This is a genomic window from Streptomyces sp. NPDC058086 (genome assembly GCF_042885015.1).
In the GTDB taxonomy this organism is placed as follows: Bacteria; Actinomycetota; Actinomycetes; order Streptomycetales; family Streptomycetaceae; genus Streptomyces.
In genome coordinates, this window is sequence record NZ_JBHVST010000097.1 from 1 (window position 1) to 41,732 (window position 41,732).

Annotated in this window: 42 protein-coding genes and 5 pseudogenes; 27 read left to right on the top strand and 20 right to left on the bottom strand. The window is 69.7% G+C overall.

Features of this window, described 5'->3' with window-relative positions; genetic code table 11:
* Positions 1 to 129: 129 nt before the first annotated feature.
* Both ACFVWD_RS44915 and ACFVWD_RS44920 read right to left on the bottom strand, forming a co-directional pair.
* Positions 130 to 627 (bottom strand): HPP family protein, encoded by a 498-nt coding sequence (locus tag ACFVWD_RS44915; RefSeq protein WP_389603914.1) that lies wholly within the window; start codon positions 625 to 627, stop codon positions 130 to 132.
* Between the two features lie 16 nt (positions 628 to 643).
* Positions 644 to 931: an SHOCT domain-containing protein gene (locus tag ACFVWD_RS44920; RefSeq protein ID WP_389603969.1), complete on the bottom strand. Its 288-nt coding sequence runs from the start codon at positions 929 to 931 to the stop codon at positions 644 to 646.
* 339 nt (positions 932 to 1,270) lie between these two features.
* On the opposite strand from ACFVWD_RS44920, the pseudogene ACFVWD_RS44925 reads away from it, so the two are divergent.
* Positions 1,271 to 1,485, top strand: a pseudogene (locus ACFVWD_RS44925) (acetate--CoA ligase family protein); the annotation flags it as partial.
* A 637-nt stretch (positions 1,486 to 2,122) separates the two neighbouring features.
* Here ACFVWD_RS44925 and ACFVWD_RS44930 read toward each other — a convergent pair.
* The gene (locus tag ACFVWD_RS44930; RefSeq protein WP_389603916.1) at positions 2,123 to 2,305 is read right to left on the bottom strand and encodes a hypothetical protein; all 183 of its coding nucleotides are present in this window, start codon (positions 2,303 to 2,305) and stop codon (positions 2,123 to 2,125) included.
* Between the two features lie 400 nt (positions 2,306 to 2,705).
* Between ACFVWD_RS44930 and ACFVWD_RS44935 the strand changes: the two genes are divergently transcribed.
* Together ACFVWD_RS44935 and ACFVWD_RS44940 are read left to right on the top strand one after the other, a co-directional pair.
* Positions 2,706 to 3,164 (top strand): Crp/Fnr family transcriptional regulator, encoded by a 459-nt coding sequence (locus ACFVWD_RS44935; RefSeq protein ID WP_054232075.1) that lies wholly within the window; start codon positions 2,706 to 2,708, stop codon positions 3,162 to 3,164.
* A 26-nt stretch (positions 3,165 to 3,190) separates the two neighbouring features.
* Positions 3,191 to 3,841, top strand: coding sequence for a CBS domain-containing protein (locus ACFVWD_RS44940; protein WP_389603918.1), 651 nt, complete (start codon positions 3,191 to 3,193; stop codon positions 3,839 to 3,841).
* A 93-nt stretch (positions 3,842 to 3,934) separates the two neighbouring features.
* Here ACFVWD_RS44940 and ACFVWD_RS44945 read toward each other — a convergent pair whose 3' ends face one another.
* From ACFVWD_RS44945 to ACFVWD_RS44955, 3 genes and pseudogenes are all read right to left on the bottom strand, one after another.
* The gene (locus ACFVWD_RS44945) at positions 3,935 to 4,537 is read right to left on the bottom strand and encodes a hypothetical protein (protein WP_389603920.1); all 603 of its coding nucleotides are present in this window, start codon (positions 4,535 to 4,537) and stop codon (positions 3,935 to 3,937) included.
* A 36-nt stretch (positions 4,538 to 4,573) separates the two neighbouring features.
* Entirely contained in the window at positions 4,574 to 5,278 is a 705-nt protein-coding gene (locus tag ACFVWD_RS44950) for a CBS domain-containing protein (protein WP_389603922.1), read from the bottom strand.
* 182 nt (positions 5,279 to 5,460) lie between these two features.
* Positions 5,461 to 6,018: pseudogene (locus tag ACFVWD_RS44955) on the bottom strand (sensor histidine kinase); the annotation flags it as partial.
* Between the two features lie 146 nt (positions 6,019 to 6,164).
* On the opposite strand from ACFVWD_RS44955, the pseudogene ACFVWD_RS44960 reads away from it, so the two are divergent.
* Positions 6,165 to 6,239: pseudogene (locus tag ACFVWD_RS44960) on the top strand (hypothetical protein); the annotation flags it as partial.
* A 74-nt stretch (positions 6,240 to 6,313) separates the two neighbouring features.
* Positions 6,314 to 6,493: pseudogene (locus tag ACFVWD_RS44965) on the top strand (transposase); the annotation flags it as partial.
* A 98-nt stretch (positions 6,494 to 6,591) separates the two neighbouring features.
* Here the strand turns inward: ACFVWD_RS44965 and ACFVWD_RS44970 are convergent.
* Together ACFVWD_RS44970 and ACFVWD_RS44975 are read right to left on the bottom strand one after the other, a co-directional pair.
* Complete coding sequence (locus ACFVWD_RS44970) at positions 6,592 to 6,972, bottom strand: hypothetical protein (RefSeq protein WP_389603924.1); 381 nt, start codon at positions 6,970 to 6,972, stop codon at positions 6,592 to 6,594.
* A gap of 405 nt (positions 6,973 to 7,377) precedes the next feature.
* Positions 7,378 to 8,334 (bottom strand): pyridoxamine 5'-phosphate oxidase family protein, encoded by a 957-nt coding sequence (locus ACFVWD_RS44975; protein WP_389603926.1) that lies wholly within the window; start codon positions 8,332 to 8,334, stop codon positions 7,378 to 7,380.
* A gap of 528 nt (positions 8,335 to 8,862) precedes the next feature.
* Here ACFVWD_RS44975 and ACFVWD_RS44980 point away from each other — a divergent pair.
* Positions 8,863 to 9,027: a hypothetical protein gene (locus tag ACFVWD_RS44980; RefSeq protein ID WP_389603975.1), complete on the top strand. Its 165-nt coding sequence runs from the start codon at positions 8,863 to 8,865 to the stop codon at positions 9,025 to 9,027.
* A 159-nt stretch (positions 9,028 to 9,186) separates the two neighbouring features.
* Here ACFVWD_RS44980 and ACFVWD_RS44985 read toward each other — a convergent pair whose 3' ends face one another.
* Positions 9,187 to 9,480: a dsRBD fold-containing protein gene (locus ACFVWD_RS44985; protein ID WP_388559912.1), complete on the bottom strand. Its 294-nt coding sequence runs from the start codon at positions 9,478 to 9,480 to the stop codon at positions 9,187 to 9,189.
* A 71-nt stretch (positions 9,481 to 9,551) separates the two neighbouring features.
* Positions 9,552 to 9,992, bottom strand: a pseudogene (locus tag ACFVWD_RS44990) (nicotinate phosphoribosyltransferase); the annotation flags it as partial.
* 383 nt (positions 9,993 to 10,375) lie between these two features.
* On the opposite strand from ACFVWD_RS44990, the gene ACFVWD_RS44995 reads away from it, so the two are divergent.
* Together ACFVWD_RS44995 and ACFVWD_RS45000 are read left to right on the top strand one after the other, a co-directional pair.
* Entirely contained in the window at positions 10,376 to 11,251 is an 876-nt protein-coding gene (locus ACFVWD_RS44995) for a universal stress protein (protein ID WP_382189627.1), read from the top strand.
* The gene (locus ACFVWD_RS45000; protein ID WP_389603928.1) at positions 11,244 to 12,749 is read left to right on the top strand and encodes an AAA family ATPase; all 1,506 of its coding nucleotides are present in this window, start codon (positions 11,244 to 11,246) and stop codon (positions 12,747 to 12,749) included. Before ACFVWD_RS44995 ends, ACFVWD_RS45000 begins: the two co-directional genes overlap by 8 nt.
* A 126-nt stretch (positions 12,750 to 12,875) precedes the next feature.
* Here ACFVWD_RS45000 and ACFVWD_RS45005 read toward each other — a convergent pair whose 3' ends face one another.
* Positions 12,876 to 13,460 carry a hypothetical protein gene (locus tag ACFVWD_RS45005; RefSeq protein WP_389603929.1) on the bottom strand — a complete coding sequence of 195 codons (585 nt, stop codon included), beginning with the start codon at positions 13,458 to 13,460 and terminating at the stop codon, positions 12,876 to 12,878.
* Positions 13,461 to 13,769: 309 nt separating this feature from the next.
* Here ACFVWD_RS45005 and ACFVWD_RS45010 point away from each other — a divergent pair, with 309 nt between their 5' ends.
* From ACFVWD_RS45010 to pflA, 9 genes are all read left to right on the top strand, one after another.
* Positions 13,770 to 14,840: a zinc-dependent alcohol dehydrogenase family protein gene (locus ACFVWD_RS45010; protein ID WP_389603931.1), complete on the top strand. Its 1,071-nt coding sequence runs from the start codon at positions 13,770 to 13,772 to the stop codon at positions 14,838 to 14,840.
* A gap of 53 nt (positions 14,841 to 14,893) precedes the next feature.
* On the top strand, positions 14,894 to 15,580 hold the full coding sequence (locus ACFVWD_RS45015; protein ID WP_389603932.1) for a helix-turn-helix domain-containing protein: 687 nt from the start codon (positions 14,894 to 14,896) through the stop codon (positions 15,578 to 15,580).
* Positions 15,581 to 15,761: 181 nt separating this feature from the next.
* The gene (locus ACFVWD_RS45020; RefSeq protein WP_389603934.1) at positions 15,762 to 16,202 is read left to right on the top strand and encodes a pyridoxamine 5'-phosphate oxidase family protein; all 441 of its coding nucleotides are present in this window, start codon (positions 15,762 to 15,764) and stop codon (positions 16,200 to 16,202) included.
* Positions 16,203 to 16,487: 285 nt separating this feature from the next.
* Entirely contained in the window at positions 16,488 to 17,897 is a 1,410-nt protein-coding gene (locus ACFVWD_RS45025) for an APC family permease (RefSeq protein WP_389603971.1), read from the top strand.
* Between the two features lie 51 nt (positions 17,898 to 17,948).
* Positions 17,949 to 19,163: an arginine deiminase gene (locus tag ACFVWD_RS45030; RefSeq protein WP_389603936.1), complete on the top strand. Its 1,215-nt coding sequence runs from the start codon at positions 17,949 to 17,951 to the stop codon at positions 19,161 to 19,163.
* Positions 19,164 to 19,244: 81 nt separating this feature from the next.
* Positions 19,245 to 20,246, top strand: coding sequence for an ornithine carbamoyltransferase (gene argF / locus ACFVWD_RS45035; protein ID WP_389603938.1), 1,002 nt, complete (start codon positions 19,245 to 19,247; stop codon positions 20,244 to 20,246).
* 3 nt (positions 20,247 to 20,249) lie between these two features.
* Positions 20,250 to 21,173 carry a carbamate kinase gene (locus ACFVWD_RS45040; protein WP_389603940.1) on the top strand — a complete coding sequence of 308 codons (924 nt, stop codon included), beginning with the start codon at positions 20,250 to 20,252 and terminating at the stop codon, positions 21,171 to 21,173.
* 145 nt (positions 21,174 to 21,318) lie between these two features.
* Positions 21,319 to 23,616, top strand: coding sequence for a formate C-acetyltransferase (gene pflB / locus ACFVWD_RS45045; RefSeq protein ID WP_389603942.1), 2,298 nt, complete (start codon positions 21,319 to 21,321; stop codon positions 23,614 to 23,616).
* Positions 23,617 to 23,621: 5 nt separating this feature from the next.
* Complete coding sequence (gene pflA, locus ACFVWD_RS45050; protein ID WP_389603944.1) at positions 23,622 to 24,350, top strand: pyruvate formate-lyase-activating protein; 729 nt, start codon at positions 23,622 to 23,624, stop codon at positions 24,348 to 24,350.
* Positions 24,351 to 24,412: 62 nt separating this feature from the next.
* Here the strand turns inward: pflA and ACFVWD_RS45055 are convergent, their stop codons facing one another.
* The gene (locus tag ACFVWD_RS45055; protein ID WP_389603973.1) at positions 24,413 to 25,033 is read right to left on the bottom strand and encodes a DinB family protein; all 621 of its coding nucleotides are present in this window, start codon (positions 25,031 to 25,033) and stop codon (positions 24,413 to 24,415) included.
* Positions 25,034 to 25,241: 208 nt separating this feature from the next.
* Between ACFVWD_RS45055 and ACFVWD_RS45060 the strand changes: the two genes are divergently transcribed.
* Together ACFVWD_RS45060 and ACFVWD_RS45065 are read left to right on the top strand one after the other, a co-directional pair.
* Positions 25,242 to 25,793: a cysteine hydrolase family protein gene (locus ACFVWD_RS45060; protein WP_389603946.1), complete on the top strand. Its 552-nt coding sequence runs from the start codon at positions 25,242 to 25,244 to the stop codon at positions 25,791 to 25,793.
* Positions 25,790 to 26,716, top strand: coding sequence for a GlxA family transcriptional regulator (locus ACFVWD_RS45065; RefSeq protein WP_389603948.1), 927 nt, complete (start codon positions 25,790 to 25,792; stop codon positions 26,714 to 26,716). Before ACFVWD_RS45060 ends, ACFVWD_RS45065 begins: the two co-directional genes overlap by 4 nt.
* Positions 26,717 to 26,747: 31 nt before the next feature.
* Here ACFVWD_RS45065 and ACFVWD_RS45070 read toward each other — a convergent pair whose 3' ends face one another.
* The 3 genes from ACFVWD_RS45070 to ACFVWD_RS45080 all read right to left on the bottom strand — a co-directional run bounded on the left by ACFVWD_RS45070 (position 26,748) and on the right by ACFVWD_RS45080 (position 28,311).
* The gene (locus ACFVWD_RS45070) at positions 26,748 to 27,287 is read right to left on the bottom strand and encodes a hypothetical protein (protein WP_389603950.1); all 540 of its coding nucleotides are present in this window, start codon (positions 27,285 to 27,287) and stop codon (positions 26,748 to 26,750) included.
* Complete coding sequence (locus ACFVWD_RS45075) at positions 27,284 to 27,577, bottom strand: Ada metal-binding domain-containing protein (protein WP_389603951.1); 294 nt, start codon at positions 27,575 to 27,577, stop codon at positions 27,284 to 27,286. The genes ACFVWD_RS45070 and ACFVWD_RS45075 overlap by 4 nt, the downstream gene beginning before the upstream one ends.
* A gap of 92 nt (positions 27,578 to 27,669) precedes the next feature.
* A complete protein-coding gene (locus ACFVWD_RS45080; protein WP_389603953.1) occupies positions 27,670 to 28,311 on the bottom strand; it encodes a TetR family transcriptional regulator in 642 nt (213 codons plus the stop codon).
* Between the two features lie 144 nt (positions 28,312 to 28,455).
* Here ACFVWD_RS45080 and ACFVWD_RS45085 point away from each other — a divergent pair, with 144 nt between their 5' ends.
* Positions 28,456 to 29,295, top strand: coding sequence for an oxidoreductase (locus ACFVWD_RS45085; RefSeq protein ID WP_389603954.1), 840 nt, complete (start codon positions 28,456 to 28,458; stop codon positions 29,293 to 29,295).
* Positions 29,296 to 29,348: 53 nt separating this feature from the next.
* Here the strand turns inward: ACFVWD_RS45085 and ACFVWD_RS45090 are convergent, their stop codons facing one another.
* Positions 29,349 to 29,969, bottom strand: a complete 621-nt coding sequence (locus tag ACFVWD_RS45090; protein WP_384924041.1) for a helix-turn-helix domain-containing protein — start codon at positions 29,967 to 29,969, stop codon at positions 29,349 to 29,351.
* Positions 29,970 to 30,066: 97 nt separating this feature from the next.
* Here ACFVWD_RS45090 and ACFVWD_RS45095 point away from each other — a divergent pair, with 97 nt between their 5' ends.
* From ACFVWD_RS45095 to ACFVWD_RS45115, 5 genes are all read left to right on the top strand, one after another.
* Complete coding sequence (locus tag ACFVWD_RS45095; RefSeq protein WP_389603956.1) at positions 30,067 to 31,503, top strand: MFS transporter; 1,437 nt, start codon at positions 30,067 to 30,069, stop codon at positions 31,501 to 31,503.
* A 574-nt stretch (positions 31,504 to 32,077) separates the two neighbouring features.
* Complete coding sequence (locus tag ACFVWD_RS45100; protein WP_030872951.1) at positions 32,078 to 32,281, top strand: cold-shock protein; 204 nt, start codon at positions 32,078 to 32,080, stop codon at positions 32,279 to 32,281.
* 384 nt (positions 32,282 to 32,665) lie between these two features.
* On the top strand, positions 32,666 to 34,189 hold the full coding sequence (locus ACFVWD_RS45105; RefSeq protein ID WP_389603957.1) for a DEAD/DEAH box helicase: 1,524 nt from the start codon (positions 32,666 to 32,668) through the stop codon (positions 34,187 to 34,189).
* Positions 34,190 to 34,235: 46 nt separating this feature from the next.
* A complete protein-coding gene (locus tag ACFVWD_RS45110; RefSeq protein ID WP_389603959.1) occupies positions 34,236 to 34,556 on the top strand; it encodes a hypothetical protein in 321 nt (106 codons plus the stop codon).
* Between the two features lie 66 nt (positions 34,557 to 34,622).
* The gene (locus tag ACFVWD_RS45115; RefSeq protein ID WP_389603961.1) at positions 34,623 to 34,952 is read left to right on the top strand and encodes an SCO5918 family protein; all 330 of its coding nucleotides are present in this window, start codon (positions 34,623 to 34,625) and stop codon (positions 34,950 to 34,952) included.
* 125 nt (positions 34,953 to 35,077) lie between these two features.
* Here ACFVWD_RS45115 and ACFVWD_RS45120 read toward each other — a convergent pair whose 3' ends face one another.
* Positions 35,078 to 35,452, bottom strand: coding sequence for a hypothetical protein (locus ACFVWD_RS45120; RefSeq protein ID WP_168499649.1), 375 nt, complete (start codon positions 35,450 to 35,452; stop codon positions 35,078 to 35,080).
* Between the two features lie 542 nt (positions 35,453 to 35,994).
* Here ACFVWD_RS45120 and ACFVWD_RS45125 point away from each other — a divergent pair.
* Positions 35,995 to 36,339, top strand: coding sequence for a MerR family transcriptional regulator (locus tag ACFVWD_RS45125; protein WP_054235794.1), 345 nt, complete (start codon positions 35,995 to 35,997; stop codon positions 36,337 to 36,339).
* A gap of 172 nt (positions 36,340 to 36,511) precedes the next feature.
* Here ACFVWD_RS45125 and ACFVWD_RS45130 read toward each other — a convergent pair whose 3' ends face one another.
* A complete protein-coding gene (locus tag ACFVWD_RS45130; RefSeq protein WP_389603962.1) occupies positions 36,512 to 38,320 on the bottom strand; it encodes an FAD-dependent oxidoreductase in 1,809 nt (602 codons plus the stop codon).
* A 128-nt stretch (positions 38,321 to 38,448) separates the two neighbouring features.
* On the opposite strand from ACFVWD_RS45130, the gene ACFVWD_RS45135 reads away from it, so the two are divergent.
* The gene (locus ACFVWD_RS45135; protein WP_389603964.1) at positions 38,449 to 38,952 is read left to right on the top strand and encodes a MarR family winged helix-turn-helix transcriptional regulator; all 504 of its coding nucleotides are present in this window, start codon (positions 38,449 to 38,451) and stop codon (positions 38,950 to 38,952) included.
* Positions 38,953 to 39,060: 108 nt separating this feature from the next.
* Here ACFVWD_RS45135 and ACFVWD_RS45140 read toward each other — a convergent pair whose 3' ends face one another.
* Together ACFVWD_RS45140 and ACFVWD_RS45145 are read right to left on the bottom strand one after the other, a co-directional pair.
* Positions 39,061 to 40,533, bottom strand: coding sequence for a glycoside hydrolase family 64 protein (locus tag ACFVWD_RS45140; RefSeq protein ID WP_389603966.1), 1,473 nt, complete (start codon positions 40,531 to 40,533; stop codon positions 39,061 to 39,063).
* 72 nt (positions 40,534 to 40,605) lie between these two features.
* Positions 40,606 to 41,732 (bottom strand): carbohydrate-binding protein (locus tag ACFVWD_RS45145; protein WP_389603967.1); only part of this gene is annotated, 1,127 nt, incomplete at its 5' end.

The following is a 41,732-nucleotide window of genomic DNA, read 5'->3' on the forward strand; positions in this document are numbered from 1 at the left end:
TCGATCAGCGAACAGACCGATCATGGCAGCCCGGCACACTCATCATCACCGGTTTACGGATTTCCCAACGGAGTCGTGAACACCCGGGGTTCCGCACTAGATCATGCTGAATGGAATCGGCGAGCACCTTCAAGGAATGGGAATACCGTGTTCCCGCTCCCTTCGACGAGGTGGCAGCCCGGGCAGCGTAGCCCGTGCGTGCGGTGCCTCCTGCGCTGGCCCAGTGTGCTCGTGCAGACCAGCAGCGGCGGCCACGTAGTCCTGCGCCGTGAGCAGGCCGGTCAGTCGACCGTGCGGGTCGGTGACCGGCAGCGCGTCCATGTCTTCCTCCGTCATCACGGCTGCAGCGCGGAGCGTCGACGTCTCCGGATGGACCGTGACCGTGCGGCGCCCGTGCACGAGGTCGCGCACCGTCCGGCAGGACAACGTCACCGCGGGGTCCGCGCAGGCGACGGCGAGCTCGGCGCGGTCCAGCACACCGGCGCAGCAGCCGTCCTGGCGAACCACCGGCAGATGACGCTGCCCGGACCGCTCTACTACCTCCCAGGCCATCAGCGGCGTCTCGTCCTCGCTGATTGAGTACGGCGCCTCGTTCATCAGGGCACCCACAGACAGCCTCTCGTCCACGACTGCCTCCTTCCGGTCAGCGTTGGCTGGGCCGGGGCCCGCATCCAGTGGTTTCCCGCAGGACGGTCAGACGGCGGTGGTATTCGTCCTCGTCGATCTCTCCCCGGGCGAAGCGTTCTGCCAGGAACTGCTCGGGGGACGGCCCAGGCGGCCGGGCATCGGAACGGTCACTACTCCCTCCCGGCCTCGCCAGGGCGCGGTACAGGAGGACGCCGAAGGTGATAATCAGGGCCCAGAAGAGGATCGTGCCGACGGACATGGCGAACCAGCCCCATCCGCCGACATCGTGGTCGTACCAGAACATCACGGTGACTCATCTCCCTCCAGGACACCGAGAGCCAGGGGCCGGTGCCTGCAACTTTCGAAGTGTCCGGTTCTCACGCTCGCCCGGACCGTGCAGCACGTCATGAGCCGGTGAGGCCAATGCAAGGGGCCGATGGGCCCTCATCGCCGAGAGGGGGATGAACAGGATCTGCTGCCCTGGGAGCACGTGAGCCGCAAGTGGCAGCTCGGCCGGGCGGGCAAGGGTGCTCGTTACCGAGGACGATCACGGAGTCCTTCGCGTGGGGCTGGGACAGGCGGGATATGACGAGCCGGGCGTCGAGCCGGGCCCGGGCGGCCCGCCCGGCCCCTCGCTCGCACCGCACACCGTCCTCCGCCTGCACTTCACACAGGAGGAGAGCTACTTCTCGCTGGCCGAGTGCACCGACTGTCGCGGATGGCCTCGGACCTGCCTCAGCTGACCGATGCCGACCTCAACCCAGTGCTCGCCGGGCCGCACGGGGTCACGACGCTCGACGCCCGCGTCCGGCTCGCCCGCGCCACGCCCACGACCCGTATCTGCGCCGGCTGCGCTGACCCGGTCCCCACAGTTCGAAGGAGACCGGCCGTGCAACCCACGAAGGTCGGCGCCGTCATGCCCGACGATGTCGTCGCAGCCCAGTACGGCACGCCGTTCGAGGACGTCGTACGCCTCCTGCGCGAGCACCACATCAGCGGGAGCCGGTCGTCTCATGGTGTAGGCATCGGGCTTGGCGAGCCCGTACCACAGCAGGCCCTGAAGATACGGATACCGCGTCACTCGCAAGCCAGGAGGCGACGATCATGGACAGGCGCCCCCGCACTCCTCGCGGGCCCGGTCCTCAGGACCTGCGGACGCCGTCGGGGCGGCCTCTGCCCGCTGAGGGTTCCGCGTATGGTCACTCTCGACCAAGAACTCGCTGCCCGTGACCGTGCCGACACCGCCGAGGAACCTGAGCAGCGCGGGCCGGGACCCGCCGAGTGGCTGTGCTGCGGAGCGGGGAATCGCCGTGGTCGTGGTGTCGACTCCTTGTGTGTGCAGCAGGATTGGGGCCGAACGGCACTGTTGCACCGGCGGTAGAACGTGATGTGCTGGTGGTGGCGGGAAGGACCCGTTGGAGACGCGGAGAAGCGGCCCGCAGCCGCGCACCGCGCAATCCGGATCCGCGAGAAGCGGATGGCCCTTCCCGTCTCGTCATGCCGTGGCCGCGTCGGTCGCTCCGCGTGCCGCGGCGACCCGGTGCCGGACGATCCCGTCCTCGCGCCGTGTGACGAGGACATCCCCCGCGGCGGCGACAGACGGCGACAGCCCTGGTCCGGGTAAGGTGCCGGCGACCTCGACGGCGTAACGCTCCGAGCCGGTTGGCGGGCGTCCCATTCCAGACGGTGGATGCGGCCGGGGTGACTCGGGTGGGGCACCGCCTCCAGAACCACCGTCGGCTCGGTGCGGTTCCAGGATCAGCCGCCCGGATCGCGATCGCACTCCGCAAGGACGGTGCGGGGTGGGAAAGGCCTCTTCAGCGCCCGCCCGCGCAGGCAGGAGAGTGGCGGGAAAGTACCGCCCGTCCGACACTTGCATCGTGCTGGAACGGGTCGCCGACCGCGATGCTCGTGGAGACGCTCATGGTGACTTCCCTCCAGGCGGGTGCCTCCAGCGTGTGGGGCGGCGATGCCGGCTCGCAGGGGCCGAAGGGCCCTGATCGGATCCGAGCGGCCTGTGGTGGCGGGGCCTGTCCGCGTTCACGCTGGAAGCAGAGACCATGAAGGGAACCGGTGTGATGACTTCCGCCACCACCATGACCACGGCCTTGCGTACCGAGCACCGCGACCGCCTGATGCGCCTTGCCCGCGAGGTCTCCTTCGATGCGGGCAGTCGCCTGTTCGAGGAGGGTCGGCGCGCCGATCGCTTCTGGATCGTGCGGACCGGCACCGTCGCCCTCGACCTGTACGTGCCCGGCCGCCGTCCCGCTGTCATCGAGTCGCTCGGTCACGGCGAACTGGTCGGCTGGTCCTGGCATTTCCCGCCATACCTCTGGCAGTTGGGCGCCGAGGCAATGAGCCCGGTGCGGGCCTGGGAGTTCGACGCCGAGGCGGTCCGCGCGATGTGCGCCGAGGACGCCGAGTTCGGCCGGGCGATCGCGGTCTGGGTCGGCCGTGTGGTCGCCCAGCGGCTGCACGCCTCCCGGGTTCGGTTGCTCGACCTCTACGCCCCCTACGGCAGCCGTGGCCTGACGTGACCGCCCGGCCTCAGAAGGAGGACAGCATGGACAGCAGCCCGCACCGGGTGAGTGACGTGATGACACGTGCCGTCGTGGCGGTGGGCCGCAAGGCTCCGTTCAAGGACGTCGTCGAGCGCATGGAGCAGTGGCAGGTCAGCGCCCTTCCCGTGCTGGAGGGCGACGGCCGGGTGATCGGAGTGGTTTCCGAGGCCGACCTGCTGCCCAAGGAGGAGTTCCGGGACAGCGACCCGGACCGGTTCACCCAGCTGCAACGGCTGTCCGACCTGGCCAAGGCCGGGGCGGTGAGCGCGGATGAGCTGATGAGCACCCCGGCCGTCACCGTCCACGCCGACGCCACGCTCGCCGAGGCCGCACGCATCATGGCCATGCGACATGTGAAACGTCTGCCCGTCGTGAACGCCGAGGGCGTTCTGGAAGGCGTCGTCAGTCGCGGCGACCTGCTCAAGGTGTTTCTGCGCCCGGACAACCATCTCGCCGACGAGATCCGGCGCGACATCGTGGACGTCCTCTTCCCCGCCCCGGTCGAGCCCGTGCACATCATGGTCACCGAAGGCGTCGCGACCCTGACCGGACGAGTTACGGACGCCGCCCGCATTCCGCTTGCCGTCCGTCTCGTGCGGGGCGTCGAGGGAGTGGTGGGCGTGGACTGCCGGCTCACTGCCGCCGACGGGTAGCACCCTCGCGACGAGAACAGCTGCCCTGGCAATCGAGTGCCCTGGCAATCGAGGTTGTTGGCGGCCGGCCTGTTGTGCGTACGGGCTCGGCGTTCAGCCTTTGCCCCCGCTCAGGTTCCCCCACCGAGGTCCGACCTGCTTCCATTCCTGATCCCATGCGGCCATGCGCCGCCGGACGAGCCGGCTGCGAACCACCCATCCAGCGGTCCAGACCGCGGCGCCCGCCGAGGGTGCCATGAGGGCTCCGGTCAGGGCCGCCTGCAGGGTGGCCGCCGCACCCGTGACGGGTGCGGACACCACGCGACCCGTATGGTCCGTCCATACCGTGATCCGAGTGCCGGCCGGAGCACCGGGGAGCGCCTTCGCCCGGTCGGTGTGCACGGCTCCGTCCGCTGTCGTCCAGCGCACGACCGCCCATACCCGGCCGTCGTCGTATCCGCTCCCGCCGAGCGCCGTCCTCGCCGCGTCGTCGGTGAGGACGGCGGACACGGCGTGGACCTGAGCCTGCCGCGCGGCGAACGCCGAGTCCGTCGCCTGGGCCGCGGCCGCGCCCGCCAGGGTCCCGCCGGAAAGGGCACAGATCCAGGTGGCGAGAACGATCCACGCTTCGACGACATCGCTGTGCCGTCGGAGCGGGTTGCGCCGCCAGCGCCACAGCCGTACGGGTTTCACCGTCATGGGAGGTGTCTGCGTCATGGTCGCCGCCTCCTCTCGGCCGGACGCCGGACGCCGTCAGGTCGAGGCCGACGTCCGGCGCGTGTCCGGCAGGTCAGGGTCGAGGTCCGGATGGCGCGCCGGACCGGTCAGCGCGCACTGCACGTCCACCACGCCCTCCACGGCCCGCATCAGCAGGGCGGCGAGCGGGACGAGCGCGGTGTCGTGCACCAGGCCCGAGAGCGTCACGACACCGTCGCGCACCTCGACCCGGAGCGCTTCGGCGTGCGTACCGAAGAGCGGTTCGACGACCTCGCGCCGGACCTCCTCGGCGATGTCCTCGTCATCCCGCAGGAACACCTTCAGCAGGTCGGAGCGGCTGACGATCCCCTTGAGTGCGCCATCGTGCCCGACGACCGGCAGCCGCTTGACCCTGTGGCGTGCCATGACGCGCGCGGCGCGGGCGAGGGTGGCATCGGGTGTCACGGTGACGGCCGGGGCGGTCATCAGCTCGCCGGCTGTCACCGCGCCAGCCTTGTACAAGTCGGCGGGGTGCTGTAGCTGGCCATACCGGTCGAGATCGCTTTGCCGGTACTCCTCCTTGGGCAGCATGTCGGCCTCGGAGACGACACCGACGACGCGTCCGGCGTCATCCAGCACGGGAAGGGCACTGACCCGCCACTCCCGTATGGTCTTCACGATGTCCTTGAAGGTCGCTCCCGTGCGCAGGGCAACGACCCGGCGGGTCATCACGTCGCCCACCATAGTCGTAGCGCCGTCCATGGCGTCCTCCCTTGGTTTCGGATGCCGTCCTACGACACCTTCAGCCTGAAGCAAGGGACACGTTCACGGCATGGGCCGAGTGGCCCGTCTTCCCGGTCCCCGTCACGGGACCGACCGGGGTTGCGGCGCGGTCGGTGACGCTGTCGTGCGAGGGGTGTACGCGCAGTTCCGGAAGGCAATTCCTACTCGACGGGCAGCGGAACCCACCAGGCCAGCAGCGTGCCGCCCCTGTCGGGGCTGCTCACCTCGAACCGGCCACCCAGCTGCTCCGCTCGCTCGGCCATGTTGCGCAGTCCACTGCGGCGTCCGCCGGGCGTGATTCCCACACCGTCGTCCGAGACTGTCAAAGACGCCTCGTGGCCGTCAGTCGTCAGGACCACTTGGGCCCGGCCGGCGTGGGCGTGCCGTGCGATGTTGGTGAGGGCCTCGGAGAGTACGGCCATCACGTGGTCGGCGATCTCACGTGGCACATCGGTGTCGACGAGGCCTTCCATGCGCACGCTGGGAGTGAAACCCAGTATCGGGCTCGCCTCGCCCACCGCGCGGACGACGCGGGCCCGCAGCCCGCTGTGGGCCGTGCCCTCACGCGCCCGCAAGCCGAAGATCGTCGATCTGATGATCTTGATTGTCTCGTCCAGGTCGTCGACGGCTCGCAGCACCCGTCCGGCCGCCTCGGGGTGCTCGATGAATCGGCCCGCGCTCTGCAGCGTCATCCCGATACCGGTTGCGAACAATCGCTGGGTGACTCCTCCCCGTCCTGCTTCCGTTCTAGGGGTCGTTGCAACACCCCAGCTCAAGGGGTGCGTTGACGTTCGAGATCCGGAAGGATCGGAAGCCACAGGGACGCCGGATCCTGGTGCGTGAGTGGGAGGAATACTTCCGACTCATGGACCAGGGGGTGAGTAGTGGGGAAGCATGCCGGATTGTCGGCATCGACCGGCGGACCGGTATGAGGTGGCGTAACGGCTGGCGGCCGTCGGGCCGGCACAAGGGAAGCCCGCCCGTGACGCGTCCGGGGACGCCTGAGGGCCCACACTCGTCAACAGCCTCAAAGGGGTCAGCTCCCGTTACCTGCGCGCGGAGTACACCGGCCGGATCAACCGGATCGGGACAGGCTCGGTGTTCTGGTCCCCGTCCTACTTCGCGGGGTCCTGCGGCGGCGCACCGCTGAGCATCGTCAAGGACTATATCGACAACCAGACGCGGCCAGCCTGACCGTCACCCCGGAGACGCAGTGATCTCCGGCGCTTCGCGCCTCCGGGCCGAGGATCGCATTCCCGCCCGGCCTGAAGGCCGGGATTCCCTGCGAAGATTCAGAGGATGGCCTGCCCGGCACGCAGCCAGTCCTCCGGGCGGTCGCGAGAGGTGCTGAGGAGGGCGAGTTGGGGGGAGCGTTCGAATGCGGTCGCGGTGCGGCCCGCCACTGACCTGGCGCCCGCGAAATCGCGCACCGGAGCCTTGCCGCCGCGCTTGCGCGGCCCGAAGGCGTACTCCGGGACCCCGTCAGCGGCCGACATCACCGATGGGGTGCCCATACGGGTCCAGGTGGCCAGGTCCTCGTCGCTGCCGCGATCGGTCCGATTGCGTGCCTCGGCCTCCTCGACGAGTTCCAGCACCTCCTCCAGATGCCGTGCGGTGGCGAAGGACAGTGACGCCCCCTCCAGATGGGCGGCGTCGCTGAGTGCCGTCCGCACGGCCTCGGGTATCTCCGTCTCCTCGAACGGGAACGACTGCTGTGCCGCTGGTGGATCGCCGGATACAGCGCGGCGAGGTCGCTCTCGCCGCTTCCGAACCCGGTCAGTTGTACGGTCGCGAGCAGGGCGGGGTCGGCGAGGCCGGGCAGCAGCCGGGTCGCCGGGTACCAGCCCCCGTCCGTGGGCAACCGAGACCCGCAGGTTGAGCAGCGCGGCGCCGCAGCCGAGGTGGAGGGCGCGGGTGTCCGGGTCGGTGTGGGGCATGGCTCGGGCGAGATCGGCGCGCACATGGGACGTGCGGCTGCCCTGGAAGTAGCTGAATCGCCACGGCTGTGCGTTGTGCATCGACGGCGCGGCCGTGGCGTCGCGGGGCGAAACGCCCGCAGGCAGAAGCGCAAAGCGCAGTCAGTGTCCGCTCCGGTCGGACGGACTGATGCGACGCCCCGTGAGCTGTGTGGGCCTGATCGACACCCACAGCTCGCGTTCGCCCCCCGCCCATGGCTTGCTGTGGGCGTGATCGGCCAGCCGTCGCACCGCCTCGGGCTCGGTGACCGCCCGGGCGGGACCGACGGCCAGCACACTCCAGCCCTGGCTCATGGCCTCGTCCACATGGTCGACCTCGAAGGCGACGTCCGTTCCCACGGCTGCCGCCGGGGCCGAGTTCGGCGCGGTCCGGAAGACGATCGCGTCGTCGACGACCTCGTAGTTCACCGGAACGACCGCCGGGCCGCCGGGGGTCGACACCGCGACACGCCCCAGGCCGTGTGTCGAGAGCCGGGCGCGACACTCGTCCGGGCTGAGGTCCCGCAGCTGGGGATCGAGGAGTGCCTGGCCCCGGCCGGGCGGGAGATCGATTCCGCTCCCGCGCAGCGCCGCGACGGACGTGCCCAGCGCAGCGGCCAGCCTGATGAGACTCGCCAGGCTCGGGTCGGCAGACCGCTCTTCGAGGTAGGCCAGGTACTGCGGCGCCATTTTGGCGCGCCGGGCTGTCTCCGCCCGGGTCAGTCCCTGTCGCCGACGTTCGGCGGCCACGCGGTGGCCGATGTCGCCGGCGTGGGACGCCCCTTCCGGCGGTGGCGTGTCGAACCCGGCACCCGTCCGCTGACGTGCCTCGTCCGAGCTCGGCCGGGAACCCACGTCAGGGGAAACCGGGTCAGGGCTCCCCCCTGTCCCGTGTTCGAGGTGACGGATGCGCGCGTCGGGCCCGGGGAACACGAGCGTCACCTCGTCCGTGTCCGACCAGTGCACGTCGTAGGGAGGGGTTCCGTCCTCGTGATGGAGCCCCACGATTTCGCCGTCGCGCCTGGTGGCGCCGTTGGCCGGGCTTTCGACAACGAGTTGATCGCCGACGTGAGCTCGCATGGTCGCCGCCCCTTCCTCAGAATGGTGCTGTACCCAACGTGCCACGCGCACATCTTCGCCGCATGGCCCGGACAGCCCGACCAGGGGTGCCGAACGGACCGTTCTCCGGCCGACCGGCCCCTCAACAGGCGTCGCGGGCGCCGCATCCGGTGGCATCCGGTTCCTGACACTGTTGACGCGTGACCGAGTGTGACCGTCATGACCCGGAGACCTGACCGCCATGGCTCGGACGGGAGAGGCGGCACGCACCACCGTACGGTCGAAGAGGTCATGACCCGAGAGGTCTTCCAGCGCCTCGCGACATGCCGTTTCAAGGAGATCGTCTGGAGGCGTGGGAGCGGGCCAAGGTCGAACGGGCCAGGGCCGAGGAGCTGATGTCGGCTCCCGCGGGTGTGCGACCGTCCGGGAGCGGACGGTGGTCGAGGCGGCCCGTCTCATGGCCGTCCAGGGCGTCAAGCGCCTGCCCGTGGTGGATGAGACGGAACGGCTGCGGGGCATCGTCAGCCGCGGCGACGGCTACGGATATTCTTGCGGCGCGACGACGCCATCCGTGACGAGAAAACCGGGGACGTGCTGCGGCGGGCGCCCGGCCCTGCCTCCTCGGAGGTGACGGTCGAGGTGTGTGAGGGGCAGCTGCCCCTGGGCGGATCCGTCGAGGTCCAAGGCCTGATCCCGGTCATCGAGCGGCGGTGACGGAGCGTTGGCGGCGTCGTCTCGGTCTCTGAGCACATCGCCTGCCGGAACGACGACTCACGCTCCCCGGGCGCATGAGATCGGGGTGGATGCCGTCGTTGCCGGGCACCGGGCGTGTACGTGGCCCGGGTCGATGCGAGCCCGCTGCGCCGACGTCCGTCACACGGGCCATCCAGCTGCCGGTCGAGGACTTCGCCCGGTGGCGGGCGCGCCCAGGTCCTTGATGTCGCGCTCGGCGGTGCTGACCAGTTGCTGGCCGAGGTCGTGCATGGCCCTGCCCGCCGCGAGTTCGTCACCGATCTCGGGCACCTCGGCGTCCGCGGGGTTGCAGCGCGCCGCCCCGTGGCCGGTGAGGGTCGTGGTTCCGGTGTTGACAACGACACGTGCCTTGGTCGTTCCCTCGTCGTCCTCGGAGAGGTAGAGGCGAACCTTCCATTCCACCGTATGCAGCATCATTTTCTCCTCACCTTCGTACGGACCGGTCCGGTCCGGTCCGGATGGAGCTCGCCCGGAATGTCGGCGGTCACCGGTCGTCCTGGGCAGGGTCTCTTCCTCGATGCGGTGTCGGACGCGGTCGCTGAGGTCACCTGGTTGAGCACGTATGTTTCGACCAGCTGGGCCTGCGGGAGCGGAGCGGTCACCTCCAGCAGGGGTTCTCCCGCGAGGACGATCCGTCCTTCCGGCACCACTCGGACCTGTCCGGTGAACTCAAGGCCGAGCAGCGTGTCCACGTCGGCGGGCGGGCGGTGCCGCACGGTGGCGAAGGCGTCGGCGTCCTCGGCGCCGATCCGGAAGCCGGACAGGAAGTCCAGCGCCGATTCCAGGCCCGCACCGACGAGGAAACCGCGGTCGGACGGCAGGTTGCGGACGAAGAGGCTGAAGGTCGCCGGTCCGGTCGTCGCCTCCCGCAGACAAGACATCGCCATCGTCACTTCGTACAGATCGGTGGTCGTCGCAACGGACATCGACGCCAACTCCTTGCCGCCGGTGGAGGCTTCGCCCAAGCACTGGCGCAGACGCGCGGACCACTCGGGTTCGCCCATGAGCGGGCCCGGCTTCACGCGGGCGGTCCCGCTCCGTTCCCCACCACGGTCGAACGGCGGCGAACCCCGGTCATAGGGCCGAAGGTCCCCGGCGGGCGGCCATACGGGCCACGCACCGGCGGGGCTCACCCCTACGACCCGTCGCACCGGAGAGTCCGCATGCGCCGCGAGCGGATTTCGGGTACTCCTCGGATGAAAGGTGTGAAAGGCAACCGCGTTCGGCGCGTCGGCGCAGACGGTCGAGCAGTGGGCAAGTGGACCCGCTCACGGTCATTCCGGTTTCTTACGAGACGAAGGTAGTCGCCATGGAGCCAGTGGTCACCGTGGGCCTCGACGGCTCACCCGAGAGCCTTGCCGCCGCCCACTGGGCAGCCGACGAGGCCGAGCGGCGCCGGCTCTCGCTGCGTCTCTTGCACGCATGGCCCCTGCTGGCGCCGGAACCGCCCCGTGCCCCCGCGGAGGTGGATCAGAACTACTGGGCGAAGCGGATCGTGCACAACGCGCGGGCGGAGCTCCAGGCGAGCCACCCGGGCCTCTCGATCGTCGGCAATCTGGTCGCCGAAGACGCCCAGGACGCCCTGCTGCAAGCGGCATCGGAGTCGGAGATGACCGTGCTCGGCTCGCGCGGGATCGGGGCCGTCGGGAGTTACTTCCTGGGTGACATCAGCATGCCCGTCGTGGCACGGGCCGATCGCCCGGTGGTCCTCGTGCGCGCGGAAACCCGCGAAGCGGGGTCACGGCCCGCTCCGGGTAAGGCGGGTGGCGTAGTCGTGGCTCTGAAACTGCACGGTCCATCCGACGACCTGCTCGAATTCGCCTTTGTCAGTGCCGCGGCGCGGGGCGTGCCGCTTCGAGCCGTCCACGGCCGGAGCCTGCCGCTTCACGCGCACGTGCCCTGGGGTACGGACCACGCCGTCACCGAAGAGATCACGCAGGACGCGCAGAAGCACCTGAGTCTGGCCCTGCGCCCCTGGCGCGAGAAGTTCCCAGGCGTGGAGGTGGAAGACCACGTCGCACTCGAAAGCCCCGCCAAGGCCGTGATGCAGGCCGCCGACGGCGCCGGGCTACTGGTCGTGGGCCGACGCAAGCACGTCCCCGGACCGGCACCACGCCTGGGCCCCGTGACGCAGGCCGCTGCCCATCACGCGCGCTGCCCGGTCGCCGTCGTCCCCCATGACTGAGCCGGGCGGCCCGCGTGCGGAGGTGCGCGAGACCCATACCGCCGTGGTGTTCTTCGTCGGCGACCGCGCCTACAAGGTCAAGAAACCGGTCGACCTCGGGTTCCTCGACCACACCACCGTGGTGGCGCGCCGGGCCACCTGCGAGCGGGAAGTCGCGCTGAACCGTCGCTTCGCCCCCGACGTCTACCTCGGCCTGGGGGAATTCCACAGCCCGGAGACGGACATGCCCGAACCCCTCGTCGTGATGCGCCGTATGCCGGGGGAGCGTCGCCTTTCCCGGCTGGTGAGAGAGGGCATGGACGTCGACGAGGCCGTGCGGGCCGTGGCCCGGTTGCTCGCCACCCGGCACGCCGGCGCCACCCGTACCCGGGACGTGGACGAGCAGGGAACCCGGGATGCCCTCGCGGCACGATGGGAAGCGAACTTCGCAGAGGTCCGGGCATTGGCGGACGACGGTCTCGTGCCCGAGGGCGTGGAGGACGTCGAGCGACTCGTGCGCCGCTATCTCGTCGGCCGAAAACGGCTGTTCGACATGCGCATCGAACAGGGGCGGGTGGTGGACGGGCACGGCGACCTGCTCGCCGACGACATCTTCTGCCTCGACGACGGCCCACGCGTCCTGGACTGTCTGGAGTTCGACGACCGGCTGCGCTACGTCGACGGCCTCGACGACGCCGCCTTCCTCGCCATGGACCTGGAACAGCTCGGTGCCCCGGAGACGGCGGCACTCTTCCTCGCCGCGTACAGCGAGTACTCCGGCGACCCGGCGCCGCCCTCCCTCCGCCACCACTACGTCGCCTATCGCGCGTTCGTCCGTGCCAAGGTCGCGCTCATCCAGGCGCGCCAAGGCGCGCCCGGCGCGGAGGGGGCCGCACGTCGACTGATCGCGACGGCCCTGCGGCACCTTCGTACGTCCGCTGTCGGCCTGACGCTCGTCGGCGGACTTCCGGGCAGCGGGAAGTCCACGCTCTCCGGCGCCCTCGCGGACCGGCTGGGCGTCACCCTGCTCAGCAGCGACCGCGTCCGCAAGGAGCTGGCGGGCATCCCGGCCGAGGAGCCCGCGTCGGCCGGGTACGGCGAGGGCCTCTACACACCGGAGTGGACCGACAAGACCTACGCGGCCCTGCTCGATCGCGCGTCCGCCCTGCTGGCCGACGGCGAGTCCGTCGTCCTGGACGCGACCTGGACCGGCGCGCGACAGCGCGAAGCCGCCCTGCGCATGGCCGAACAGGCAGGCGCCGACCTCGTGGCCCTGCACTGCCAGGTTCCGGGTGATGTCGCGGCGGCCCGCCTGACCACCCGCGCACGCGGTGCATCCGACGCCGACCTCGACGTGGCCGCCACGATGGCGACCACGGAACCGCCCTGGCCAGAAGCCGTCGTCATCGACACGAGAGGCCCCCTTGAGGCCGCGGTAGTCCGGGCGCTGGCGGCCGTACGCCCTTACGCCGCCAGCCAGGCCCCGGTCTTCCGGCGCCCCTACATGGAGCCGGACTGAAGAGGTGACCTGGAGGACCCAGCGGCTGAGGCTCAGGACGAGGTCGTACAGATCCTTCGGGTACTTGTCGGTGAACGCCATGGTCACGGCGGCGATGAGCGTCAGCGCGAGGACGTTTCTCGCGCTTCACGTGGTCTTGCGCCGCCACTGCGGTCCGACCTGGTCCCACTCACGCCCCCACTGGTCGTAGCGCCGCTGGTCGAGCCGCCACTGTGCGACGCGCCCGGCGGCGAAGGCCAGGCCGCCGAAGGCGACCGCGGCCGCGGCACCGAGACAGGCTGCCTCGGCGGAGGCCGCCGAGGCGGTCGGCGGCTGTGTGGTGAGCTGCTCCTTGCTGTTCAGCCAGACGACGACCTTCGAGCCGACCCGGTGGCCGTAGTCCACCATGGCTTGGCCGGTACGGGGCGAGCCGTCCGTCGCCGTCCAGCGGACCGTCGCTCGGACACGGTCGTAGGGGGTATCCGTCCCGATCCCCACCGCTTGGGCCTTGCTCGCGACAAGGACGGCCTGGACCGGATGCCGCTCGTGCCGAAGCCGTGCGAAGGAAGCGTCGGCGGCGTGGGCCGTCAGCAGGCCGGTCAGGGTGCCGCCGATCGCGATGACCAGCCAGATGGCCAGCACGACCCAGGCCTCGACGAGGTCGTCGTGCCGTCGCAACGGATTGCTCCGCCACCGCCAGAGCAGCTGCCTCACACGCTTGGTCCTGCGCATCCGACCGCACCTCCTCATCGTCGTTGACTGGACGGTGCCATGGGGGAACGCGCGGCGGCAGGGGCCGACCAGGCGGCATCGGGCCCCCGCTCGGTCCCGCAATGGGGACCGATCGGCCCAAGCGGACGGGCGTCGTCGCCCTCAGGCTGGACATACAAGGCCAACCCGCGCGTGAGCAGGCCGCGCAGCGGCGTCCCACCGCCCTCGGAGTCGGTGATGCCGACGAGGAGGGGTGGTCGCGCGCATCGGGGCGCTCGCACGCCGTCGTCCCCCGCCATCGGCGTCCGCCTGGCCCAGAAAGGGGTCGTCATGAAAGCACTCGTGTTCCACGGTTCCGGAAAGTCCGCGTGGGAGGACGTCGCGGACCCCGGTATCCAGGATGCCACCGACGCGATCGTCCGTGTCGACGCCGTCACGATCTGCGGAACCGACCTGCACATCCTCAAGGGCGACCTACCGGAGGTGCGCCCGGGAACGGTGCTCGGACACGAGGCCGTCGGGGAGGTCGTCGAAGTGGGAAGCGACGTCCGTACGGTCCGCCCCGGTGATCGTGTCCTGGTCTCGTGCATCACGGCGTGCGGCCGCTGCCGCTACTGCCGGGAGGGCTCGTACGGGCAGTGCAGTGCGGGCGGGGGCTGGATCCTCGGCCACTTGATCGACGGCACGCAGGCAGAGTACGTCCGCGTACCGCATGCGGATCTGTCGACGTATGCGCTGCGCGGCGCGGTGGACAGCAAGGACGCTGTGCTGCTGGCCGACATCTTCCCCACCGCCTACGAGGTGGGCGTGCTGAACGGGCGGGTACGGCCCGCGGACACCGTGGTCGTGGTCGGGGCGGGGCCGATCGGGCTCGCCGCGATCGCCTCGGCACGGTTCTACACCCCGGAGAGGATCATCGCCGTGGATCCGGCCCCGGCCCGGCTGGACGCCGCCAAACGCCTCGGCGCCGACGCCGTCGCCTCGGCCGGGGACGAGGCGGAGCAGCTGGTCGCCGACCTCACCGAGGGATTCGGCGCCGACGTGGTCATCGAGGCGGTGGGGGTGCCGGCGAGCTTCGAGGCGTGTACGCGCATGGTGCGGCCCGGCGGGCACGTGGCCAACGTCGGGGTGCACGGCAAGCCCGCGACACTCCACCTCGAAGACCTGTGGATCAAGAACGTGACGATCACCACCGGCCTGGTCGACACGTACTCCACTCCCACCCTGCTGCGCATGATGGCCGCCGGACAACTCCCCACGTCGTCCCTGGTCACCCACACCTTCCCGATGGACGCGATGGAGGAGGCGTACGAGGTCTTCGCGCGGGCTGCGGACACCGGTGCGCTCAAGGTCGTCCTGGGCGGTCCGCAGCACGACGCCCTGACGATCAGGACGCCCTGACAGTCAGGACGCCCTGACAGTCAGGACGCCTCGACAGGAGGAAGTGAACGGCCATGTGTGAACACACACCGCCGAACGCCGCGTCCGCCACGGCGGACAGCGCACAGGGCGACATCGGACGTCGCATCGCTCAGCGACGTGAGGAACTGGGACTGACCCGGGAGGAGACGGCCTTCCGGGCGGGCACGGCTCCTGGCTACGTCCAGTACCTGGAGGAACAGTCCACCGCGATGCCCGGGACGGCCGTCCTCATCCGGCTCGCGGACGCGTTGAGCACGAGCGTGACGGCCCTGCGCGGAGGCGACGCCGATCTGCCACCCGGCGTGGGCCGAGCCGCCCTCCACCCGGAGCTGGTCGAACTCAGCGCCGAGGAGTGCCGCAGCCGACTCTCCGGGCACGGTGTCGGCAGGATCGCGATGGACACCCCCGACGGGCCGATCGTCGTCCCCCTGAACTACACCGTGATCGATGATTCGGTCGTGTTCCGGACGACACCCGACGCCGTGCCTGCCACAGCCGTCGGGGCACATGTCGCCTTCGAGGTCGACCACGTCGACGAGGCGCTCAGCCAGGGCTGGAGCGTGCTCATCCGCGGCTTCGCCCGGGCCGTGACGGACCCCGACGCCGTACGTCGGCTGACGGAGCTCGCCTACAGCCGTCCATGGGCGGGCGGTGAGCGTGACGTATGGGTGCGCCTCGAGCCCACCGACGTCACCGGGCGCCGAATCGCGGTGCGGTGACGTCATGGGTCGGGGTGCGATGACCTCATGGGTCGGTTGGGGCACCGAAGGGTGGCCGCTCTCAGGCCGACCTGGACCGAACGGCCCTCGCGCCTGTCCCTCGCCCCTCACAGGATGAAACACGTACCGCTGTACCCCGTGATGGCTGAGCCCGTCCGCCCCGTGAAAGTCGAACCCGGTGATGAATCCCAACGACGGCTTCCGTGAACTCGACCGCGAGGAGTGCCTGCGTCTGCTGGAGCGGGCACCGATCGGCCGCGTAGTCCACACGCGCCACGCCCTGCCCGCCGTCCTGCCGGTCAACTTCTGCCTGGACATCGACTCCGCGGTACTGATGCGTACTTCCGCCGACTCGGAACTGGCCGCCGCGATCGACGGCGTGGTGATCGCCTTCGAAGCGGACGAGGTGGATGCGACGGCGCGCTCCGGCTGGAGTGTCGTGGTCACCGGCCGCGCGACGGTGGTGACCGATCCTGTGGAGCACGGCCGGCTGACCCGGACCGGCCCGCGCTCATGGGTGGCCTCGCCCAAGGAGGTCTTCATCCGCATCGAGCCCGAATTGGTGACCGGCCGTCAACTCGTCGCAGGGCGCACGGTCTACGGCGTCGACCTCTCCTCCTGAGCGGCTCCGCCACTCGCAACGGCCCAGTGCGCCGTCGCCCCGTCGACCGGGGAGACGGCGCACTGGGCCGTTCGGGGCGACGCGCCCGGGACCAATGGCCCCCGTGGGGGACGGGTGGCCACTGACCACGATCACGGCAGCCCAGCAGGATCGTTCCCGGATCGACTCTTCCGCAGCCCGTCCCCAGCGACCCGCCCAAGGAGCACAGCCATGTCCAGCACCCCAAGCAGCGGCGAGAAACCAACCCTCAAGGCGGCACTGGGCCTGCCCTCGGCGACCGCGCTCGTGATCGGCAGCATCATCGGCACCGGAGTCTTCGCACTCCCCTCGGCCCTGGCACCGTACGGGCCGATCTCGCTCGTGGCGTTCGGCGTCGTCACGCTCGGCGCGCTCGCGCTGGCGGTCACCTTCGGGGCGCTGTCGAAGCGCGTCCCGGCGAGCGGCGGGCCGTACGTATACGCCCGTGAAGCCTTCGGCGAGTTCGCCGGCTTCCTCAACGCCTGGTCGTACTGGATCACCGCGTGGGCCGGGAACGCCGCCATCGTGGTGGCGTGGGTCGGATACGTCGAGGTGTTCGTCAACACCGGCCACCGTACGGCGATGTCGGTGCTCATCGCGCTGGTCGGGCTGTGGATCCCGGCCGCGATCAACCTCACCGGCGTACGGAACATCGGTGCCTTCCAAGTGATCACCACCGTGCTGAAGTTCATCCCGCTGGTCTTCATGGCCACGGTCGGGCTGCTGTTCGTGGACGCGCACAACTTCGGTTCCTTCAATGCCGGCGGTCAGTCGGCGATGGGCGCGATCTCGGCCGCCGCGGCCATCGCCCTGTTCAGCTACCTCGGCCTGGAGGCCGCCTCCGTGGTCGCCGGCCGGGTCCGTGAGCCCGGCCGCAACGTGCCGCGCGCCACCGTGTACGGCACCCTTGCCTGCGCGGTCATCTACATCCTGGGCACGCTGGCCGTCTTCGGCACCGTCTCGCACAGTGAACTCGGCGTCTCCACCGCGCCGTTCACCGACGCCGCCAACAACATCTTCGGCGGCACCTGGGCCGGTGACACGGTTGCGGTGGCCGCCATCATTTCCGGCATCGGCGCTCTCAACGGCTGGACCATGCTCTGCGCCGAGATGCCGTACGCCGCTGCCCGCGACGGACTCTTCCCCAGGGCCTTCGCGAAGCTGCGCGGCGAGAACGGCGTCCCGGTGTTCGGCATCGTCGCCTCCACCGTCCTCGCCTCGCTGATCACCGTCTTCAGCTACACCCGCTTCGACGACGTCTTCACCAAGATCGTGCTGCTGAGCGTGCTGACCGCCGTGATCCCGTACCTCTTCTCCGCCGCCGCCCAGCTGTACTGGCTGCTGGTCCGAGGCCGCGAGAACCTCAGCCCCCGGCGGCTGGCCCGGGACGTCACCGTCTCCGCGCTGGCGATGGCCTTCTCGTACTGGTCGATCCAGGGCAGCGGCTACCAGACTGTCTACTACGGGCTGTTCGTCCTGCTGCTCGGACTGCCGGTGTACGTGTGGCTGAAGCGCGACCGCGGAGAGTACGGCGAGAGCGGCGGCGTGCGGCTCGCGGCCGCGCCCGGTGAGGTGCGGGCCGCGGAGACCGTCCTGACGGCCAAGCGACTGTCCCGAGGCCTGCCCACGAGCCGAACCGGCGGCTTCCGGAAGAGCCCCCTCAACCACCAGGACTGACCGCACCACTCCACCGCCCGGCATTCGCACGACCACAGGAGCAGCCACGCCATGAACACCTTCCACGTCGACTCCGAAGTCGGCCGCCTCCGCCAGGTGATCCTGCACCGCCCCGGCCTCGAACTCTCCCGGCTGACCCCGCGCAACGTCGACGCCCTGCTCTTCGACGACATCCTCTGGGCCAAGCGGGCCCGCGAGGAGCACGACGCCTTCGCCCAGGTCCTGCGCGACCACGGGGCCCGTGTGCACTACTTCGCCGACCTGCTGGCCCAGACCCTCGACGTCCCGGAGGCCCGTGACTGGCTCCTGGACCGGGTCGTCACCCGTGCCAGTGTCGGCCCCGCCCTGCTGGATCCGGTGCGCGTGCGCTGCGCCGAGCTGGACGGCGAGACCCTCGCCGGCTACCTGATCGGCGGCATGCTCAAGAGCGACCTGCCGCTCGCCACCCCGCACAGCCTGGTCTGGAACGCGCTCGACACCGACGCCTTCGCGCTCGCCCCACTGCCCAACCACCTCTTCCCGCGCGACAACTCCTGCTGGATGTACGACCGGTTGTCGGTCAACCCGATGGCCAAGCACGCCCGGCGGCGCGAGAGCCTGCACGCCGAGGCCATCTACCGGTTCCACCCGATGTTCGCCTCCGCCGCGCCCGAGCCGATCCTCGACGGCCCCGTGGGGACGCTCGAGGGCGGCGACGTGCACGTCCTCGGCAACGGCGCCGTCATGGTCGGCATGGGGGAGCGGACCACCGCCCAGGCCGTGGAGAACCTGGCCGGGCGGCTCTTCGCCGACGGCACAGCCACCCGGCTGATCGCCGTCCAACTCCCCTCCACCCGTGCGTATATGCACCTCGACACCGTGCTGACCATGCTCGACCGCGACGCCTTCGCCATCTACCCGGGCCTCGCCGACGCCCTGCGCTCGTGGACCCTGCGGCCCAGTGAAACCCACGCGACCGGCTTCGACGTCACCCCCAACTCCGACCTGGCGACCGCGCTCGCCGAGGCCCTCGACCTCGACAAGGTGCGGATGCTCTCCGCGCCGCAGGACATGGCGGGCGCCGAGCGCGAACAGTGGGACGACGGCAGCAACTTCCTCGCCCTCGCGCCTGGAGTCGTCGTCGGCTACGAGCGAAACGTCACCACCAACACCTATCTCCGCAAGCAGGGCATCGAGATCGTCACCATCGCCGGCGCCGAACTCGGCCGCGGCCGGGGCGGCCCGCGCTGCATGAGCTGCCCGATCGAACGCGACCCGGCCGACTGAGCGCCGCCGTCACCGACACGGCCGTACGCCGCGACGACACCCCGGCCCACGCCCGCACCAGACGCACCAGCGAGGAACCCCATGACCACGGACCTGCGAGGCCGCTCCTACCTGAGCGAACTCGACTTCACCGCCGCCGAGATCCACCACCTTCTCGACCTGGCCGCCAAGCTCAAGGCGGCCAAGCGCTCGGGCACCGAACAGCCCCGGCTGACCGGCAAGCACCTCGCGCTGATCTTCGAGAAGACCTCCACCCGCACCCGCTGCGCCTTCGAGGTCGCCGCCGCCGACCAGGGCGCCGCCACCACCTACCTCGGCCCCGGCGACACCCACGTCGGCGGCAAGGAGTCCATCGCCGACACCGCCCGCGTCCTCGGCCGGATGTTCGACGCCATCGAGTACCGCGGCTCCGCCCAGTCGATCGTCACCGAACTCGCCGCCCGCTCCGGTGTCCCCGTCTACAACGGCCTGACCGACACCGCACACCCCACCCAGAGCCTGTGCGACGTCCTCACCATGCACGAGCACAGCCCCAAACCACTGCCGGACATCGGCTACTGCTATCTCGGTGACGCCCGCAACAACATGGGCAACTCCCTGCTGTCGATGGGCGCCCTGCTCGGCATGGACGTACGGATCGCCGCGCCCAAGGCGCTGTGGCCGGAGCCGGAGCTGGTCGCCGCCTGCCGCGCGCTCGGCGAGGGCAGCGGGGCCCGGATCACCCTCACCGAGGATGTCGAGACCGCAGTACGCGGCGCGGACTTCCTGCACACCGACGTCTGGGTCTCCATGGGCGAACCGGCCGACACCTGGCGCGAGCGCATCGAACTACTGGCGCCCTACCAGGTCAACGACAAGACGCTCGCCCTCACCGGCAACCCGGACGTCAGGTTCATGCACTGCCTGCCCGCCCTTCATGACCACAGCACCCGCCTGGGCCGCGAACTGCTCGACACCTACGGTCTCGACGGCCTCGAAGTCACCGACGAGGTCTTCTCCTCGCCCGCGTCCGTTGTCTTCGACCAGGCGGAGAACCGGCTGCACACCATCAAGGCCGTACTCGTCGCCACCCTGGAGGACTGAGCCATGCGCATCGTCATCGCCCTCGGCGGCAACGCCCTGCTGCACCGCGGTGAACGCCCCGACGCGTCCGTCCAGGAAGCGAACATCGACCGGGTGACCACCGCGATCGCCGCCCTCGCCCAGGAACACGAGATCGTCATCACCCACGGAAACGGCCCCCAGATCGGTCTGCTCGCCGTCGAGAGCGCCGCCGACCCCGCCCTGAGCGCCCCCTACCCGCTGGATCTGCTCGGCGCCCAGACCCAGGGCATGATCGGCTCCCTGCTGGCCCGCACCCTGCACGACGCCCTGCCCGGACGGCGGATCGCCGCGCTGGTCACCCACACCCTTGTCCGCGCCGACGACCCGGCCTTCGACCACCCCACCAAGTTCGTCGGCCAGGTGTACCCCTACGAAGTCGCCTCCACGCTCGCCCGAAAGCGCGGCTGGCACATCGCAGCCGACACCACCGGCTGGCGCCGCGTCGTCCCCTCCCCGGCACCCGAACGCATCCTGGAGACCGACACCGTGCACGAACTGCTGAACAGCGGCACACTCGTCATCTGCGCCGGCGGCGGAGGCGTCCCCGTCACCGCCGACCAGGACACCGGCGCACTCACCGGTGCCGAGGCCGTCATCGACAAGGACCTCACCGCGGCGCTGCTCGCCGAGGACCTCAAGGCCGACTTCCTGCTCATCCTCACCGACGTACCCTGCGTCTACGCCGGCTACGGCACCCCCGACCAGCGGCCCGTCCTCGGCGCCACCCCCGCCGAGCTGCGCCGCGGCGGCTTCCCCGACGGCTCGATGGGTCCCAAGACCGAGGCTGCCGCCCGGTTCGTCGAACGCACCGGGGGACTGGCCGCGATCGGATCCCTGGACGCCGCGTACGAGATCGTCCACGGCAGGTCGGGCACCCTCGTCAGGCCGGACCTGACCGTCGCGTGAACGCCCGTGACCAGAGGGCCGAACGGCCCTCGCCGAAGGCCGGGCGGCCAGGACACGGGCCCTGCCCGGCCCTCCCGGCGGCCATCGCGTCGCACGAGTATCGAAAGGGAGACATTCCAGTGCGGAGCAAGGGAGAGAACCGGCGATGACAGCGACAGTGACAGCCGGAACGCGCGCCCCCGAGGCATGGCGTGGCTTCGCCGGGACGCGATGGCGCGAGCGCAGCGAGATGGGGGTCCCCCCGGCCGAAGGCTGGGGGAGCGTCGACGTACGCGACTTCATCCAGGCCAACTACACGCCCTACGAGGGTGACGCGGCCTTCCTGACCGGCCCGACGGACCGCACCCGGACCGTGTGGGAAAAGGTCAGCGCCTTCTTCCCGGAGGAGCGGCGCCGGGGCATTCTCGACGTCGACCCGGCGACCCCCTCGACGATCACCTCGCACGCGCCCGGGTACATCGACCGAGAGCGGGAGCTGATCGTCGGCCTGCAGACCGACGCCCCGCTGAAGCGCGCGATCATGCCGAACGGCGGCCTGCGGATGGTCGAAAACAGCCTGAGGGCGTACGGCTACGAGCCCGACCCCTTCGTCACCCGCGTCTTCGGCACCTACCGCAAGACCCACAACGACGGTGTCTTCGACGCGTACACACCCGAGATGCGCGCCGCCCGCAGGGCCGGGATCATCACCGGACTGCCCGACGCCTATGGCCGCGGCCGGATCATCGGCGACTACCGGCGCGTGGCGCTGTACGGCACCGCACGGCTGACCGCGGCCAAGCGCGCCGAACGGGCCCTGCTGGACGCCGAGCCCTCGACCGAGCACGTCATCCGCGATCGTGAGGAACTCGCCGAGCAGATCAGGGCGTTGGACGAACTGACGCGGATGGCGTCCACGTACGGCTGCGACGTCTCCCGCCCCGCCACCACCGCCCACGAGGCCGTGCAGTGGGTCTACCTCGGCTATCTCGCCGCCGTGAAGGAACAGAACGGCGCAGCGATGTCGCTCGGCCGCACCTCCACCTTCCTGGACGTGTACCTGCAACGGGACCTGGCGGAGGGGATCCTCGACGAGACCCGCGCCCAGGAGCTGGTCGACGACTTCGTGATCAAGCTGCGGATCGTACGGTTCCTGCGCACCCCTGAGTACGACGCCCTGTTCTCCGGCGACCCGACCTGGGTGACGGAGTCCCTCGGCGGCATCGGCACGGACGGCCGGCCACTGGTCACCCGCACCTCCTTCCGCTTCCTGCAGACCCTGTACAACCTCGGCCCGGCCCCCGAACCCAACCTGACCGTGCTCTGGTCGCCCCGGCTGCCGACGGGCTTCAAGGAGTTCTGCGCCAGGGTCTCCATCGACACCAGCGCCGTCCAGTACGAGTCCGACGAGCTGACGCGCCCGCACACCGGGGACGACACCGCGATCGCCTGCTGTGTGTCGGCGATGGCGGTCGGCAGGCAGATGCAGTTCTTCGGGGCACGGGTCAACCTCGCCAAGGCCCTGCTGTACGCGATCAACGGCGGCCGGGACGAGATGACCGGCGAGCAGATCGCACCCGAGGCGCCCGCGCTGACCGGGGAGTACCTGGAGTACAAGGAGTTGTCCACGGCGTACGACCGCATGCTGGACTGGCTCGCCGCGACCTACGTCAACACGCTCAACGTCATCCACTACATGCATGACAAGTACGCCTACGAGCGCATCGAGATGGCACTGCACGACTATCCGGTGCACCGCTTCATGGCCTGTGGCATCGCGGGTCTGTCGGTCGCCGCCGACAGCTTGTCCGCCGTCAGGCACGCCCGGGTGAAGGTGATCCGGGACGACACCGGGCTGGCGGTCGACTTCGAGACCGAGGGCGACTGGCCGGCGTACGGGAACAACGACGACCGTGTCGATGCCCTCGCGGTCGGCCTGGTCGAGTCCTTCATGGCGAAGGTGCGCAGGCACCCGACCTACCGGGACGCCGAGCACACCCAGTCCGTACTGACGATCACCTCGAACGTCGTCTACGGCAAGCACACCGGCAACACCCCCGACGGCCGGCGCGCCGGACAGCCCTTCGCACCTGGGGCCAACCCCATGAACGGGCGTGACCGGCACGGTGCGGCGGCCTCCGCGCTGTCGGTCGCCAAACTGCCCTACGAGCAGGCCCGCGACGGCATCTCCCTGACGACGACGATCACCCCGGAGGGGCTGGGGCACGCGCCCGGTGAGCGAGTCGGGAACCTGATCGGCATCCTCGACGCGTACACGGCCTCCGGCGGCTTCCACATGAACGTCAACGTCCTGGACCGGGCCACGCTGGAGGACGCGATGGAACACCCCGACAAGTACCCGGAGCTGACCATCCGTGTCTCCGGCTACGCCGTCAACTTCGTCCGTCTGAACCGTGAGCAGCAGCTCGACGTGATCAGCCGCACCTTCCACGGATCGCTGTGAGGACCATGGCGACCGGCCGGATCCACTCCTGGGACCTGTCCACCGGCGTGGACGGCCCCGGGACCCGGTTCGTCCTTTTCGTCAGCGGCTGCCCGCTCCGCTGCCTCTACTGCGCCAACCCCGACACCTGGCACATGAGGGACGGGAAGGAGGCCACGGTCGAGGCGGTGATGGCCGAGATCGAGAAATACCGGGCCTTCGTCACCACGGCCGGCGGAGGGGTGACGATCACGGGCGGTGAACCCCTGCTCCAGCCCGTCTTCACCGCCGAACTCCTGCGCCGCTGCAAGGAGGCCGGGCTGCACACCGCCCTCGACACCTCCGGCTTCCTCGGCGCCAGGGCCACCGACCAACTCCTCGCCGACACCGACCTGGTGCTCCTGGACATCAAGTCCTTCGACATCCGTGCGTACCGGCAACTGACCGGCGGAGAACTGGCGCCCACGCTCAACTTCGCCACCCGCCTGGACCGCCTCGGCATCCCCACCTGGATCCGCTACGTCCTCGTCCCCGGCTGGACGGACGCCCCGGAGGCCGTCGCCGGGCTCGCCCGCTTCGTCGCCGGCCTCGGCAACGTCGAGCGGGTGGACGTCCTGCCCTTCCACAAGCTGGGCGCCTCGAAGTACGAAGCCCTGGGGATCCCCTTCCCATTGCGCGACACCCCGGTTCCCGGACCGGGACTGACCGAGCGCGTGCGAGAGCAGTTCAGGGAGTGCGGGCTCGCCGCGTACTGAGGGACCGGCCCGGTCTGTTCCGCAACCGCGTGCTCGGCCGGACGACCGGTCGGTTGGCCGGGTCAGTGCTGTCCGGCGCGATACAGGTCCCGTATCAGGGCGATCTCGGCTCCGTGGTGCAGCAGCTCCTGGTTGACCCACCACACGATGTCGATGAAGGGTTCGTCGGCGTCGCTGCCGTGCGGGTAGGTGCAGTACCCCACGGTGTCGAGCGCGGCGTCGTCGACGCTCAGCAGTGCCTTGCGCCAGGCAGTGGCGCCGGCGTCGAACGCGGCGACCGCCCCCGCGACATCCCCGCTGACGGGACTGACGTCCCGGGTCAGCGCGTGGCTGCCGTCCGTGTGGTCGGCGCGCAGGGTCAGCATTTCGCTCAGGTGGCTCAGGCGCCACGCGATGGTGGTGAAGGGCGGCGGCCACGGGTGCGGGTAGGGCGCGGCGTCACGCCCCCAGTCACCGGTGCCCGCCAGGAGGGTCGCGCGCGGGCCGGGCCCGTCCGCACGCCGCCGCACCGACCAGCAGCCCGGCACCGGCTCCCAGAAGTACTCCTCGCCGGTCATGGGGCCGACCTCTGTGTCCGTCCCGTCACCGCTGTCCATGACCGGTCCCGCCATGCGGCCGGCGAGGCGTTCGCGCGCGAAGTCGAACTGCTGCAGCAACGGGGCCAGGCGAGGCGGGATCACGATCATTCGGACTCCTGTGGCTGACGAACTGCCGGTCCTCGGGGGCCCGACGCGCCAGCTTGTCAGAGACGGCACGACGCCGCGTCTCATTTTCTGCGAGCCCACGTACCGACCCCTCGCACCAAGTCCTCACGCCGCTGACCGGATCGTTCCGGTGCGGGCCTGGATCAGGCCTGCGGATCCGGTATCTGGCCAGGTCAGAATGGGAGGCATGAACCGAGCGCTGATTGTGATCGATGTCCAGGAATCCTTCCGAGCCCGCCCGCTGTGGGAGGAGATCGCCAATCCGAAGATCGCGGAGCCGGTCAACCGTCTGGTGCGACTCGCCCGCGCCAACGGCGACCTGGTCGTCTGGGTCCTCCACACCGAGCCCGGCAGCGGCGGCGTCTTCGACCCGGCCCAGGGGCACGTCCGCCTGCTGGACGAACTGGAGCGGCCGCAGTCCGGTGAGCCGGTCCTGCACAAGACCTCCCACAACGCCTTCACCACCACCAACCTGCAACAACTGCTCACCGAGGCGGGCGTGCGCGAGCTGACGGTCTGCGGCATCCGTACCGAGCAGTGCGTGGAAACCACCACCCGGGTGGGAAGCGACCTCGGATACCGGATGGTCTTCGTCACCGACGCCACCACCACCAATCCGATCGGCGAGCTCAGCGCCGACGCGATCATCGAGCGCACCGAGGCCGTTCTGCGCGACCGGTTCGCCCGGATCTCCACGGTGGCCGAGCGGGAGGCGGAGCTGGGAGCATCCGAGGCGTGAGCCATGTCGTCTTCGTTCTCGTACCCGGCGTCCACCTGCTCGACCTCGCCGGACCGGCCCAGGTCTTCAGCATGGCGGGGGACTTCGGACAGCCCTACCGGCTGAGCTACGTCGCCGACCAGGAGCAGGTGTGCAGCGCCCAGGGACTGCCGCTGGCCGCCCGCACCCAGTGGCCGGAGCTGGGCGCCGACGACCTGGTGGTGGTGCCGGGGTGGAGAGCGTCCACACTGCGCGCCGGCCCCGAGCTGAGCCGGTCCATGCTGGATCGACTGCGCGCCCACCACACCGCCGGAGGCGCTGTCGCCAGCGTGTGTGCCGGGGCCGAGGCCCTCGGCCGGGCCGGGCTGCTGGACGGGCGCCGGTGCACCACGCACCACCACCTCCAGGACGAACTGGCGGCCCGCCATCCCCGGGCGATCGTGGTGCGGGATGTGCTGTTCACCACCGACGACCGGGTCGTGACGTCGGCCGGTATCGCCAGCGGCATCGACCTGGCGCTGCACCTGCTGGCCGTCCGCCACGGTCCCGCACTCGCCGCCCAGGTGGCACGGGACATGGTCGTCTATGCCCGTCGCAACGGCCACGAGCCGCAGGCCAGCGCCATGCTCCGGCACCGGTCCCACCTCGATGACACCGTCCACCGTGCTCAGGACCTCATCGACGCCCGATTCGCCGAACCACTGCCGCTGGCCCACGTGGCCGCCAGTGTCGGCGTCAGCGAACGCACGCTGACCCGGATGTTCCACCGCGCCACCGGCGGCCTGACGCCGCTGCGCTACCAGCAGACCCTGAGACTGGAACGCGCGGAGCACCTGATCGGCCACGGCACAACGGTGGAAGCCGCGGCCCGCGAGGTGGGCTTCCAGGACGTTCGGATGCTCCGCCGTCTGCGTTCCCGAGCGCCTTCCGAGGCGACGGGGTGAGCCGTTCCGGCTTGGCACGGCCGCTCACGACCTAGGACATGACCCAGCGGTGGCGGACGTGCCAGGTAGCGCCGTCGGCGGTCGCCCCGCGCAGGCCGTGCAGGGTGTCCGGGCCTGCGAGCGCGGGGAGGCGGGTGTCCCGCAGAGAGGCGAAGGCGAAGGTGCGCGCCGGGTCCCAGTCGGTGGAGTGGCGCAGACGGCGGGCGAGTTGGGCGAAGCCGAGCGGAGCCCCGGCCATGACCCAGGCGTCGGGTGCTTCGGCAGTCAGCCTTCTGGCGGGGCGCAGCCAGGATGCGGCGGTCTCCGGCCAGTCCACCGACGCGAGGACCTTTCCGCCACGCGCGTCCCACGCGGCGGCGAAGGCTTCGGCGGCCGCCAGGGAATTTGCGTCGCGGCTGTGCCCGATGGTCACGGTCTCGATCCGCGACTTCGGAAGGGTCAACAGGCCGATGAGGGCGGCGAGTTCGGCGTCCGTATGCGGCGTGGGTGCGGGCAGGTCGCTGAACTCGGCCAGCTCGGCGGCACCGATCAGGGGTGAGCGGGACCGCTCCCGCTCGGCGAGGATGCTCATGACGAGGCGCCACTGCCTTCTCGGGTCGTTTTCCAGCGGGCGAACTCGTCGGGCAGGCAGACCGCGCAGGGCCGGTATCCGGCCGCGATCGCGGTGGCCTCGTCCGGAAAGAACACGCGGTGCTCGACGTAGTGGCCGCGGGCGATGGCCCGGAGGGCGGAAGGGCAGTTGAGACGCCCGTAGAGGCGCCCGCGCCGGTGTCCGCCGAGTGCGCCCGGCGTGCCACTCCGACAGAGCTGCCCGTCCGGACCGAGCAGTGCGTACGTGCGGTGCGCGGCGGGGGGCGTCATCGATCTCGATCCCTTCCTGTCCAAAGTCACAAGTGAAGTCGCACCCCCAACCTTGCGGCTTGTGGACCGCCTTGCCCGGCGGGATTCGGTCGTCACGTTGTGCAGACGCCGGTGCCCAGTTCCTGAAGGGGCTGGGTTGTCGACGTTCCCGCGACGAGGCGTCGGACGGCCTCGACGACCGCGTCGCGGTGCTGTCGGGTCTGCTCGGCAGCCTGGTCGTGGGTGGCCATGGGGCTGGTGGGCATCCATGCGTTGGCGAGGGCGAGGGTGAACACGAGCAGGTCTTCGGGGGTGAAGGCCGTGGTCAGCAGGCCGTTGGCCTGCGCCTCGGTGATCGCGGCGGTCTTCTGCCGCATGGAGGCTTCCAGCCCTTGAGGCTCGCGGTCCGTGCCCGAACGTTCGAGGCGGTGCCAGGTGGCCAGCCGGAGCTGGTGCGGGTTGGCGAGGAGGAAATCGAACAGGCGGCCCGCGTAGCCCGGCAGGTCCTCGGGTGTGAAGGGGACCTCGTCGAGGACGCGGGCGACATGCGCATCCATGACGGCGTCGAACAGCTGCTCCTTGTTGCCGAAGTACGTGTAGATGAGGGCCTTGTTCACCTCTGCCGCGGCGCCTATGCGATCCACTCGGGCACCGGCGATACCGCGGGCCGCGAACTCGTCCGTCGCGGCTTTGAGCAGGCGGGCCTTGGTGGCCTCGGAGTCCCGGGGGCGGGCGGGGGGCTGGTGCTGGGGCATGCCTCCAGAGTAGTGCAACTAACTGTTTATTTGACACATCCCATGAGCAGTCGCACTATGTAAATGACTGTTTAGTTAGCAGGGTCCAGCCCTGCGGTTCCCGGCCTTCCTCAGCCACCGCCCTCCCGGAAGCGAAGACACCTCATGACCAAGACCTGGCTCATCACCGGCAGCTCCCGCGGCTTCGGCAGGGCACTCGCCCGCCACGTCCTCGACAACGGCCACCGTGTCGTGGCCACGGCCCGCCGCCCTGAGCAGCTCAAGGACCTCGTCGAGCGCTACGGCGACCGAGTCCGCGCCGTCGCCCTCGACGTCACCGACCCGGCGGCCGCCCGCGCCGCCGTGCAACTCGCCCTGGACGCCTTCGGCGGGCTCGACGTCGTCGTGAACAACGCCGGGTACGCCAACAGTGCCGCCATCGAGGACATGCCGGACGAGGACTTCAGGGCCCAGATCGAGACGAACCTGTTCGGCGTCGTCAACGTCACCAAGGCTGCCCTGCCCGTACTGCGCCGACAGGGTTCCGGCCACTTCCTCCAGTTCTCCTCCATCGGCGGACGCGTGGGCGGATCACCGGGCCTGAGCGCCTACCAGACCGCGAAGTTCGCCGTCGAGGGCTTCTCCGAAGTCCTCAACGCCGAAGTCGGGCCCCTCGGTATCAAGGTCACCATCATCGAGCCCGGTGGCTTCCGCACCGACTGGGGCGGCTCGTCCATGACCGCCCTGCCCGTAAGCCCCGCGTACGAAGAGACCGTTGGCGCGATGAGCCGCTACCGCGAACAGACCGCCGCGACCTGGCCCGGAGACCCCGCCCGGGCAGCCAGGATCATCACCGACCTCGTCGGGCTCGACGAGCCGCCGCTGCGCCTGCTGCTCGGCGCCGGAGCCGTCGAGATGGCGGCCACCGCCTCCCGTACCCGTGCCGCCGAAGCCGAGCGGTGGGCCGATGTCAGCCGCTCGGCGGACTTTCCCGCGGGTGAATGACGGAGGTGACGGGGCGGAGCACGTCCACCGGATCAGCCCCGCGGCGGCTCGACTCAAGACGTTGTTGACGGCGGGGTTGCGGCGGTCGCCCGGTCGGGATCGGATGCGGACGGTTTCGCGCGGACCACGGCTTGATCGCCTCGTGGTCCGAACAGATGCAGGATTTCGACGGCGCTGTTGTTCGCCGGACCGAACCAGTGCGGTTCTCGGGTGTCGAACTCGGCCACTTCGCCCGGGTGGAGTGTGCAGTCCTGCTGTCCGAGGATGAGGCGAAGTTCGCCCGCGAGGACGTAGAGCCACTCGTAGCCGTCATGGGTCACCAACGCCGGCTCGCGGGGAGCCAGTACCTGCTTGAACACCTGCACCCGACCCGGGTACTGCGTCAGCGGCACGAGGACGCTGCCGTGACCTTTGCGCAAGGGCTTGAGATGCACCCGAGGGTCACCGGTGGCCGGCGCGGCCACCAGCTGGTCGAGTGCGATGCGGTGCGTACGCGCGAGCGGGATGAGCAACTCCAGGGTCGGGCGCCGCTTGCCCGACTCGAGACGCGACAGCGTGCTCACCGACATTCCGGTCGTCGCCGCGAGCGCCTCCAGTGTGAGTCCGCGGTCCCGGCGCAGCGTGCGCAGCCGGGGGCCGATGCCGTCGATGATCTGTTCCAGCTCCGCGTCCATGGGGTCCAGTTTGCAGCCTTCGCAAATTTGGTGGGCGGCGGGTGCGGTCCGGCCTGAGCCTTGCCGGGCAGCCCCTTCCGGACGTGAGAGGTACCAAGTGACCGCGACCACCCATCCCATTCAGCCACTTGACCCCGTTCAGCCCGTTCTGAGCGTACGCGGACGCTGGACGGTGCTGGCCGTCTGCTGTCTGAGCATGTTCCTGGTGGGCCTGGACACCACCATCGTCAATGTCGGATTGCCGGCGATCGGGCATGGTCTCGGTATCGGGACCCGCAGCCTCGAATGGACCGTGGACGCGTACACGCTCGTCCTGGCCAGTCTCCTGATCTCCTCCGGCGCGCTGGCGGACCGGTTCGGACGCCGTCGGGTGTTCCAGGTCGGCCTGGTCGTGTTCGGTGCGGCTTCGCTGGTCTGTGCGATCGCTCCTTCGGTGGGCGTGCTGATCGCGGCCCGCGCCGTCCAGGGAATCGGCGCCTCGATGCTCAGTCCCGTGGCTCTCGCGATCGTGGTGAACGCGATGCCCGACCCGAGGGAGCGAGCGCAGGCGATCGGTGTCTGGGCGTCGGTCTTCGGGCTGAGCATGGCGGCCGGCCCTGTTACGGGCGGCGCCCTCATCGCGGGCTGCGGCTGGCGGTCGGTGTTCTGGATCAACGCGCCGGTCATCGTGGGCGCCCTCGTGCTCAGCGCGCTCTTCGTGCCGGAGTCCCGCGCACCGCGGGCACAGCGGCTCGACCTCCCGGGGCAGGCCCTGCTGACCGTGGTCATCGGCGTCTCGGTCGGCGTCCTCATCGAGGGACCGCGTATCGGTTGGGCGTCGCTTCCGGCGCTGGTCGCGTACGCGATCGTTGCCGTGGCGGCAGTCGGATTCGTGTCGGTCGAATCCCGCCGGAGCGAGCCGCTGATGGATCTACGGCTCTACCGGCATCCGGTCTTCAGCAGCGCCGTGCTGGGCGCCGTGGCGGTTTTCGTCGCCCTGAACGTGACGCTCCTGCTCAACACCCTCTACCTGCAACACACCCGAGGCTGGACACCACTGGCCGCCGGCGTGGCGACGTTGCCCATGGCTGTCGGAGCGACCGTCTGCGCACCCCTGTCCGGCCGTCTGGTCGGTCGTATCGGACCGCGGTTGCCGCTTGTCCTGGCCGGCGGTTTCATCACGGCGGGCGGACTCTGCCTGGTCGGGCTCGACCAGCACACGAGCGTGCTCCTGCTCCTGTCGGCCTACTTGCTCATCGGCGTCGGGTTCGGCTTCGCCAACGCGCCGATCACCAACACCGCGGTGAGCGGACTGCCTTCCACCTGTGCGGGCGTGGCCGGAGCGATCACGTCCACCGCACGCCAACTCGGCTCCGCGCTCGGCATAGCCATCGCCGGCGGCCTGGTCGCGGGCACCACCCCGACGGGACTCGCGCACGCGTCCCGCCCGGGCTGGATCCTGGTCTCCACCTGCGGACTGTTCCTGCTCCTCGTGGCCCACGCGGCACGGCCGAAGAAGGACACGATTCGCCCCACCTCCCCGCAAACACGGTGAGCCGAGAGGCCAACGCATCTCGGCCGCCGCCTCGACCCCGACATCGACTTCGTCGACAGGGCCGGCCATGGCGGCCGGCCGCCCGCCCCTCGCGGCCGGCGGTGTCAGCTCCTCCGGTATCGGTATCCCCGCTATGGCGAAAAGGTCTGCGGTGCGCAGGCCGAGCGCGGGCGCGAACTGTCCGAGCAACCCTGGGGAGGGTCTTCCGGCTCGCATGGCGCAGCGTGGCGAGGAACTGTTCGATGGAGCCGCAGCCTCGTCCGCGTCATCCGTCACCCCTCGGGGCGAGCCAATATCTGTGCCCGTGAAGTGAGAAAATGGCGGAAGGTGCAACGAGGTTTACTGTATCGACAGGCGGGGCGCGATTATTTACCGCACGCGATCGATCGCAACGTGCTACTGTAGATCCCAGTTGCAGTTGTGGTTCCCGAAATCTTGCAAGTGCCCTCACCGGCTTCATCTGCCGGTGGCGCTCTTTTTCGGCTCCGGCGATCTTTCCGGCGGGATAATCATCGCGGCGACGCGGAGTACGCACAGTGCGAAGCTCCGAACACCGTCCCGAAGGAGATTTGACATGGCTGCCGGTACCGTGAAGTGGTTCAACGCGGAAAAGGGCTTCGGCTTCATCGAGCAGGACGGCGGCGGCGCGGACGTCTTCGCCCACTACTCGAACATCGCCGCCCAGGGGTTCCGCGAGCTGTCGGAGGGCCAGAAGGTGACCTTCGACATCGCGCAGGGTCAGAAGGGCCCGACGGCTGAGAACATCGTTCCCGCCTGACGCTGACACGTACTTCGCAGCTGGGGCCCGCACCTTGGGGTGCGGGCCCCAGCTCGCCGCTTTCCGGGGCGCAATCGCTCCGTCAGGGCCGTGGTGATGTCACCCACGAGCTCCTCCGGATTCCCCCCGGGGATGTTCCACCTCAACGCTCCGGATGCAAATCCGCCAAGGCCTCACTCAACGAATACCCGGTCTCACTGCCGAGATCGCGCTGCTCTCTGCGGCGGCGTATTCCGAGGCCATTCCCTGCCGATCCGACCGATCTGGCCGATCCGATCCGACCGATTCGGCTCCGCATTATTTTCGGCTCGTTCTTGCGATTCTCTGCGCTGTTCATTCGCTGCGGGAATTCCTTGATACGTGCCACATCAAGGAAGGTTCCCCATGAACCGCACGCGTACAAATGATCGCTTCGCCCGCACCCGCGCCCGCGGAAATTCTGGTTCCCAAAGGGGCGGCAGCCGCTACGGAGCCGCATCCTCCAGCCGCTCCACTGCCCCCAGCCGCGCGAAGGGGTACGGACGCCAACAGACCTCACCGCAAGGTGAGTTCGCGCTGCCGACCACGATCACCCCCGCGTTGCCCGCCGTCGAGGCGTTCGCCGATCTCGCCCTGCCGACGCCGTTGCTGGCCGAGCTCGGCCGCGCAGGTGTGACCGTACCGTTCCCGATCCAGGCGGCGACCCTGCCGAACTCCGTCGCGGGCCGTGACGTACTCGGCCGCGGCCGCACCGGCTCCGGCAAGACCCTCGCCTTCGGTCTCGCCCTGCTGGCCCGTACGGCCGGTCGACGCGCCGAGCCGCGGCTGCCGCTGGCCCTGGTCCTCGTACCCACCCGAGAGCTGGCCCAGCAGGTCACCGACGCGCTCACTCCGTACGCCCGTTCCGTGCGACTGCGTCTGGCCACGGTGGTCGGTGGGATGCCGATCGGCAGGCAGGCCAGTGCGCTGCGCGGCGGGGCCGAGGTCGTCGTAGCGACGCCGGGCCGGCTCAAGGATCTCATCGACCGCGGCGAATGCCGTCTGGACCAGGTCGCCATCACCGTCCTCGACGAGGCCGACCAGATGGCCGACATGGGCTTCATGCCCCAGGTCACCGCGCTGCTCGACCAGGTGAGTCCCGAGGGGCAGCGGATGCTGTTCTCGGCCACCTTGGACCGCAACGTCGACCTCCTGGTCCGCCGTTACCTGAACGACCCCGTGGTTCACTCCGTCGACCCGTCCGCGGGTGCGGTCACCACCATGGAGCACCATGTACTCCACGTGCACGGCGCGGACAAGCAGCGGACGACCACCGAGATCGCGGCACGCGAGGGTCGGGTGATCATGTTCCTGGACACCAAGCACGCGGTGGACCGGCTGACCGAGCATCTGCTGAACAGCGGCGTCCGCGCCGCGGCCCTGCACGGAGGCAAGTCCCAGCCGCAGCGCACACGGACTCTGGCCCAGTTCAAGACCGGGCATGTGACGGTGCTCGTGGCGACCAATGTCGCGGCGCGCGGGATCCACGTCGACAACCTCGACCTGGTCGTGAACGTGGACCCGCCCAGCGACCCCAAGGACTATCTGCACCGGGGCGGCCGCACGGCCCGCGCCGGCGAGTCCGGCAGCGTCGTCACCCTGGTGACGCCTCAACAGCGACGCGACATGAGCCGACTGATGACTGCCGCCGGGATCACCCCCCAGACCACCCAAGTGCGCTCGGGCGAAGCCGAGTTGAGTCGCATCACCGGCGCCCAGGCCCCCTCGGGGATCGCGGTCACCATCACCGCGCCGGTCGTGGAACGTCCTCGGCGCGGCTCCTCTTCCCCGTCCCGGGGCCGCCGCGGACGTACCGGTCAGGGCCGATCCGCCGGCGAGGCGGCACGCCGCACGCCGCGGCGGTCGTCCGCAGCCACAGCGGCGGCCTAGAACCTTCGTGATCGGAAACCTCACCCATCCATCCAGGAGGCCCCCTTTGACACTGGTTCAGACGCAGCAACGCCAGGTCGGTCCCGCTCTCACGACCGTGTTCGACGCCCTGGACGCATCCGGACCGCGGGTCGGTGACGACATCACCGTCGAGGTGGCCCTGTTCCTCATGGCCAGTGCCCGTGTCGAGTACCTGCTCCTCTGCGACCAGGACGAACACTGCACTGGTTCGGTCACGCGGGCCCAACTCGCCGTGGTCCGTGACAGCCCCGCCTACACGGACCGGATCCGGGTACGGGATGTCCTCGACACCGGCGGACCGCACGGCCGCGGCCCGGGCGCCCTCGCCCTCACCGTCTCCCTCTGATCCGGCTCACCCGATCGGGATCAGCCCCGTTCCTCCCTCTCCCTTCTCCCTTCCCTGCGAGGCATCATGCGCTGCGTCATCGCCCGGTTCCCCTTCGACCTCACCAAGAGCGGGGTACTTGCCTCGATGAAGGGCGTCAAGCCGGAGCCCATCACGGGGGAGTCCGTGGTCATCGGCCGCCGCCACTACCCCGTGAAGCAGGTGGGCGTGGTCATCACTCGGCAGGACCCCCGCGACTTCACCAGCGGGGAAGTCACCCGGGCCATGACGCGCCTCGGCTTCACCTGCCGAGGCGCCCATGAGCCCACCCGTGAGTCGGCGACCGCCATGCAGGCCCTTACGCCGTTGCAGACCGCGTCGGCGCTGCTCGGCAGCCCCACGCCGCTGGGACTGTGAGAACCGACGGAAGCTGACACCAGGACAACGATGGGGCCCTGCCGACGCGCGTCGGCAGGGCCCCATCGCGTGTCACCGTCCGGTCGACGGCTCCCGGCCGACCGGAGCGGTCCGGGTACGGTGCCTCACTGGTCGGAGTAACTGAAGTCGCCCACGGTCCAGGCACTGACGTCCTTGATCGCGACGCGATACATTCCGCCCGTCTCGGGAATTCCGACGCTGCCCTGCAGGATCCGGGCGAGGTGGAAGTGCAGATGCGTGGGAGCCTCGCCGGGTTCGGGTCGGCCCACTGTCCGGTCGGCGGAGAAGACGTCGGAGAAGGGGCCCAGGCGGTCCGAGTCCTTGAGGACCTCCGACACGCGCTCCCTCCATACGGCTTCGGGAGCCAGCCGCCCGGTGATGACGGCACCGCCGACCACCACGGTCAATGACATCTGATTGCTCTGCTCGGACTCCACCAGGGCGCAGAGATCCACGAGCAGCTCGTCAGGGTTCGACATGAGAGCCGATTCTATTCGGTGCGCGATCAGAGCGCTGGAGTCGGTCGACCGCCGCGCCTCCGCCGCCACCTGCCCATATGGCCTGCACGACAGAGAATATACGTGCCTTGGGCAACCTAAAATCTACGTTTGACAGAGTAGACATTGGGCGGTGGCGTGATTAGTGTTTCTCTCGTAGTGCAGAAGTTCGCAGGTCGGGGTGACTGTGGAGTCTCGAAGCCGAGTTGTCCGTAGGACGGTGACGAGACGGACGGTCGCGCCGCCTGCCAAGTGAGTTGATCCAGCGGAGGAACGGAAGGAGCCGACGCCATCGGGATCGCCCGGCCGACAAGCACGAGGTCGGGTGCCGCAAGACCCCGGAATGGAAGGTGGTCCCCGGTCACGCATCCGCGATCCCCGCATTCCCGCCCCCTCACAGGGGCCAGGTAGCGGAAACAAGAGGTCGGCAGAGCGGTAGTGCCGACAGATGGTGTTCAATTTCCTTCGGGGCCCTGGTGCCGTACGGCATCGGGGCCCCTCGACGCGTTGCACAACGAGGTGAAATGACAGCAGATACTCCACTGAGTGGTCGTCTGGACGACGACGACTACCCCGCGTACACGATGGGCCGGGCCGCCGAGATGCTCGGTACGACTCCCGGCTTCCTCCGGGCCATCGGCGAAGCCCGCCTGATCACTCCGCTGCGCTCGGAGGGTGGGCACCGGAGGTACTCCCGCTACCAACTCCGGATCGCCGCTCGCGCCCGAGAGCTCGTCGACAGGGGGACCCCCGTCGAGGCCGCTTGCCGCATCGTCATCCTCGAGGACCAACTCGAGGAAGCGCAGCGCATCAACGCCGAGTACCGTCGCGCCGCGAACGAGGTGTCCGACACTTCCAGTTCCGGCTGAGCGCGAACGGCCCAACCACGTACGCCCAACCACGTACGCCCAACCGTGGGTCCCTCAACGGGACCACGGCCGTGCTCCGTGGTGGGCTGCGCAGTGCAACGGAGTTGACGCGCGGTGTGGAGGATCACCCGTATGGGGCATTCGCCTCGTCGGCGCCGGGGCGGCCGAGGAGCTACTGGTCGCTCCGGCCGTTCCGGTCGCTGGGGTCGGTGCGGAGGTTGGCCGCCAATCGGGTGATGCTCTGGACCGCGAGCTCGGCGAAGTTCGAGCGGGCGACGATCGCGGTGGTCTCCCCTTGCCTGCGGACGCTGCGCAGGTCGCGCTGGACCTGGCGCGAGAGCTGATGGAGCTCGCGTTGGGCGGTGGCGAGTCGCTGCTCGGCGGCGCCGCGGATCCGACGGTGCTCACGTCGGGTGCGGGGGACGGTCGAAAGGCTCGGTGCGGGCATGTCGGCGCTCGTTTCTGCGTGGTGCGGCTGCGTCACCGCCACGGGGCGGATGCCGACTGCGTCGAGGTAGGTGGCGAGTGAACCGAGGTCGGCCGTGCCGACCACGGCCGCGACGTACCCGTCCGGACGGACCAGCACCCACTGCTCGGACGACAGCCCGTATGTGCTGTGGACATGGCCGCCGGTGTCGAGGATGTCGCCCCCACCGCCGATGATGTGGATGTGCAGGCCACGGCGCGGCGCCGGTGCCGGGGCATCGTCGACGTCGTGGCCGAGCAGGGTCCAGTGGGGCCCCTGGAACAGGCTGAACAAGCGCGTGGGGAGGCCGCCCGCGCCGGTCACGGGCGCGTCGGGCGCGCGGTCGCCGGCCCGGACGCCTTTGTCGCGGTCCGGACCGGTCATCGACAAGGGCGAGTCCAGGTAGCCGAGATCGAGCTGACTCACCTCGCGGCCCCGGTGGGTGTCTCGGTTCTTGGCCGCTTCGAGCAGCCTCTCGGAGAGGCCGAGGACTGCCTCGGCGATCGGTCGGCGCTCCTTCTCGTAGGTCGACAGCAACGATTCCGGAGCGTCGTCGAGCACGGCGGCGAGTTTCCAGCCGAGGTTGTAGGCGTCCTGGACGCTCGTGTTGAGGCCCTGTCCGCCGGTCGGCGGATGGCAGTGTGCCGCGTCCCCGGTCAGGAACACCCGCTCGCGCTGGTAGGTGTCGGCCAGCCGGGCGTTCATCTCGAACGCGGACGCCCAGGACACCGAACGGATCACGACGTCGTTCCGGCCGGTGCGCTCGCGGAAGAACGAGGTGAGCCCCTCGGCCGAAAGGTCGATGTCGACCTCGAAGGGAATGGGGGCCTGGAGCTGGAACATGTCGGTGCCGTAGAGCGGGCACAACGACACCTGCGCCGCCGTGTCCTCGCCCCAGCGGTGCCAGGCGTCCGACGAGACACCATCGACCAGTACGTCCGCGACGATCGCCCGGACGCCGAGGGTCTTGCCGGGGAAGCCGATGCCGAGGGCCTTGCGGACGAAGCTCGATCCGCCGTCGGCGCCTATCAGGTACGAGGCCCGCACGGTCCGCTCGCCGTCAGGGGTCGCGATCCGTGCGGTCACGCCGTCGGCGTCCTGGTCGAAGCCGACGAGTTCGTGGCTGTAGTGCGGGGCGTGGCCGAACTCGGTCAGCCGTTCCCGCAGCCGGCGCTCGGTGAGGAACTGCGGGACGAGCAGTGGAATCTGGTACGGCTCGTCCGGCGTCGGATCCGACATCTCGACGGTGGCCTTGTCGACCGGTCCCTCGGCGGTGTGGAAACGCTGGACCGGGTACTCACCCCCGGAGGCGACGATCCGGTCGATCACGCCGAGGTCCTCGAACACCTCTTGGCTTCGGGGCTGAATGCCCTTGCCGCGGGAGCCGATGAACGGATGCGCCGCCTTGTCGATCAGCAGGAATCCGACATTCCGGCGGGCGAGGTCGATGGCGAGGGTTAATCCGGCCGCTCCCGTTCCGCAGATGATCACGTCAGTGTCCGGGGTGTGAGTCATGGCTCAGCTCTCCGTCGGCAGTAGTTGTCCGGGCGGTTTCAGCACGCTCGAAGGCCACACACCAAGATTGGTTCGTGGCACGTACTAAACTAGTTCGCGGCACGTACCTTTGCAAGTAGAATCGGAGTATGACTTCGCCCAACGACACGCCGCCCCCGGTCGCACCGCCACGCACAGGTGAGGATCCCGGGCCGGTGGATGTGGACGCCCTCGCCCAGCTGTCGTTTCTGGTGCACAACGCCCTGGACGAGATCGCCGGGCAGCATGACTTGTCGATCATCCAGACGCGACTGCTCGGGGTGCTGCGGGACCGGGAGCCGACGATGAACCAGCTCGGTCGGCTGCTCGGCCTGGACAAGTCCTCGATCAGCGGCCTGGTCGACCGCGCACAGCGTCGCGGCCTGGTCACGCGCACCGTCAGCCCGAACGACCGCCGCGCGTTCCAGGTGTCGATCACCGACGCCGGCCGACAACTCGTCGAACAGCTCGCGGCAGAGTTCACCGAGCGGATCGAGCTGTCCGTCGCGCCGCTCTCGGACGCCGACCGGCAGCGGCTGTCCCAGTTGGCGGCCCAGGTCGTGGCCTCCGACGCCCACCGCCGCGGCATCGACCTGCGCACCACGCCCCGCTGACCGGGCCTCGGAGAACCCGCTCCTGCTGGGGGAGGGGGCGGCTCGAACGGCTTCGCCTGACTCTCCAGGCCGGACCTCCGAGGCCGCCCCCTCTTCACCGCGTGTGGATCACCAGCCGATGCCGAGTGTCAGCCCGGTCGGCGGGTTCGCGTTGCCCAGGATCTGCACGGACGACTGGTCGTTGATGTCGTCGTAGGGGAAGGCGTAGGCACGCCGGCCGAGACCGACGGTGTGGAGGAAGGCGGCGTAGTCGTTCTTGATGCCTCCGGTGTAGTAGGCGGACGGGGTGTACCAGGCCGAGGTGTCGAGGGCCACGCCCCGGTTGAACGCGGCGCAGAACTCCGCGCCGAGCTGTTTCTCCGGGTCGCTGCCCGTGGCCAGCGCGCCCGCGCAGGCCACGACGTCCGGGGAGGACGGCTTCTGGAGCGTGTAGGGACCGGCGCCGTTCTTGGTGAAGGTGAGCGTGGTCCCGGAGACACCGCCGGTGAAGGTCTCACCGAGCCGGGTCAGCCTGAAGGGGTGTGCGGAGTAGTAGGACCAGGTCTGGTCGATGGTCGACTGGAGGTAGTTCGCCTGGGAGCCTCCCGTGAGGAAGAGGTGGGAGGAGCGCGGCGCGGTGATCCGGTAGGTGCTCTGCAGCGGCTTGAAGGCCGCGCCCACCGAGGCGGCGTACTGGGACATCACCTGGGCGCGGGTCAGTGTGATGCCCCGTGCGGTGTCGTAGCCGCTCGACGTCTGCGTCAGACGTGAGGTCATCGGGAAGCCGAACTGGTCGACCTGGGTGGTGTTGCCGCCGAAGGCCACCTGTCCGAAGACGTACGTGTACTCGTACCAGTCGTAGTAGACGTCGGTGTTGGGGTCGTTCGGGTTGCGCAGGTCGGGGCCGCCCCAGCCCTGGTCGTCCGGAGAGACCGGAATGTAGAGCGGGGAGCCGAGGGAGACGTAGATCCGGCCGCCGCGGATCGATGTCGGCGAAGGTACCGAACCGCCCGACCGGGCGAGCGTGAACGACATGTCCGGGTAGTTCACGCCGTTCTTGGTCAGGTGTCCCGGCGCGTTCGCGTCCAGGTGGTTGATGTGGGTCATGGTCCCGTCTGCCTTCATGTACGACCACTGACCGGGCGTCACCTGGCCGAGCACGGTGACGTAGATCTGTGTACTGGCGTACGTGCCACGGGTGTTGTTCTGGAACGTGATGGGGAAGCCCCCGTCCCCGCTCCCTCCGCCCCCGTCCCCGCCGCCGCTGCCGATGGCGTAGGAGAAGTGCGGGGTGTCGTAGAGCGGGCCGCTCTTCTCGTACGTGAACCAGTACTCCAGGGTGAAGCCGCTCGGCAGGCCGCTGACGTTCTGCTGCCAGGTGCCCGCGTTGTTCGTCATCCGAAAGTTCTGCTGGCCGGCGCCGGCCGACAGGTAGTGCACATCGACCAGGGACGCGGGGGTGGTCGGCTTGAACCAGATCTGGACCGAACCGGAACCGGTCGAGGTGACGCCCTGGGTGTAGTCGGCGGCGGCCCTCGCGGATACCGCCCCGGCCAGGCCGAGTGCCAGCACCGTGAGGAGGGCGGTCAGGACGGCTGTCACCAGCCTTCTGACCTCGGGGCGTGATCTCCTGGGCCTGACCGGGAGATGTACGATCATTCGTCAACTCTCCCGTCAGTGGCCGAAGTCGAACCAGTTGACGTTCACGAAGTCCGCGGGCTGGCCGCTGGTGAAGGTCAGATAGACGTCGTGGGTTCCGGTGACGGCGCTGATGTTCGCGGGGACCGTCTTCCACGTCTGCCAGCCGCCGGTGTTGGCCACCGCGAAGCTGCCTATCGGCGCGCTCGTGCGGCTGTCGAGGCGCACTTCGACCAGTCCGCTGACACCGCCCGCCGCGCCGCTCGCGACCCGGCCGTAGAACTGCCTGGCCGCCGTGGCGCCGAAGTCGACACCCTTGTAGAGCGCGTAGTCGCCGTTCGCGAGCGTGTCGATGTTCTGGCCGCCGCCCGTGTCCGTGGTGGTCTCCGTGCCGACGCCCGCCTGGCCGTCGTACGACTCGGCCTGGATCGCGCTGTACGCGTCACGGTTGCCGGAAGGCGGCGGGGTCGTGGGCGGCGGGGTCGTGCCGCCACCGCCGGTCGACTGGAGCACCTGGACGTAGTCGACCACGAGCGGGTGGCCGGGGTCCGTGCCGCCGTCGGGGCCGCCGCCGAAGGCCGCCGGGAACTCGCCGCCCATCGCGACGTTCAGGATGATGAAGTAGCCGTGGTTGGTGGCGTTGGCCCAGGTCGTGGCGTCGACCTGATTCTGCCTGACCGTGTGGAAGTTGACGCCGTCGAGGTAGAAGCGCATCTCCTCGGGGCTGGTCGACCTGTCCCACTCCACGGCGTAGGTGTGGAAGCCGCCCTGGCAGGTCGTGCCCTCGCAGACCTTCTGACCGCCGATGCCGGACTTCTCGTTGCAGGGGCCGCCCGGGCTGGTGCCGCAGTGCATCGTGGCCCACTCGTTGTTGATGCCCTGGACGTTCTCCACGATGTCCAGCTCGCCGACGCCGGGCCAGTTCCACCAGTTGCCGCGGTACGGGGCGCCCAGCATCCAGAAGGCGGGCCAGTAGCCCTTGGCGGCGGCGCCGGTCACGTTCGGCATCTGGAGCCGGGCCTCGACGCGGAGTTTGCCGCCGGCGGGCGGCTGGAAGTCGGAGCGATTCGTCTCGATGCGGCCCGACGTCCAGTTGCCCGCGGCGTCGCGCCGTGGGGTGATCCGGAGGTTTCCGGCGCCGTCGAGAGAGACGTTGTTGGTGC

Coding starts and splice junctions, on each gene's coding strand:
- ACFVWD_RS45070 (WP_389603950.1), bottom strand. CDS start 27,287: ATGAGCATCCTCGCCGAGCGGGAGCGGTCCCGCTCACCCCTGATCGGT.
- pflA (WP_389603944.1), top strand. CDS start 23,622: ATGGCGACCGGCCGGATCCACTCCTGGGACCTGTCCACCGGCGTGGAC.
- ACFVWD_RS45030 (WP_389603936.1), top strand. CDS start 17,949: ATGAACACCTTCCACGTCGACTCCGAAGTCGGCCGCCTCCGCCAGGTG.
- pflB (WP_389603942.1), top strand. CDS start 21,319: ATGACAGCGACAGTGACAGCCGGAACGCGCGCCCCCGAGGCATGGCGT.
- ACFVWD_RS45075 (WP_389603951.1), bottom strand. CDS start 27,577: ATGACGCCCCCCGCCGCGCACCGCACGTACGCACTGCTCGGTCCGGAC.
- ACFVWD_RS44950 (WP_389603922.1), bottom strand. CDS start 5,278: ATGGACGGCGCTACGACTATGGTGGGCGACGTGATGACCCGCCGGGTC.
- ACFVWD_RS44920 (WP_389603969.1), bottom strand. CDS start 931: ATGTTCTGGTACGACCACGATGTCGGCGGATGGGGCTGGTTCGCCATG.
- ACFVWD_RS45060 (WP_389603946.1), top strand. CDS start 25,242: ATGAACCGAGCGCTGATTGTGATCGATGTCCAGGAATCCTTCCGAGCC.
- ACFVWD_RS45120 (WP_168499649.1), bottom strand. CDS start 35,452: ATGTCGAACCCTGACGAGCTGCTCGTGGATCTCTGCGCCCTGGTGGAG.
- ACFVWD_RS45130 (WP_389603962.1), bottom strand. CDS start 38,320: ATGACTCACACCCCGGACACTGACGTGATCATCTGCGGAACGGGAGCG.
- ACFVWD_RS44985 (WP_388559912.1), bottom strand. CDS start 9,480: ATGCTGCATACGGTGGAATGGAAGGTTCGCCTCTACCTCTCCGAGGAC.
- ACFVWD_RS45000 (WP_389603928.1), top strand. CDS start 11,244: ATGACTGAGCCGGGCGGCCCGCGTGCGGAGGTGCGCGAGACCCATACC.
- ACFVWD_RS44940 (WP_389603918.1), top strand. CDS start 3,191: ATGGACAGCAGCCCGCACCGGGTGAGTGACGTGATGACACGTGCCGTC.
- ACFVWD_RS45135 (WP_389603964.1), top strand. CDS start 38,449: ATGACTTCGCCCAACGACACGCCGCCCCCGGTCGCACCGCCACGCACA.
- argF (WP_389603938.1), top strand. CDS start 19,245: ATGACCACGGACCTGCGAGGCCGCTCCTACCTGAGCGAACTCGACTTC.
- ACFVWD_RS44945 (WP_389603920.1), bottom strand. CDS start 4,537: ATGACGCAGACACCTCCCATGACGGTGAAACCCGTACGGCTGTGGCGC.
- ACFVWD_RS45090 (WP_384924041.1), bottom strand. CDS start 29,969: ATGGACGCGGAGCTGGAACAGATCATCGACGGCATCGGCCCCCGGCTG.
- ACFVWD_RS44975 (WP_389603926.1), bottom strand. CDS start 8,334: ATGCGAGCTCACGTCGGCGATCAACTCGTTGTCGAAAGCCCGGCCAAC.
- ACFVWD_RS45105 (WP_389603957.1), top strand. CDS start 32,666: ATGAACCGCACGCGTACAAATGATCGCTTCGCCCGCACCCGCGCCCGC.
- ACFVWD_RS45005 (WP_389603929.1), bottom strand. CDS start 13,460: ATGCGCAGGACCAAGCGTGTGAGGCAGCTGCTCTGGCGGTGGCGGAGC.
- ACFVWD_RS45010 (WP_389603931.1), top strand. CDS start 13,770: ATGAAAGCACTCGTGTTCCACGGTTCCGGAAAGTCCGCGTGGGAGGAC.
- ACFVWD_RS45040 (WP_389603940.1), top strand. CDS start 20,250: ATGCGCATCGTCATCGCCCTCGGCGGCAACGCCCTGCTGCACCGCGGT.
- ACFVWD_RS45125 (WP_054235794.1), top strand. CDS start 35,995: ATGACAGCAGATACTCCACTGAGTGGTCGTCTGGACGACGACGACTAC.
- ACFVWD_RS44935 (WP_054232075.1), top strand. CDS start 2,706: ATGACTTCCGCCACCACCATGACCACGGCCTTGCGTACCGAGCACCGC.
- ACFVWD_RS44930 (WP_389603916.1), bottom strand. CDS start 2,305: ATGGGACGCCCGCCAACCGGCTCGGAGCGTTACGCCGTCGAGGTCGCC.
- ACFVWD_RS45015 (WP_389603932.1), top strand. CDS start 14,894: ATGTGTGAACACACACCGCCGAACGCCGCGTCCGCCACGGCGGACAGC.
- ACFVWD_RS45115 (WP_389603961.1), top strand. CDS start 34,623: ATGCGCTGCGTCATCGCCCGGTTCCCCTTCGACCTCACCAAGAGCGGG.
- ACFVWD_RS45080 (WP_389603953.1), bottom strand. CDS start 28,311: ATGCCCCAGCACCAGCCCCCCGCCCGCCCCCGGGACTCCGAGGCCACC.
- ACFVWD_RS44995 (WP_382189627.1), top strand. CDS start 10,376: ATGGAGCCAGTGGTCACCGTGGGCCTCGACGGCTCACCCGAGAGCCTT.
- ACFVWD_RS45085 (WP_389603954.1), top strand. CDS start 28,456: ATGACCAAGACCTGGCTCATCACCGGCAGCTCCCGCGGCTTCGGCAGG.
- ACFVWD_RS45020 (WP_389603934.1), top strand. CDS start 15,762: ATGAATCCCAACGACGGCTTCCGTGAACTCGACCGCGAGGAGTGCCTG.
- ACFVWD_RS45100 (WP_030872951.1), top strand. CDS start 32,078: ATGGCTGCCGGTACCGTGAAGTGGTTCAACGCGGAAAAGGGCTTCGGC.